At 71.5% G+C, this 54,540-nt stretch carries 53 protein-coding genes and 1 rRNA gene (1 of these 54 only partly in view); 21 read left to right on the top strand and 33 right to left on the bottom strand.

The features are described from left to right. From ACFWCH_RS16780 to ACFWCH_RS16750, 7 genes are all read right to left on the bottom strand, one after another. Nucleotides 1-252, bottom strand: partial view of a CMD domain protein gene (locus tag ACFWCH_RS16780; protein WP_378803889.1) — the beginning only. 390 nt of this gene lie to the left of the window's left edge; the window shows 252 of its 642 coding nt (coding positions 1-252); it begins with the start codon at nt 250-252; its stop codon lies off the left edge, out of view. Next, nucleotides 249-1,295, bottom strand: a complete 1,047-nt coding sequence (locus tag ACFWCH_RS16775) for a putative FMN-dependent luciferase-like monooxygenase (RefSeq protein ID WP_378803888.1) — start codon at nt 1,293-1,295, stop codon at nt 249-251. Before ACFWCH_RS16775 ends, ACFWCH_RS16780 begins: the two co-directional genes overlap by 4 nt. Then, nucleotides 1,292-2,935 (bottom strand): dipeptide ABC transporter ATP-binding protein, encoded by a 1,644-nt coding sequence (locus tag ACFWCH_RS16770; protein WP_378803887.1) that lies wholly within the window; start codon nt 2,933-2,935, stop codon nt 1,292-1,294. Before ACFWCH_RS16770 ends, ACFWCH_RS16775 begins: the two co-directional genes overlap by 4 nt. A 173-nt stretch (nt 2,936-3,108) precedes the next feature. Continuing rightward, nucleotides 3,109-3,999, bottom strand: coding sequence for an ABC transporter permease (locus ACFWCH_RS16765; protein ID WP_378803886.1), 891 nt, complete (start codon nt 3,997-3,999; stop codon nt 3,109-3,111). Beyond that, complete coding sequence (locus ACFWCH_RS16760) at nt 3,996-4,973, bottom strand: ABC transporter permease (protein WP_136035448.1); 978 nt, start codon at nt 4,971-4,973, stop codon at nt 3,996-3,998. Before ACFWCH_RS16760 ends, ACFWCH_RS16765 begins: the two co-directional genes overlap by 4 nt. Nucleotides 4,974-4,989: 16 nt before the next feature. Further along, nucleotides 4,990-6,624 (bottom strand): TIGR04028 family ABC transporter substrate-binding protein, encoded by a 1,635-nt coding sequence (locus ACFWCH_RS16755; protein WP_378803885.1) that lies wholly within the window; start codon nt 6,622-6,624, stop codon nt 4,990-4,992. A 128-nt stretch (nt 6,625-6,752) separates the two neighbouring features. Further along, nucleotides 6,753-8,132, bottom strand: coding sequence for an NtaA/DmoA family FMN-dependent monooxygenase (locus ACFWCH_RS16750; protein ID WP_378803883.1), 1,380 nt, complete (start codon nt 8,130-8,132; stop codon nt 6,753-6,755). Nucleotides 8,133-8,236: 104 nt separating this feature from the next. Here ACFWCH_RS16750 and ACFWCH_RS16745 point away from each other — a divergent pair, with 104 nt between their 5' ends. Together ACFWCH_RS16745 and ACFWCH_RS16740 are read left to right on the top strand one after the other, a co-directional pair. Continuing rightward, nucleotides 8,237-9,232 (top strand): Gfo/Idh/MocA family protein, encoded by a 996-nt coding sequence (locus ACFWCH_RS16745; protein ID WP_136031079.1) that lies wholly within the window; start codon nt 8,237-8,239, stop codon nt 9,230-9,232. Next, nucleotides 9,225-10,187: an NYN domain-containing protein gene (locus ACFWCH_RS16740; RefSeq protein ID WP_136031082.1), complete on the top strand. Its 963-nt coding sequence runs from the start codon at nt 9,225-9,227 to the stop codon at nt 10,185-10,187. The genes ACFWCH_RS16745 and ACFWCH_RS16740 overlap by 8 nt, the downstream gene beginning before the upstream one ends. A 120-nt stretch (nt 10,188-10,307) precedes the next feature. Here the strand turns inward: ACFWCH_RS16740 and ACFWCH_RS16735 are convergent, their stop codons facing one another. From ACFWCH_RS16735 to ACFWCH_RS16705, 7 genes are all read right to left on the bottom strand, one after another. Beyond that, a complete protein-coding gene (locus tag ACFWCH_RS16735; protein ID WP_378803882.1) occupies nt 10,308-11,315 on the bottom strand; it encodes a sugar phosphate isomerase/epimerase family protein in 1,008 nt (335 codons plus the stop codon). Between the two features lie 57 nt (nt 11,316-11,372). Then, nucleotides 11,373-12,224, bottom strand: a complete 852-nt coding sequence (locus tag ACFWCH_RS16730; protein WP_378803881.1) for a sugar phosphate isomerase/epimerase family protein — start codon at nt 12,222-12,224, stop codon at nt 11,373-11,375. A gap of 77 nt (nt 12,225-12,301) precedes the next feature. Next, on the bottom strand, nt 12,302-13,498 hold the full coding sequence (locus tag ACFWCH_RS16725) for a substrate-binding domain-containing protein (RefSeq protein WP_372490612.1): 1,197 nt from the start codon (nt 13,496-13,498) through the stop codon (nt 12,302-12,304). A gap of 14 nt (nt 13,499-13,512) precedes the next feature. Next, complete coding sequence (locus tag ACFWCH_RS16720) at nt 13,513-14,583, bottom strand: ABC transporter permease (RefSeq protein WP_136044830.1); 1,071 nt, start codon at nt 14,581-14,583, stop codon at nt 13,513-13,515. Beyond that, nucleotides 14,580-15,680: an ABC transporter permease gene (locus ACFWCH_RS16715; protein WP_247981987.1), complete on the bottom strand. Its 1,101-nt coding sequence runs from the start codon at nt 15,678-15,680 to the stop codon at nt 14,580-14,582. The genes ACFWCH_RS16720 and ACFWCH_RS16715 overlap by 4 nt, the downstream gene beginning before the upstream one ends. Further along, entirely contained in the window at nt 15,677-17,197 is a 1,521-nt protein-coding gene (locus tag ACFWCH_RS16710; protein WP_206253042.1) for a sugar ABC transporter ATP-binding protein, read from the bottom strand. Before ACFWCH_RS16710 ends, ACFWCH_RS16715 begins: the two co-directional genes overlap by 4 nt. After that, nucleotides 17,194-18,303, bottom strand: coding sequence for a Gfo/Idh/MocA family protein (locus tag ACFWCH_RS16705; RefSeq protein ID WP_136044197.1), 1,110 nt, complete (start codon nt 18,301-18,303; stop codon nt 17,194-17,196). Before ACFWCH_RS16705 ends, ACFWCH_RS16710 begins: the two co-directional genes overlap by 4 nt. Nucleotides 18,304-18,417: 114 nt before the next feature. On the opposite strand from ACFWCH_RS16705, the gene ACFWCH_RS16700 reads away from it, so the two are divergent. Further along, on the top strand, nt 18,418-19,635 hold the full coding sequence (locus ACFWCH_RS16700) for an ROK family transcriptional regulator (RefSeq protein ID WP_136031098.1): 1,218 nt from the start codon (nt 18,418-18,420) through the stop codon (nt 19,633-19,635). Here ACFWCH_RS16700 and ACFWCH_RS16695 read toward each other — a convergent pair. Both ACFWCH_RS16695 and ACFWCH_RS16690 read right to left on the bottom strand, forming a co-directional pair. Continuing rightward, complete coding sequence (locus tag ACFWCH_RS16695; protein ID WP_136045871.1) at nt 19,587-20,723, bottom strand: Gfo/Idh/MocA family protein; 1,137 nt, start codon at nt 20,721-20,723, stop codon at nt 19,587-19,589. The genes ACFWCH_RS16700 and ACFWCH_RS16695 overlap by 49 nt on opposite strands. After that, on the bottom strand, nt 20,723-21,529 hold the full coding sequence (locus ACFWCH_RS16690) for a sugar phosphate isomerase/epimerase (protein WP_247639095.1): 807 nt from the start codon (nt 21,527-21,529) through the stop codon (nt 20,723-20,725). The genes ACFWCH_RS16695 and ACFWCH_RS16690 overlap by 1 nt, the downstream gene beginning before the upstream one ends. Nucleotides 21,530-21,635: 106 nt before the next feature. Here ACFWCH_RS16690 and ACFWCH_RS16685 point away from each other — a divergent pair, with 106 nt between their 5' ends. Together ACFWCH_RS16685 and ACFWCH_RS16680 are read left to right on the top strand one after the other, a co-directional pair. Further along, nucleotides 21,636-22,286, top strand: a complete 651-nt coding sequence (locus ACFWCH_RS16685; protein ID WP_136045873.1) for a TetR/AcrR family transcriptional regulator — start codon at nt 21,636-21,638, stop codon at nt 22,284-22,286. Further along, on the top strand, nt 22,283-23,245 hold the full coding sequence (locus tag ACFWCH_RS16680; RefSeq protein ID WP_247639096.1) for an epimerase: 963 nt from the start codon (nt 22,283-22,285) through the stop codon (nt 23,243-23,245). Before ACFWCH_RS16685 ends, ACFWCH_RS16680 begins: the two co-directional genes overlap by 4 nt. 42 nt (nt 23,246-23,287) lie before the next feature. On the opposite strand, the gene ACFWCH_RS16675 is transcribed toward ACFWCH_RS16680, so the two are convergent. The 4 genes from ACFWCH_RS16675 to ACFWCH_RS16660 form a co-directional block, all read right to left on the bottom strand. Continuing rightward, complete coding sequence (locus ACFWCH_RS16675; RefSeq protein ID WP_247639097.1) at nt 23,288-24,232, bottom strand: DUF1214 domain-containing protein; 945 nt, start codon at nt 24,230-24,232, stop codon at nt 23,288-23,290. A 67-nt stretch (nt 24,233-24,299) separates the two neighbouring features. After that, nucleotides 24,300-24,683, bottom strand: a complete 384-nt coding sequence (locus tag ACFWCH_RS16670; RefSeq protein ID WP_136037193.1) for a PLD nuclease N-terminal domain-containing protein — start codon at nt 24,681-24,683, stop codon at nt 24,300-24,302. A 38-nt stretch (nt 24,684-24,721) separates the two neighbouring features. Continuing rightward, on the bottom strand, nt 24,722-25,651 hold the full coding sequence (locus tag ACFWCH_RS16665; protein ID WP_136031111.1) for an aldo/keto reductase family oxidoreductase: 930 nt from the start codon (nt 25,649-25,651) through the stop codon (nt 24,722-24,724). A gap of 21 nt (nt 25,652-25,672) precedes the next feature. Continuing rightward, nucleotides 25,673-25,903 (bottom strand): helix-turn-helix domain-containing protein, encoded by a 231-nt coding sequence (locus tag ACFWCH_RS16660; RefSeq protein WP_206253032.1) that lies wholly within the window; start codon nt 25,901-25,903, stop codon nt 25,673-25,675. 94 nt (nt 25,904-25,997) lie between these two features. Between ACFWCH_RS16660 and ACFWCH_RS16655 the strand changes: the two genes are divergently transcribed. Genes ACFWCH_RS16655 through ACFWCH_RS16645 form a run of 3 tightly spaced genes read left to right on the top strand, consistent with a single transcriptional unit; the run spans nt 25,998 to nt 27,426 of the window. Beyond that, a complete protein-coding gene (locus tag ACFWCH_RS16655) occupies nt 25,998-26,369 on the top strand; it encodes a helix-turn-helix domain-containing protein (protein WP_136031115.1) in 372 nt (123 codons plus the stop codon). Between the two features lie 25 nt (nt 26,370-26,394). Beyond that, nucleotides 26,395-26,790 carry an ImmA/IrrE family metallo-endopeptidase gene (locus ACFWCH_RS16650; protein WP_136031117.1) on the top strand — a complete coding sequence of 132 codons (396 nt, stop codon included), beginning with the start codon at nt 26,395-26,397 and terminating at the stop codon, nt 26,788-26,790. A gap of 33 nt (nt 26,791-26,823) precedes the next feature. Next, nucleotides 26,824-27,426 (top strand): GNAT family N-acetyltransferase, encoded by a 603-nt coding sequence (locus ACFWCH_RS16645; protein ID WP_136031120.1) that lies wholly within the window; start codon nt 26,824-26,826, stop codon nt 27,424-27,426. Between the two features lie 24 nt (nt 27,427-27,450). On the opposite strand, the gene ACFWCH_RS16640 is transcribed toward ACFWCH_RS16645, so the two are convergent. Then, complete coding sequence (locus ACFWCH_RS16640) at nt 27,451-27,657, bottom strand: hypothetical protein (protein ID WP_136031122.1); 207 nt, start codon at nt 27,655-27,657, stop codon at nt 27,451-27,453. An 88-nt stretch (nt 27,658-27,745) separates the two neighbouring features. Between ACFWCH_RS16640 and ACFWCH_RS16635 the strand changes: the two genes are divergently transcribed. Then, on the top strand, nt 27,746-28,357 hold the full coding sequence (locus ACFWCH_RS16635) for a flavodoxin family protein (RefSeq protein WP_247639098.1): 612 nt from the start codon (nt 27,746-27,748) through the stop codon (nt 28,355-28,357). Nucleotides 28,358-28,382: 25 nt separating this feature from the next. On the opposite strand, the gene ACFWCH_RS16630 is transcribed toward ACFWCH_RS16635, so the two are convergent. Both ACFWCH_RS16630 and ACFWCH_RS16625 read right to left on the bottom strand, forming a co-directional pair. After that, the gene (locus tag ACFWCH_RS16630; protein ID WP_378803880.1) at nt 28,383-30,119 is read right to left on the bottom strand and encodes a hypothetical protein; all 1,737 of its coding nucleotides are present in this window, start codon (nt 30,117-30,119) and stop codon (nt 28,383-28,385) included. Between the two features lie 18 nt (nt 30,120-30,137). Further along, nucleotides 30,138-30,449, bottom strand: coding sequence for a hypothetical protein (locus ACFWCH_RS16625; protein ID WP_136031128.1), 312 nt, complete (start codon nt 30,447-30,449; stop codon nt 30,138-30,140). A gap of 120 nt (nt 30,450-30,569) precedes the next feature. On the opposite strand from ACFWCH_RS16625, the gene ACFWCH_RS16620 reads away from it, so the two are divergent. Then, nucleotides 30,570-31,574 carry a hypothetical protein gene (locus ACFWCH_RS16620; RefSeq protein WP_206253023.1) on the top strand — a complete coding sequence of 335 codons (1,005 nt, stop codon included), beginning with the start codon at nt 30,570-30,572 and terminating at the stop codon, nt 31,572-31,574. Between the two features lie 96 nt (nt 31,575-31,670). Here ACFWCH_RS16620 and nrdF read toward each other — a convergent pair whose 3' ends face one another. From nrdF to nrdH, 4 genes are read right to left on the bottom strand one after another with little or no spacing between them, the layout of a single operon-like run. After that, nucleotides 31,671-32,651, bottom strand: a complete 981-nt coding sequence (nrdF, locus tag ACFWCH_RS16615; RefSeq protein ID WP_136037131.1) for a class 1b ribonucleoside-diphosphate reductase subunit beta — start codon at nt 32,649-32,651, stop codon at nt 31,671-31,673. A 31-nt stretch (nt 32,652-32,682) separates the two neighbouring features. Further along, complete coding sequence (gene nrdE / locus ACFWCH_RS16610) at nt 32,683-34,827, bottom strand: class 1b ribonucleoside-diphosphate reductase subunit alpha (RefSeq protein WP_308194380.1); 2,145 nt, start codon at nt 34,825-34,827, stop codon at nt 32,683-32,685. Next, nucleotides 34,824-35,258: a class Ib ribonucleoside-diphosphate reductase assembly flavoprotein NrdI gene (nrdI, locus tag ACFWCH_RS16605; RefSeq protein ID WP_136031133.1), complete on the bottom strand. Its 435-nt coding sequence runs from the start codon at nt 35,256-35,258 to the stop codon at nt 34,824-34,826. The genes nrdE and nrdI overlap by 4 nt, the downstream gene beginning before the upstream one ends. 6 nt (nt 35,259-35,264) lie before the next feature. Then, a complete protein-coding gene (gene nrdH / locus ACFWCH_RS16600) occupies nt 35,265-35,498 on the bottom strand; it encodes a glutaredoxin-like protein NrdH (protein ID WP_017202656.1) in 234 nt (77 codons plus the stop codon). 423 nt (nt 35,499-35,921) lie between these two features. On the opposite strand from nrdH, the gene ACFWCH_RS16595 reads away from it, so the two are divergent. The 6 genes from ACFWCH_RS16595 (at nt 35,922) to ACFWCH_RS16570 (ending at nt 41,903) form a co-directional block, all read left to right on the top strand. After that, a complete protein-coding gene (locus tag ACFWCH_RS16595; RefSeq protein ID WP_378803879.1) occupies nt 35,922-37,085 on the top strand; it encodes an MFS transporter in 1,164 nt (387 codons plus the stop codon). Continuing rightward, nucleotides 37,082-37,999, top strand: a complete 918-nt coding sequence (locus tag ACFWCH_RS16590; RefSeq protein WP_378803878.1) for a sugar kinase — start codon at nt 37,082-37,084, stop codon at nt 37,997-37,999. Before ACFWCH_RS16595 ends, ACFWCH_RS16590 begins: the two co-directional genes overlap by 4 nt. Nucleotides 38,000-38,047: 48 nt before the next feature. Beyond that, complete coding sequence (locus ACFWCH_RS16585; protein ID WP_378803877.1) at nt 38,048-38,806, top strand: alpha/beta fold hydrolase; 759 nt, start codon at nt 38,048-38,050, stop codon at nt 38,804-38,806. Further along, nucleotides 38,803-39,963, top strand: a complete 1,161-nt coding sequence (locus ACFWCH_RS16580; protein WP_136035754.1) for an acyl-CoA dehydrogenase family protein — start codon at nt 38,803-38,805, stop codon at nt 39,961-39,963. The genes ACFWCH_RS16585 and ACFWCH_RS16580 overlap by 4 nt, the downstream gene beginning before the upstream one ends. A gap of 84 nt (nt 39,964-40,047) precedes the next feature. Then, nucleotides 40,048-40,515, top strand: coding sequence for an Lrp/AsnC family transcriptional regulator (locus tag ACFWCH_RS16575; RefSeq protein ID WP_136031144.1), 468 nt, complete (start codon nt 40,048-40,050; stop codon nt 40,513-40,515). Next, a complete protein-coding gene (locus tag ACFWCH_RS16570) occupies nt 40,512-41,903 on the top strand; it encodes an aspartate aminotransferase family protein (RefSeq protein WP_378803876.1) in 1,392 nt (463 codons plus the stop codon). The genes ACFWCH_RS16575 and ACFWCH_RS16570 overlap by 4 nt, the downstream gene beginning before the upstream one ends. A gap of 16 nt (nt 41,904-41,919) precedes the next feature. Here ACFWCH_RS16570 and ACFWCH_RS16565 read toward each other — a convergent pair whose 3' ends face one another. After that, nucleotides 41,920-43,467, bottom strand: coding sequence for a PucR family transcriptional regulator (locus ACFWCH_RS16565; RefSeq protein WP_378803875.1), 1,548 nt, complete (start codon nt 43,465-43,467; stop codon nt 41,920-41,922). Nucleotides 43,468-43,565: 98 nt separating this feature from the next. Here ACFWCH_RS16565 and ACFWCH_RS16560 point away from each other — a divergent pair, with 98 nt between their 5' ends. Both ACFWCH_RS16560 and ACFWCH_RS16555 read left to right on the top strand, forming a co-directional pair. After that, on the top strand, nt 43,566-45,050 hold the full coding sequence (locus ACFWCH_RS16560; RefSeq protein ID WP_378803874.1) for a CoA-acylating methylmalonate-semialdehyde dehydrogenase: 1,485 nt from the start codon (nt 43,566-43,568) through the stop codon (nt 45,048-45,050). 25 nt (nt 45,051-45,075) lie between these two features. Then, nucleotides 45,076-46,464 carry an aspartate aminotransferase family protein gene (locus ACFWCH_RS16555; protein ID WP_378803873.1) on the top strand — a complete coding sequence of 463 codons (1,389 nt, stop codon included), beginning with the start codon at nt 45,076-45,078 and terminating at the stop codon, nt 46,462-46,464. A 21-nt stretch (nt 46,465-46,485) separates the two neighbouring features. On the opposite strand, the gene ACFWCH_RS16550 is transcribed toward ACFWCH_RS16555, so the two are convergent. Then, the gene (locus ACFWCH_RS16550) at nt 46,486-46,758 is read right to left on the bottom strand and encodes a metal-sensitive transcriptional regulator (protein WP_045255889.1); all 273 of its coding nucleotides are present in this window, start codon (nt 46,756-46,758) and stop codon (nt 46,486-46,488) included. A gap of 36 nt (nt 46,759-46,794) precedes the next feature. Here ACFWCH_RS16550 and ACFWCH_RS16545 point away from each other — a divergent pair, with 36 nt between their 5' ends. Both ACFWCH_RS16545 and ACFWCH_RS16540 read left to right on the top strand, forming a co-directional pair. Continuing rightward, entirely contained in the window at nt 46,795-48,072 is a 1,278-nt protein-coding gene (locus ACFWCH_RS16545; protein ID WP_378803872.1) for a DUF445 domain-containing protein, read from the top strand. Between the two features lies 1 nt (nt 48,073). Continuing rightward, entirely contained in the window at nt 48,074-48,991 is a 918-nt protein-coding gene (locus tag ACFWCH_RS16540) for an arginase family protein (protein WP_378803871.1), read from the top strand. A 72-nt stretch (nt 48,992-49,063) separates the two neighbouring features. On the opposite strand, the gene hutI is transcribed toward ACFWCH_RS16540, so the two are convergent. The 3 genes from hutI to hutH are packed head-to-tail and all read right to left on the bottom strand — an operon-like array spanning nt 49,064 to nt 53,466. Then, nucleotides 49,064-50,245 (bottom strand): imidazolonepropionase, encoded by a 1,182-nt coding sequence (gene hutI, locus ACFWCH_RS16535; protein WP_378803870.1) that lies wholly within the window; start codon nt 50,243-50,245, stop codon nt 49,064-49,066. Between the two features lie 22 nt (nt 50,246-50,267). Next, entirely contained in the window at nt 50,268-51,932 is a 1,665-nt protein-coding gene (gene hutU, locus ACFWCH_RS16530; protein ID WP_136035668.1) for a urocanate hydratase, read from the bottom strand. After that, the gene (gene hutH / locus ACFWCH_RS16525; protein WP_378803869.1) at nt 51,925-53,466 is read right to left on the bottom strand and encodes a histidine ammonia-lyase; all 1,542 of its coding nucleotides are present in this window, start codon (nt 53,464-53,466) and stop codon (nt 51,925-51,927) included. Before hutH ends, hutU begins: the two co-directional genes overlap by 8 nt. A gap of 53 nt (nt 53,467-53,519) precedes the next feature. Here hutH and ACFWCH_RS16520 point away from each other — a divergent pair, with 53 nt between their 5' ends. Then, complete coding sequence (locus tag ACFWCH_RS16520) at nt 53,520-54,323, top strand: IclR family transcriptional regulator (RefSeq protein WP_378803868.1); 804 nt, start codon at nt 53,520-53,522, stop codon at nt 54,321-54,323. Nucleotides 54,324-54,458: 135 nt separating this feature from the next. On the opposite strand, the gene rrf is transcribed toward ACFWCH_RS16520, so the two are convergent. Continuing rightward, nucleotides 54,459-54,540, bottom strand: a 5S ribosomal RNA gene (gene rrf, locus ACFWCH_RS16515); the annotation flags it as partial.

The following is a 54,540-nucleotide window of genomic DNA, read 5'->3' as shown; positions in this document are numbered from 1 at the left end:
GGCGCGCTCGGGATCGGCGGCCTCCGCCCGGTCGGCGTAGAACAGCGCGGTGGGGTCGTCGGCGCCGGCGAGCCCGGTCGCGAAGGCGGCGATCAGCTCACGCTCGGCCTGCGACGCGTGCTGCACCGAGACGGGGCGGAACAGCGCGTCGAAGCTCGCCTGCAACTGCTCGCGCGTGATCGGACGGCGCCGCCGCAGCGCGTCGAGCCCCGGCGTCACCTCCGCGATGCGGTCGACGATGTCGTCGGTCATGCGTTCTCCTTGAGGGTCGTGTCCGCGGGGGACGGGGTGAGGGCGTAGCCGAGTGCCGGGGCGACCTCGGCGGCGAACAGCTCGATCGAGCGCAGCACGTGCTCGTGGGGCGCGTCGACCGAGTGCACCTGGAACGCGACCTCGGTCGCGCGGGACAGCGTCGCGTCGTCCGCGAGCGAGGCGGCCACCTCCTCCGGCGTGCCCAGGTGGGTGTCGAGCGCGGTGATCAGGTCGTCGAGGTCGTCGCCCGGGATCGTCTGCCCCTGGCGGCGGAAGCCCTCCGCGGCGCGCCGCAGCCCGACCTCCGCGAACCGCAGCGCCTCGGCCCTGTCATCCGCCACGAACACGGTGCGCGAGGCCGTGATGCGCGGCGTGACGCCGGCCGGCAGCGCGTCGAGGTAGGCGTCGATGATGGGGTCCTGCAGCTCCGACAGCGGCGCGCGGAGGCGCTCGGCCGTGCGCGGCTGCGTGCGCGAGAGCAGCAGCCCGTGGCCGTGCACACCCGCGCGGCTCCCGCCCGCGGCCGAGAACGTCGCCTGCCAGACGCGTGAGGCGAGGTCGCCCGGGTCGGGGTACAGGGTGTTGTCGCCGCCGACGTCCTCGCCCGCGAGCGCGTCGAGCAGCACGCGCAGCTTGCGGTCGTACGTGGCGGCCTTGTCGCGCACGTCCTCCCCGAACGGCACGAACGACGAGGGCGTGCCCCCGCTGCCGAGCCCGAGATCGAGACGCCCGCCGGAGAGCAGGTCGGCGACCACCGCGTCCTCCGCCACGCGCACCGGGTCTTCCAGGGGCAGCGTGATCACCCCGGTGCCGAGCCGGAGGCGGTTCGTATGCGCGGCGGCGTGCGCCAGGAACACGAGCGGCGACGGCAGCCCGCCCTCCGCGGCGCGGAAGTGATGCTGCGCGACCCACGCACGACCGATGCCGTGCCGCTCCGCGTGCTGCAGCTGCGCCGTGGCCAGCGCGTAGCGATCGGCGGGCGACGCATCGTCGAGCAGACGGGTGAAGAACGCCACGCTGGGTGCGGCGGCTGGTGCGGTCATGCGAGGACCTCTCGGCTCTGGGGAGCGTCGCCGACGCCGGGCACGGCGGCGAGCAGCTCCCTGGTGTACTCGTGCTGCGGGTCGTGGAACAGCTCCTCGGTCCGGCCCTCCTCCACCACACGACCGCGGCGCATGACCGACACCGTGTGACTGATGCGCCGCACCACCGCGAGGTCGTGCGAGATGAAGAGGTAGGTGAGCCCGAGCTCGGCCTGCAGCGAGGTGAGCAGCTCGAGGATGCGGGCCTGCACCGTCACGTCGAGCGCGGACACCGCCTCGTCGAGCACCACGATCTCCGGGTCGATCGCGAGGGCACGGGCGATCGCGACGCGCTGCCGCTGCCCGCCCGACAGCTCCCGCGGGGTGCGGCGGGCGACGTCGGCCGGCAGCGCCACCCGGTCGAGCAGGGCGAGTGCGCGCTCCCGCCGTTCGGCCCTGCCTCCGACGCGGAAGTTCTGCAGGGGCTCCGCGACGATGTCGACGACGTGCTGCCGCGGATCGAGCGACGCGAACGGGTTCTGGTACACGAGCTGGATGCGCCGGCGCAGCGCGCGCAGCGGCGCCCCCGTCGCGGCCGTCACGTCGGCCCCGGCGACCTCGATCGATCCGGCATCAGGGCGGTGGAACCGGGTGACGAGTCGTGCCGTGGTGGTCTTGCCCGAGCCCGACTCCCCCACGAGCGCGTGCGTGGTGCCGCGGCGCACGCGGAACGACACGTCGTCCACCGCGCGGAACCGCTCGCGACCCGCCACGCGGAACTCCTTCACGAGCCCCTCGGCGACGATCGCGTAGGGGTTCTCGGCGGCGACCGCGGCCGCATCCCGCAGGAACGGCGGCGCGTCCGGCCGGCGGAACCCGGTCGCGAAGGCGGGCGCGTCGGCGAGCAGCTGCCGCGTGTACGGCTCCCGCGGCGCCGCGAGCACCGCGTCGCTCGTCCCCTGCTCGACGATGCGGCCGTCCTTGAGCACCACGAGCCGCGCGGCACGGTCGGCCGCGACCCCCAGGTCGTGCGTCACCAGCAGGATGCTCGTCCCCTCCTCACGCTGGAGCTCGTCGAGAAGGTCGAGCACCGTGCGCTGCACCGTGGCGTCGAGCGCGCTGGTGGGCTCGTCCGCGATCAGCAGCCGCGGGCGCAGCGCCACCGCGGTCGCGATCAGCACGCGCTGCCGCATGCCGCCGGACAGCTCGTGCGGATACTGCCGTGCGCGCAGCCCCGGGTCGTCGATGCCCACGCGGTCGAGCAGCTCGATCGCCCTGGCCCGACGCGACCTCCGGTCCCGGTGCCCGTGCAGGCGCAGGATCTCCTCCACCTGCACCCCGACCGGGCGCACGGGGTCGAGCGAGGTGGCGGGGTCCTGCGGCACGAGCCCGATCTCGGGGCCGCGGATGCCGCGCAGGGCGCGGTCGCTCCAGCCGGAGATGTCGAGCTCGCCGAGGAGCACACGCCCCGCGTCGACGCGACCCCCCTCCGGCAGCAGCCCCAGCAGCGCGTGCGCCGTGGTGGACTTGCCCGACCCGGACTCGCCGACGAGCGCGAGCGTCTCACCCTCGGCGATGTCGAACGAGATGCCGTGCACGACCTCCCGGTCGCCGTACGACACCGTGAGGTCGGTGGCGGTGAGGACGGGGCCCGCGCTCATCGCTGTCTCCTTCCGAGGCGGTGGCTGATCGTGGTCGTGGACGCAGAGATCGCGCTCATCGCACTCCCCTTCCGAGGCGGTGGCTGATCGTGGTCGTGGACGCAGAGATCGCGCTCATCGCTGTCTCCTTCCGAGGCGGTGGCTGATCGTGGTCGTGGACGCAGAGATCGCACTCATCGCACTCTCCTTCCGAGGCGGTGGCTGATGCGGTTGGCGCTGAGCACCACCGCGACCACGACGAGGCCGGGGAGGGCGGTGAGCCACCAGGCCGTCGCGATGTAGTTGCGCCCCTCGGCGATCAGCAGGCCCCACTCGGGCGTGGGCGGCGGAGCGCCGTAGCCGAGGAACCCGAGCGTGGAGATGGCGAGGATCGCGGTGCCGAACTGGAGCGCGGCGAGCGCGACGATCGGGGCGAGCGAGTTGGGCAGCACGTGGCGGCGCAGCACGGCGACGAACGTCCCGCCACTGCCGAACGCCGCCTCGACGTACTCGGTGCGCCGCACCCGCGCGACCTCGGCGCGCATCAGGCGCGCGAACGCCGCGACGCTGCCGAGTCCCACCGCGATGGCCGCGTTGACGGTGCCGAACCCGAGCAGGATGATGACCGACAGCGACAGCAGCAGGCCGGGGATCGCCAGGAGCACGTCGACGATGCGCATCAGCACGTCGTCCACGATCCCGCCGACCGATCCGGCGATCGCACCGAGCACCGTGCCCAGGGCGAGGCCGACCGTCACCGCGATCAGCGCGCCGGAGAGCGAGTGCACCGCGCCGTGCACGACCCGGCCGAACAGGTCGCGGCCGAGCGTGTCCGTGCCGAACCAGTGCGCGGCGCTCGGTGGCAGCAGCTTGTCGGCCGGCACGCCCGTGAGCGGGTCGCCCGGCGCGAACACCCCGGGGATCAGCGCCCAGAGCACCGCGAGCGCCACCGCGGCGACGGCCAGGTAGAGCCCCCACGGGCGGCGACGCAGGCCGCGACGGCGCCGCGGGGTCGCGGCGGGGGCGGGGGCCGAGGGGGTCGCGGAGACGGCGTCCGCGGTCTCGGCGATCACGGGCGCGGTCATGCGGTGGCCTCCTGCAGCGTGCGGCGGGGTTCGGGGCGACCGCGGCGGGCGGAGGTGCGCTGCCGCGGGTCGATGAGCGGCGTGGCGAGGTCGACCGCGAAGCTGATGAGCACGAAGCCGAGTGCCGACAGCAGCACCACCCCCTGCAGCACCGGGATGTCCTGGTTCGCGACGGCCTGCTCCGTGAGGCGTCCGATCCCGGTCCGGCCGAACACGGTCTCCGTCACGACGGCGCCGCCCACGAGCTCACCGAACAGCACGCCCGCGATCGTGAGCGTCGGCACCGCCGCGTTGCGCGCGACCGAGCGCGTGAGCACCCACGCCGGCGGTGCGCCCTTCGCCCGCAGCACGGTCACGAACGGCTGCGCCTGCACCTGGTCGATCGCCCGCACCAGCACCTGGGCGAGGGGCGCGGAGATCGGCACGGCCAGGGTGAGCACGGGCAGCACGAGCCCGCTCACCGGGTCGGCTCCCACGATCGGCACCCAGCCGAGGCCGAACGAGAACACCTGGATGAGCAGGATCCCGAGCCAGAACACCGGCACCGCGACGAAGAGGCCAGGCACCTGGCGCAGTCCCGCGCGCAGCCACGCGAACGGCGCCAGCGACGACAGCCCGGCGATCAGCACGGCCAGCACGAGCGCCACCGCGAGCCCGAGCGACGCGAGCAGCAGGGTCGCGGGCAGCGCCTCGGCCAGCATCGTGCGCACCGGGGTGCCGAACTGCGTCGAGTAGCCGAAGTCGCCGGCGAGGAAGCCGAGCCCGGCGTGCACGTACTGCTCCCACCACGGCAGGTCGGCGCCATAGGTCGCGCGGATCCCGTCGAGCTGCTCCGGCGAGAGCCCGAGGCTCGGGTCGGAGAACTTGATCAGGATCGCGTCGCCCGGCAGGAGCTGCAGCAGGAAGAAGGTGGCCGTGAAGGCCGCGACCAGCACGATCGCGGCCTGCCCGGCTCGTCGGAGGACGAAGCTCATCGCGTCACCGTCGCCCTCAGTGCTCCGCGAGCCAGACGCCGGAGAACGTGGGGCGCCCGACCGACTCGAACGCCACGCCGTGCACGTACGTCGCGGCACCGTAGACCTGCGGCTCCTCGAACAGCGGGATCACGTAGGCCTGCTCGGCGATGTAGTCCTGCACGGCCTGCGACGCGGCGATGCGCGCGTCGGCGTTGGGCTCGGAGGCCACGGCGAGCAGCAGCTCGTCGAGCGTCGCGTCCTGCGAGATCAGCACGTCGCGGTTCTTCGTGAAGTACTGGCTCTTGATCACGTCGAGGTCGGCGCGTCCGACCATCGAGTGATAGAACCCGGTCTTCAGCGGGTCTCGCGTGTCCTCGGCATAGGTGCCGGCATCGCCGGGCTTCACGGTCAGCTCGACGCCGACCTTCGCGAGCTGCTGGGCGATCAGCTCCAGCGTCTGCTTCGACAGCGGCTGCGGCTTCGCCTCGTAGACCGTGATCGCGAGGCGCTCGCCGTCCTTCTCCCTGATGCCGTCGCCTGCGGGCGTCCAGCCGGCCTCGTCGAGCAGCTCCTCGGCCCGGTCGGGGTCGAAGGTGTAGTGCTCCGACTCGTCCTTGTAGCCGACCGCCTGGGAGGACAGCACCGACGTCGCCACCGGGTAGTTCTCGGTGAAGAGCGTGTCGACCACCTCCTGCGCGTTCACGGCCGCGATGATCGCCTGGCGCACGCGGATGTCGGAGAGCAGCGGGTTGTCCGGCCGCAGGGCGATCGAGTTGTTCACGCCGCGGGTCTGCGGGGCGTAGAGCGTGAAGCCGGCGCCCTCCACACGGTCCTCGTCGAACGCCTGCACGTAGCGCACGTAGTCGGCCTGCCCCGCGAGCAGCGAGCCGATGCGCACGGAGTCCTCCGGGGTGATCAGCACGTGCACGGCGTCGAGGTACGGGCGGCCGTCGTTGTCGGCGCTCTCCGGACCCCAGGCGTAGTCGTCGCGCGCGGCGAGGGTGTACTCCGTGCCGAGCTTCTCGTCGGTGACGGTGAACGGACCGGAGCCGATGATGTCGGCCGCATTGCCCGCGCCGAAGTCCTCGATCGTGCCGTCGAGCGTGTCGGGTGACAGCAGGCCGGAGTTGATGGTGGACGTGGCCTGCAGGAACCCGGGCGACGGGGCGGAGAAGCGGAACGTGACGGTGTCCTCGTCGACCACCTCGCTGCCGGCGTAGTTGTTGATCGCCTCGGACACGGTGAGCCCGCGGTCGGCGTCGCCCAGGCCGTAGGTGTCGAAGTTCTTCGCGACGGCGGCGGCGTCGAGGGGCGTGCCGTCCGAGAAGGTGACGCCGGGGTTCAGGTCGAACGTGTATTCGGTGGCGTCGTCGTTCACGGTCCAGTCCGCGGCGACCCACGGCTCGATCTCGAGCGTCTCCGGGTTCTGCCACGTGAGCCGGGCGGCGATGTTGTTGACGATGCCGCCGTTCGGGTAGAAGCCGGCCTGCGGCGGGTACAGGTTCGTGTACGCCTGGTGCTCCAGGTACGTGAGCGTGCCGCCCGTGACAGGGGCCCCGGCGTCGGTCGGTGTGCCGGCGGGGGCGGCGGAGGTCGCGCACGCGGCGAGGCTCCCGGCCAGGACGAGGGGCAGCGCGACGGCGGCGGTGCGGATCAGGCGGCGGTTCATGCGGAGGACTCCTCGGGGGTGCGGGTGGGTGCAGGTGGGTACGGGTGCGGCGTGGGGTTCACGCTAGGAAGCGGCGGGCGGTGCGCGCCGGGCGGCGGACGCGGAAGGTCGCCCGGCGACACCCGCGGTCACGCATCGACACGCGACGTCACACGCAGGCGGTCGCGCAGCGTGATCGCGCCGTCACCGTGCTCGCGCAGCAGTCCGCGTCGCCGCAGCTCGGGCGCCGCCAGGTGCGTGAACGCCTCGAACTGCGCGGGCTGGAACGCCGAGAGCACGTTGAACCCGTCGGCCGCTCCCGCGTCGCGCCACGTCTCGAAGTGGTCGGCGACCGCGGCGGCGTCACCGACCACGAACGCGGCGGGCACGGCGTGCGCGGCGACCAGATGCCGCCAGGTGAGGGCTGCGTCGGCGCCGATGCCGAGACCCGCGAGGTGGGCCACGCGCTCGATCAGGGCGGCCCCTCGTCCGCCGAGGCGCAGCGCCTCGGCGGGACCGACGGGGGCGTCGAAGGCCGCGTCGCGCAGGGGGTCGTCCCCCGGCACGTCGAGGGCGTCCGCGAGCGCCGCGACCGTGCGATTCGCCGGGAACCCGGGGCGCTCGACCTGATGCCCCTCCGCGAGCGGCACGAGCGCGAGCAACCGCGCCACGATGCGCTGCGCCTCGGCGTGCGTCTCAGCGACCACGGGCAGCACGGGCGCGATCACCTGCAGTTCCTCCGGCGAGCGCCCGGCCTCCGCCGCGATCTCCCGCAGTCCCCGCCGCGTGGCGACCGCGTCGGCCAGGGTCGGCGAGGCGATGAGGGCAAGGTCGGCCGCGGTCGCGGCGAGCGCGCGCGACCGCGGCGACGTGCCGGCGTGCACCACCGGGATGCGCCCCTGCGGCGGCCGTGCGACGTTGAGCGGTCCGGTCACGCGCACGTGCGCGCCCTCCAGGTTCGCGGCGCGCAGCCGGTCGGCGTCGATCAGCACCCCGCGTTCGGCGTCGGCGATCCAGGCGTCGGCGTCCCACGAGTCCCACAGCCGGCGCAGCGCCGTGACGAACTCCTCGGCCCGGTCGTAGCGGGTCTCGTTGTCGGCGTGCGCCTCGCGTCCGTGATTGCCCGCCGCGCGCGGCTCGGCCCCGGTGACCAGGTTCACCCCGGCGCGTCCGCCCGAGAGCACGTCGAGCGACGCCAGCGACCGCGCGGTCGTGTACGGATCCGCGTAGGTGGTGTTGACGGTCGCGATGAGCCCGATGCGCGAGGTGAGGCCGGCGAGGAACAGCACGGCGCTGACCGGGTCGATGCGCGCGAGCAGGTACGGGTCGCGGAACTCCAGGTCGGGGCCCGTCGCGAGCCAGTCGCCGAAGAACAGGTAGTCGAGCCCGGCCTCCTCGCCCGCCGCGGCGATGCGCCGCAGGACCTCGGCGTCGCGTGCGGGGTCGCGGTGTGCTCCGGGGTGACGCCAGCCGGACGGGTAGGCACCGAGCGTGCGCACCATGGCGCCGATCACGAGGGGTTCGGTCATGCCGTCACGCTAGGAGCGCGGGACGGCGGCGACCATGGCGCGGAAGCCGGGGGTCACGCGACGTCACACGGCGACATGTCCACCCCACCCTCTACGCTGAGAGGATGACTGGTCTTCGTTGGGGAATCCTCGCGACCGGCGGCATCGCCGGCGCCTTCGCTTCCGACCTGCGCACGGCGGGCCTCGACCTGGTCGCGGTCGGCTCGCGCTCGCAGGAGTCCGCCGACGCGTTCGCCGCGCGGTTCGACATCCCGCACGCGCACGCCTCGTACGAGGCGCTCGTGGCGGATCCCGACGTCGACATCATCTACGTCTCCACACCCCATCCGATGCACCACGAGAACGCCCGGCTCGCCCTGGAGCACGGCAAGCACGTGCTGGTCGAGAAGGCGTTCACGCTGAACCAGACCGAGGCCGCCGACCTGCAGGCGCTCGCCGCCGAGCGCGGCCTGCTGGTCACCGAGGCCATGTGGACCAGGTATCTGCCGCACATGGTGCGCATCCGCGAGCTGATCGCCGAGGGGGCGCTGGGCGAGATCCGCACCGTGAGCGCCGACCACACGCAGCTCCTGCCGACCGACCCGGCGCACCGCCTGAACGCGCTGGAGCTGGGCGGCGGCGCGCTGCTCGACCTCGGCATCTACCCGATCTCGTTCATCTGGGACATCCTGGGTGCCCCCACCAGCATCCGCGCGGTGGGCCGCCTGGTCGAGACGGGCGCCGACTCCGAGGTCGCCACGGTCATGACGCACGAGGGCGGCGCAGTGTCGACCAGCCTGTCGTCCTCGCGCGGCGCGGGCCCCAACGCGGCGAGCATCGTGGGCACCGCCGCCCGCATCGACATCGATCGCGTCTGGTACGCGCCCACCACGTTCCGTCTGGTGCTGCCCGACGGCACGGTCGCGGAGGAGTACGTGACCGACATCACCGGGCGCGGGATGCAGTTCGAGGCGATCGCGGCGGAGCGTCTCGTGGCCGAGGGGAACCTCGCCGGCGACATCCTCCCGATCGCCGAGAGCGTCGCGATCATGGGGGCGCTCGACGAGATCCGCGCGCAGATCGGCGTCCGCTACCCCGGCGAGGAGGACCACCGTGGCTGAGACCCCCGACGCCCGTGTCGCGGTCTACCTCGACTTCGACAACATCGTCATCTCCTGGTACGACCGCGTCCACGGCCGCAACTCGTACGGCAAGGACCGCCAGCGCATCACCGAGAACCCCAACGACCCCGAGGTCGCCGAGCGGTTGAACAGGGCGATGATCGAGGTCGGCGCCATCATCGACTACGCCGCCTCGTTCGGCACCCTCGTGCTCACCAGGGCCTACGCCGACTGGTCGTCGCCCGTGAACGCCGAGTACCGCTCGCAGCTCGTGGCCCGTGCGGTCGACCTGGTGCAGCTGTTCCCGGCCGCCGCGTACGCCAAGAACGGCGCCGACATCCGGCTCGCGGTCGACGCGGTGGAGGACATGTTCCGCCTGCCCGACCTCACTCACGTGGTGATCGTGGCGGGCGACAGCGACTACGTGCCGCTCGCGCAGCGCTGCAAGCGCCTCGGCCGCTACGTGATCGGGGTCGGCGTGGCCGGCTCCACCGCGAAGTCGCTCGCCGCCGCGTGCGACGAGTTCGAGTCGTACGACTCGCTGCCCGGTGTCGCCCGCCCGGCGAAGAGCGTGAACCGCACGCCCGCGGAGGCCCCGGCGGAACTCGCGGCCCCACCGGCGGACACCGCGACCAAGCCGAAGGCGGCGCCCAAGACGCGCGCGAAGGCCAAGGCCGCGAAGACCGAGGAGCCCAAGGTCGAGGAGAAGATCGACGACCAGGGCGAGGCCACGCGTCTGCTGGAGCGGGCGCTGCGCCTCGGGCACGATAAGGCCGATGCCGACGAGTGGCTGCACAGCTCAGCGGTCAAGACGCACATGCGCCGCATGGACCCGTCCTTCAGCGAGAAGGCGCTCGGCTACCGGTCGTTCTCCGACTTCCTGAAGTCGCGCGACGACATCGCCGAGCTCGAGGAGACGGGGCACGAGCGCCTCGTCCGCCTGCGCGAGCCCTGATCCCCCCGCCTGCGCGAGCCCTGGCCCACTCACCTGCGCGAGCCCTGATCCACCCGCCTGCGCGGGGCCTGATCCACCCGCCTGCGCGGGGCCTGGCCCATCCAGGCCGAGGCCCGGCCCTCACTGGTTGCTGAAGGCGGCGTCGAACGCGGCCTCGGGCGGCGGCCACAGCAGCGACCGCACGAAGCCGAGCGCTTCGGGGGCACCGTGGAGCCGGTCCATGCCGGCGTCCTCCCACTCGATCGAGATCGGGCCGTCGTAGCCGATCGCGTCGAGCGCCCGGAAGGCGTCCTCCCACGGCACGTCACCGTGACCGGTCGACACGAAGTCCCAGCCGCGCCGCGGGTCGCCCCACGGCAGGTGCGACCCGAGCACGCCCGCCCGGCCGTTGTGCGGACGCATCCGGGTGTCTTTGCAGTCCACGTGGTAGATGCGGTCGGCGAAGTCGACGATGAACCCGACCGGGTCGATGTTCTGCCACATCATGTGCGAGGGGTCCCAGTTGAACCCGAACGCCTCGCGGTGGTCGATCACGTCGAGCGCACGCACGCTCGACCAGTAGTCGTAGGCGATCTCACCCGGGTGCACCTCGTGCGCGAACCGCACGCCCTCGCCGTCGAACACGTCGAGGATCGGGTTCCAGCGGTGGGCGAAGTCCTGGAACCCCTGCTCGATCACGGCGGCGGGCACGGGCGGGAACATCGCCACGTAGGGCCAGATCGACGAGCCGGTGAAGCCCACGACCGTGTCGACCCCGAGCTTGCGGGCGACCCGGGCGGCGCGCGTCATGTCCTCGGCCGCTCGCTGCCGCACCCCTTCGGCCTCGCCGTCGCCCCACACGTACGGGCGCAGGATGCCCTGATGGCGAAAGTCGATCGGGGCGTCGCACACGGCCTGGCCCGCCAGGTGGTTCGAGATCGCGAAGAGCCGCAGGCCGTGTCGGTCGAGGATCTCGCGGCGCGAGGCGAGGTAGGCGTCGTCCTCGTCGGCGCGGCGCAGGTCGAGGTGGTCCCCCGATGCCGCGACCTCCAGCCCGTCGTAGCCCCACTCGGCGGCGAGCCGGGCCACCTCCTCGAACGGCAGGTCGGCCCACTGGCCGGTGAACAGGGTGACCGGACGAGTGCTCATGGATCCTCCTTGGTCGCGGGTACGGGGTACGGGGGTCGGGCGGGCGGGGTCGCGGGGTCAGGCACCCAGGGCGCGCAGATGGGCGATGCTGCGCGCGGCGAGCTCGTCCTGGCTCGCGGCGAGCGGGCGCCACACCGACGCCGCGACCGCGATCGTCGCGTTCTCGCCGGTGAAGCTCTCCAGCCCGAGCACCCCGCGGTAGCCCGCGTCGTCGAGCGCCGCGAGGATGCCCGGCCAGTCGGTGTGGTCATCGCCCACCGCCCCGCGGTCGCTGCCGCACACCTGCACGTGGGCGATCGCGGATCCCGCGGCCCTGATCGCGTCGGCCGGCCGCTTCTCCTCGATGTTGAGGTGGTACGTGTCGAGGGCGAGCCCCACGCCCGCGCCCAGCAGCGGCTCGAGCGCGTCGAGGCTCTGCGCGACCGTGTTGAGCACGCTCGTCTCATACCGGTTGAGGGGCTCGACGGCGAGGATGAGCCCGGCGGCCGCCGCCTCGTCCGCCAGGGGCGCCAGGTTCTCCCGCAGCTCGGCCACGACCGCGGTGCGCTCCTCCGCGTCCATCCGCCAGGTCGCCCCGGTGGGCGCGTAGAACGGACCGGCCACGACCGGGGAACGGAGGATCGCGGCCGCGTCGAGGCAGGCGCGCAGGTAGTCCTGCGTCGCCGGCACGTCGCCCGCGCGTGCCACGAGCGACCGCCCCTGCCCCATCGCGCCGACCAGGACCGCGCCCATCCCGAGGCCGTCCAGCACGGCACGCGCCCGCACGGGATCCCAGTCGCCGGGGTTCTCCAGCGGCAGTTCCAGGGCGTCGTAGCCCATCCGTGCGGCGGTGTGCGCGAGCGGCTCCAGCGTCTCGTCGGTGAGCGGAGACGTCCACACCCAGGTGTTGACGGCGATCGTGCGGGGCATCGTTGTCCTTCGATCAGGGAGTCGCTCCCACCCTCCCACCCCGGTGACACGGAGCGGAAGGGCGGGAGCGCAGGCGGTTACGGGATCTGCCGCTCCTGCCACACCGTCGGGTAACCGGGGAGGTTCTCCCCGCCGAACTTGGCGTAGTGGCCGTCGGGCATGCCCTCGTTCGCCGCCAGGTAGTCGTCCAGCTCCGCCTCGGTGATGGGCTTCTGCGGCAGCACCCACTCCTTCGGCACCTCCTGGCCGGCGAAGATCATCTGCGCCGCGAGCAGCGGGGTGCGCCACTGGAAGTTCGAGTACACCGGGGCGAGGCCGGTGAGGCCCGTGTCCTTCCACTTGCGCAGGAAGCTCATCTCGTCCTCACCGGTCATGACCGGGTAGTCCGCGCCGGCGTCCTCGAACGCCTCGATGGCCGCGACGGCGCCGTCACCGGCGTCCATCCAGATGCCGTCGACGTCGCCCTTGGCGAGCTCGTCGCTGATGATGCTCTTGATCTCCGCCGGGTCGGCGCCCGTGAAGTAGTCCACGGCCTCGATGCCCGCCTCGTCGAACAGCTTCTCGGCACCGGCCCAGCGGTGCTCCAGCACGTCGACGCCGGGGAGGATGCGCAGGGCCACGACCTTGTCGCCCTCCTCCAGGTTGTCGATCAGGAACTCGGCCGTGTCGATGCCCCAGGCGAAGCCGCCGATGGGGTGGATGAAGGTGACGGGGCAGTCGGTGTTCACACCGCGGTCGAACACCACCACGGGCTTCCCGGTCTCGCACGCCCGGTCGACGGCGGGCGTCATGGCCGCCGTGCTGTTCGGCGAGATGAGGAACACATCGCAGTTCCCCTCCGAGATGAAGTAGTCGATGTCGGCGATCTGCGTGTCATCGGAGTCCTGCGCGTCGCGCGTCTCCATCTCGCTGATCGCCCCGGCCTCCTGCAGCGCCTTGAGCTGCTCGTTCATGGTGATCCAGCCCGTCTGCCGCCACGGGTTGGAGATCGAGGCGTTCGCGAAGCAGGCCTTCTTGGCCCCGGCGCTGGCGAACTCGGACGTGTCGACCATCTCGGCGTTGATGTGCTGCAGGTAGGGCTCGTCGGCGGGACCCTGGGGTTCCACGCCGCGCTCCTCGTCCTGCTTGTCGAACAGCTCCTGGTCGAACCACTCGGTCGTCTCCGCCGCCTGCTCGGGGTTCTCCGACTCCGCCGGCGCCACGGACGGGTCGGTCGTGCACCCGGCGAGCGCGATGAGGCCGAAGAGGGCCACCCCGGCGGTGGCGATCTTCATCGATCGTCGCATTGCTAATCTCCTCTGGTTTCTGTGTGGATGGTGCGTGAGGTCGTGGCGGCCCCGTGGGTCACGGGCGCCGCTGGTTCGGGTTCCGCGGGCTCCGGCGCCGCGGATTGGGGGCCGCGTGCGCGGCGGGCACGGAAGGCGACGGCGGAGTAGGCCACCGCAGCGATGATGATGACGCCCTGCACGGCGTCGCGCAGCGTGGACGGCACGCCCGCGATGTTGAGGAGCATGAACAGCGCCTCGAGCGTGAACGCCCCGGCGACCGCGCCCACGATCCAGCCCCGGCCACCGCCGAGCACGACGCCGCCGAGCACGACCGCCGTGATGGCGGTGAACTCGTAGCCGCGGCCGACCGACGGGTGCACGCCCGCATAGCCGACCAGCAGCACGGCCGACAGCGTGGCCGAGAGCGAGGAGATCACGAACGCGCGCGTGGTGACCCAGGCGCGGCGGGCACCGGCGTAGTCCACGGCCCTGGCGTTGTCGCCGATGGCGATGAGGGTCTTGCCGAGCGGCCGTTTCGTGAGGACGATGCCCAGCGCGAGCCACACGATCAGCAGCAGCACCGCCCACGGGATGAAGTCCAGCAGCGGCACGTCGCGCAGGCCGCCACGTCCGATCTCGCGGAAGCTGTCGGCGGGGTTTCCGGTGGCCGCTCCCCCTGTCCACCACATCACCCCGCCGAGCAGCGCGAGCATCATGCCGAGCGTCACGATGAACGACGGCACCTTCAGCAGCGTCGTGATCAGGCCGTTCACGAGCCCGACGGCCACCGCGAAGACCACCATGAGCAGCAGCACCGGGATGGTGCGGGCGTCGTCCTGGCCCACCAGGTTGCCGGCGATGATGACCTGCGCCGTGATGAGCGAGCCCTGCGACAGGTCGAACTCGCCGGCGATGATCACGAAGTACTGCCCGATCGCGACGATGGCGATGGGTGCGACCCGCTGCAGGAACCGCATGAACTGCCCCGGCTCGGCGAAGCTCGGGTTGAGGATCGTGACCGCGACGAGCAGCACCACCAGCAGCAGGAACACGGCGCCGCGCGGGCTGACGAGGGTGCGCAGGGCCTTCATGAGCGCGTTCCTTCCGTCGTGGAGCCGGGACTGGGCGCGAGCTCCCGCGCCGCCGCCGCCATCTCGGCCTCCGCGGCTTTGGCCGCCGCATCGCCCCCGGTGCGCGTGCCCCCGGCGCCGAAGCGCGGGCGACGCCGCACGATCGCGCGACGGCTGTACACCGCGACCGCCGCGACGATGACCACGCCGCGCACCACGTCCTTCAGGAACGGGTTCACCTGCAGCACGCTCATCACGTTGTCGACCACCGCGAGGATCGCGACGCCGCCGATCGTGCCCCAGATGGAGCCGCGGCCGCCGAGGAGCAGCGTGCCGCCCAGCACGACCGCGGCGATCGAGAGCAGCGCATAGCCGCCCTGCTGCCCGACGGTCGGGCTCCCGACGCCGAGGCGGCTCGCGAGCAGCAGTCCGGCGAGCCCCGCGAACACGGAGCACAGCACGTGCGCCCAGATCAGCGGCATCCGCGTGCGCACGCCGCTGAGCCGTGCGATCTCCGGGTCTCCGCCTACGGCGTACAGGTGCGCGCCGGTGCGGGTGCGGTTCAGCAGCACCCAGACCACCACGGCGAGCACGATCATGATGATCGTCGACACCGGGACGGGCCCGACGCCGGTGGCGCCGATCAGCTGGAACGCCCAGGGGACGTTGCCCGCCGAGCCCTCGAAGTTCGTGTTGAGGATGCCCTGGAGGATCAGCCCCACGCCGAGCGTGGCGATGAAGCCATTCACCTTGAGTACCGTCACGATCACGCCGTTGAGCAGCCCGATGCCCGCGCACACCAGCAGCGTGACGGCCACGGCGACCGGGATGTTGCCGGGGTTGCCGTTCATCAGGGTGGCCGCGAGCAGGCTCGACAGGCTGATGACGTAGGTGACGGAGAGGTCGAGCGACGCCCCGAGCACCACGAGCGTCTGCCCGATCGCGACCAGTCCGAGCACGCTCATGCCGGTCAGCACGTCGCGGATGTTGCCGGGGCTGAGGAAGTTGCGGCCGACGGTCGCGACGAGGATCGCCCCGACCACGAGGGTCAGCACGAGGATGCCGAGCACGATCACGGTGGAGTCGATGCGCAGCCGGGGGCGGGTGGCGGTGGTCATCGCTGGCCTCCCTCGGTCGAGGGGCGCGCATCCGCACCGGTCGCCGCGGCGAGGATCTCGTGCTCCGCGGAGCCCGCGGGCAGCTCGGCGACCAGCTCCCCGTCGTGCATCACCAGGATGCGGTCGCTCATGCCGATCACCTCCGGCAGCTCGCTCGAGACCATCAGCACGGCCGTGCCCTGCGCCGCAAGCTGGCGCATCAGCTCGTACACCGCGTACTTCGCGCCCACGTCGATGCCGCGTGTCGGCTCGTCGAACAGCACGATCTGCGGTCCGGTGAGCAGCCACTTCGCGAGCACGACCTTCTGCTGGTTGCCGCCGGAGAGGTACCGCACCTCCTGGTCGAGCCCGCGCGACGACACCTCCAGCGCGCTGAGCACGCCGGGCACCTCGCGGCGCGACGCGGCCGTGCGCCCGGCGAACACGCTGCGCACGACCAGCAGGGCGTTGTCGAGCACCGACTGGCCGAGCGCGAGGCCCTGCGCCTTGCGGTCCTCCGACACGAGCGCGAGCCCCGCACGGACGGCCGCCCGGGGGCCGGTGATGCGCACGGGGGCGCCGTCGATGCGCATCGTGCCGCGCGTGAACGCCTGGATGCCGAACACGCCCTCCACGAGCTCCGTGCGTCCGGAGCCCTGGAGCCCGGCGACGCCGACGATCTCGCCGGCGCGCAGCGTGAGCGACACCCCGTCCACGTAGGCGTTGCCGCAGCCGTCGAGCTCGAGCCGCGGCTCCCCCACCGCGGTGCCCTCGAGCGCGTCGGGGAAGTACGACTGGATGGAGCGCCCGACCATGCGCCGCACGAGCTCGTCGGTCGTGAGCGCCGCGGTGTCGTCGGTGGACACGAGGGCGCCGTCCTTGAGGATGGTGATGCGGTCGCAGAGGTCGAAGATCTCCTTGAGCCGGTGCGACACGTAGAGCACCGCGACCCCGCGCGAGGTGAGCCGGCGGATGATGGCGTACAGCAGCTCGACCTCGCGGTCGCTGAGTGCCGCCGTCGGCTCGTCCATCGAGATGACCCGGGCGTCGAACGACAGGGCCTTCACGATCTCGACGATCTGCTGCTCGGCCACGGTGAGCGAGCCGACGCGGGCCTGCGGGTCGATGAACGACACTCCGAGGTCGTCGAGCAGTGCGCTCGTCTTCGCGTTCATGCCGCGCACGTCCACGAAGCCCGCCCGGCGCGGCTCACGTCCGAGGTACACGTTCTGCGCGACCGTGCGCTCGGGCAGGAGGGTGAATTCCTGGAACACGGTCACGATGCCCGCGTCCATGGCCTGACGCGGGTGCGCGTGGTGCACCTCTTCGCCGAGGTACGTCAGGGTGCCCTCGTCGGCGGGCTGCACTCCGGCGATGATCTTCATGAGCGTGGACTTGCCCGCACCGTTCTCGCCCACGAGGCCGTGCACCTCACCCGGTCGCACGTCCAGGTCGACGCCGTGCAGCACCTCCACGCCGAAGAACGACTTGCGGATGCCGCGCGCCGCGAGCACGGGCTGCGTCGTCGTGGCGGTCATGCCGTCACCTCCACCCATCGGCCGTCGTGCGCCGCCGAGTCGAGCACGGCCTCGGTGAGCACGGCGGAGCGGTGTCCGTCGGCGAAGGTCGGGAGTCCGTCCGGTCGGGCCCCGCCGATCGCGGCGTACACGTCGGCGACGAAGCCGTTGAACGCGTCCTGATAGCCCATCGCATGCCCCGCTGGCACCCGCTGCAGCCGGGCCGCATCGGCGCCGGCGGTCGCGGGGTCGCGCAGCAGCAGCCGGGACTCCTCGCGCATCCCGACCCAGAGCTCCTCCGGGCGCTCCTGCTCGAACCGCAGGCTCTGCCGCGAGCCGTGCAGCTCCAGGGTGAGGGCGTTCTTCCGCCCCGGTGCCATCTGCGAGATGAGCAGCGTGCCGAGCGCGCCGGAGCCGGTCTCGACGAGCACGGCGACGAGATCCTCGGTGTCGACGGCGTGCCCGCCGCGCTCCGCGTAGACGCGGCGGCTGCGGGCGCTGAGGGCACGGATGCGCTCTCCCGTGACGAACTCGATCAGGTCGCACAGGTGCGAGCCGATGTCGGCGAAGGCGCGCGAGGCGCCGCCTGCCTCAGACCTCACGCGCCAGTCGTCGTCGCCGGGCAGCAGCATCCAGTCCTGGAGGTAGGAGCAGTCGAGGGTGAGCAGGTCTCCCGCCTCTCCCCTGGCGATGCGGGCCCTGGCCTCGCGCACCATGGGGTGGTAGCGGTAGATGAAGGGGACGGCGCCGATGAGGCCGGCCGCGGCGGCCGCCTCCGCGAGCTCGCGGGCGTCGTCCGCGGTGGTCGCGAGCGGCTTCTCGCAGATCACGTGCTTGCCGGCGTGCAGCGCGCGGCGCGCGAGGTCGGCGTGCGTGGCGTTGGGGGTGCAGATGTGCACCACGTCGATGTCGTCGGCGTCGAGGAGGGCGTCGGCGTCGACCTCCGCCCGCTCGGCCCCCAGTGCCTGCGCCGCATCGCGTCCGCCCGCGGCCGACCGGGTGGCGATCGCCCGCAGCTCTCCCCCTGCGTCGCGCGCTGCCGCGCGGTGGACGCGGGCCATGAATCCCCCGCCGAGGATGCCGGCTCGGATCGTCCCGAGACCGGTGTCTGTGACATCCGTTGTCATGTCGGGGAGTCTGACACACTCCGAACGACTTTTGCTAGCTTTTCGTCAAAAGTTGTTCGAACCGAATTCGAAGTTCTGCCTCTGCACTCCGAAGTGCTGTGGTTTACTGACCGAATGGTTGACGTGCTGAGGCCGGTCACGGTGCCCTCCCCGGGGACGGGCGAGATCTTCCAGATCCTCCGCGACGGCCAGGCGCGCACCAAGGCCGAGCTCGCGGCGCTCACCGGACTCGCCCGCTCGACCGTCGCCCTCCGTGTCGACGCGCTCCTCGCCGCCGGGCTCCTGCGGCCGGCGGGCGAAGCCGCCTCCACGGGCGGACGCCCGCCCGCGCGGGTGGCCTTCAATCCCCGCGCCGGACTCTCGCTCGCGGTCGACCTCGGGGCCACGCACGCCACGGTCGCGGTCGCCGATCTGTCCGGTGTCATCCTCGACGCCCGCACGCGCACGATCGACATCGGCGACGGCCCCGAGAAGCTCCTCGACACCATCCTCGCCGACGGCGCCGCGCTGCTCGCGGCGACCGCGGACGGACTACCGCTGGTCGGCGTCGGCATCGGGGTGCCCGGCCCCGTCGAGCACTCGACCGGACGGCCCACGAACCCGCCGATCATGCCGGGGTGGGACCGCTTCGACGTTCCCGCCTATGTGCAGCGGACCTTCGACGTGCCCGTGCTGGTCGACAACGACGTGAACATCCTCGCGCTCGGCGAGCAGGCCACCAGCTGGCCGCGCGTCGACGACCTGATCTTCGTCAAGGTGTCCACGGGCATCGGCGCCGGCATCATCGCGGGTGGACAGCTGCAGCGCGGAGCCCAGGGCTCGGCGGGCGACATGGGCCACGTGCAGGTGCCGCGGGGGGCGGGATCCGAGCGCGATCCGGACGACGAGCGCGACCTCGAGGCCCTGGCCAGCGGCTCGGCCCTCGCGATCGCGCTGCGCGCGGCGGGGCACGAGGTGCACAGCGCCTCCGACGTCGTCGACCTGGTGCGCGGAGGCAACGCGGCGGCGATCGAGGCGACCCGGCAGGCGGGCCGCGACGTGGGCGAGGTGCTCGCCACCGTCGTGAACCTCCTCAACCCGTCGATCATCGTGCTGGGCGGCAGCATCGCGCGGGCCGGTGAGCATCTGCTGGCCGGTGTCCGCGAGGTCGTGTACCGCCGGTCGATCCCCCTCGCCACCCAGCACCTGGCCATCGTGCAGTCCCAGGCCGGAGACCGGGCCGCGGTGCTGGGGGCGGCGATCATGGTCGCCCGCGAGGTGCTCTCCCCCGCGAGCGTCGACCGCTATGTCGCGGCGAAGGGGTCGAAGTCGGCCGACAGCGCGCCGACCTGATCGAGCGTGCTGGCCACCTCGACGAAGCGGCGCTGTTCCGCGGCCTCCTCGATCGACAGCAGCGTGTCGAGCACGTGGTACGCGAACTCGCCCGTGGCGACGTGCGGGCGGTCGTCCGCGATCGAGCGGACCATGTCCAACAGGCCGATGCCGCGACCGGCGAGCACGCCCTCCTGGGCGACGTCGACGATCTCCTGCTCCACGGGCTCCGGCGGCACGAAGTGGCGCGCGAGCGGGCGGGTGATCGTGATCGGTCCCCCGAAGGTGTTGGGGTCGGGGATCGTGATCGTGCCCTCGGTCCCGGTGATCTCCACGATGCCCTGCCGCACGAGGGGCGAGTCGGTGCTGTAGAGGCTCTGGGCCTGGCCGCCACCCTCGAAGTCGAGCAGCACGCTCAGCGTCGACGGGATCTCGACGGGGAACTCCTGCCCGGCGAGCTCGCCGACCTGCACCCGCCTGGTCGGCGCACCCTGCAGCCCGAGCGCGGCGACCGCCGCCACCGGGCCGAACACGTGCACGAGCGTCGAGACGTAGTACGGACCCATGTCGAGCAGCGGACCGGCGCCCTTGGCGTAGAGGAACGCCGGGTTCGGGTGGAAGATCTCCGGTCCCTGCCACTGGAACGTCGTCTGCCCGAACAGCGGCCGCCCGATGTCGCCGCGGGCGATCGCGCGCTTCGCGGTCTGCACCCCGGGGCCGAGCACCGTGTCGGGCGCGGCGCCGATGCGCCGTCCGGCCGCCTCGGCGGTGCGCAGCAGCCGGCTGGCCTCCTCCCGGCTCACGCCGAGCGGCTTCTCCGTCCACACGTGCTTCCCGGCGCGGATGATCGCCTCGGACACCGCGACGTGCGCGGCCGGGATCGTGAGGTTGACGACCACGGCGATGTCGGGGTCGTCGAGCACCACGTCCACGCCGCCCGCCCGCGGCACGCCGTACGCCTCGGCCTGAGCGCGGGCGCGCTCCGGGAGGAGGTCGCCGATCGCGAGCACCCGCACGTCGGGGAACCGGGTCAGGTTCTGCAGGTACTGGTCGCTGATGTTGCCCGCGCCGATGATGCCGACGCCGACCGCGTCGCCTGCGCGCCCCATCAGCCCGCGACCTCCGCGTCGAGGAACCGCCGACTGCGCTCGATCGCGTCGAACAGGTCGCCCTCGTAGTGGTCGAACTCCACGATGGCGAGCTCGAGCGCGGGGGCCGCCGCGATGGCCGCCACGAGCGGGACGGCGCCGTCGCCCGCGGGCACCTGGTCCGCCGGCGGGTAGGCGTCGAGCAGGGCGGGGTCGAGCGTGCCGTCCTTGGCGTGCACCGCGATCACGCGGTCGCCCAGGCGCTCCAGCAGGGCCTCGGGGTCGACCCCACCGCGCGCCACCCAGTAGAGGTCCACCTCCAGCACCACGCGGTCGTCGAGCAGGCCCGCCAGCACCTCCAGCCCCGTCACGCCGTCGAACGCGGCCTCGAGCTCGTGGGCGTGGTTGTGGTAGCCGACGCGCACGCCCATCGCGGCGCCGACCTCGGCCGCGGCGTTGAGCAGTCGGGCGGTCTCGGCGATCTGCTCCACCGACTCCCAGCGGGCAGGTTCGGTGTACGGGTCGATCACGGTGTGCATGCCGAGCGTCTTCGCCGCCGCGAACACCTCGGCGGGCGCGGGCACGGGCAGGGTGGTGCCGCTGCCGTCCGGGTTGACGAACGACTCCGACGCCAGGAACGCGTGTCCGGAGGGCGCGGTGAGGCCGGCGGCGGCGAGCGCGGCGGCCATCGCCTCGGCCCTGCGCACGAAGTCGTACGGCTCGACGGCCGTGAACCCGCGCGCGGCGACGGCGGCGAGAGTGCCGTCGAGGTCGGCCTCCAGCTGCTCGCGGATGGTGAACAGCTGCAGGGACGTCTGGATCGTCATCGGTCGTGCTCCTCGGGTCGTCGGCGACTCGCGGGTGGTGCCCCGCGCTGGCACGCTATCACCGAATACCTCCACATGGAAGTTTTGGTCGCACTAGACTCGGCCCATGCCCCCCTCCTCCGCCGACGGTCCCGAGCGCCCACGCGCCCGCGGCGCCTACGCCAAGGGGATCGCGCGTCGGCAGGAGATCCTCGACCGCGCGATCGAGGTGTTCGCGACCCGCGGCGCCGACCGCACGAGCCTGCGCGCGATCGCCAGCGAGGTCGGCGTCACGCACGCCGCGCTCACGCACTACTTCGGCTCCCTGGAGGAGCTCCTGGTCGCGGTCTACCGCGAGAGCAACGCCCCTGGCCGGCACCCCGAGGCGCGAGACGACGCGACGCCCGTGGAGAGCATGATCCTGTCGGCCAGGGTCAACCGCGAGGTGCCAGGCCTCGTGCAGCTGTACTCGGCCCTGGTGGCCTCCGCGCTGGAGGAGGGCCATCCGGCGGCGAGGGAGTTCGCCACCGACCGGTTCGCGCGACTGCGAGCGAGCATCGCCGCGACCGTGCGGCAGCAGCAGCGCGAGGGGCGCATCCGCGACGACGCCGACCCCGAGGCGGTCGCGGCCCTGGTCATCGCCGCCTCGGACGGCCTGCAGACGCAGTGGCTGCTCGACCCCGACGCCCCGCAGCACGAGGCGCTGACACTGCTGGACCGCCTGCTCCGCCCCACCTCGGGTGCCGAGCCCCGACCACCGGAGGATGACCGCGCATGAGCACAGGACGGGTCGTGGTGGGCGGGTCCACCGGATTCATGGGGCAGTACCTCACCGAACGCCTGCGCGGGCAGGGGCGGGAGGTCGTCACGGTCTCTCGCGCGGGCGCCGACCTCGCCTGGACCGACCAGGCCGGGATCGACGCCGCGGTCGAGGGTTCCGCGCTCGTCCTCGGCCTCGCGGGCAAGAGCGTCAACTGCCGGTACACGCCGGCGAACCGCGCCGAGATCTTCCGCTCCCGGCTCGACACCACCGCCGCCCTGCGCACCGCGATCGCGCGCGCCTCGGCCCCGCCCGCCCTGTGGATCAACTCGTCCACCGCGACGATCTACCGCCACGCCGAGGACCGGCCGATGACCGAGGCGGACGGCGAGCTCGGCAGCGGCTTCTCGGTCGAGGTCGCGAAGGCCTGGGAGCGGGAGCTGTTCACGGGCGCGCTGCCCGGCACGCGCCGTGTCGCCCTGCGCAGCGCGATCGTGCTGGGCGACGGCGGAGTGCTCGGCCCGCTGCGCACCCTCGCCCGCCTGGGCCTCGGTGGTCCGCAGTACGACGGGCGCTGGCCGGTGAGCCGTGCGCGCCGGGAGGCCGGCACCGCGCATCGCTTCGGCGCACGCCGCGGTCGCCAGCGGTTCAGCTGGATCCACCTCGACGATGTGGCTCGGATCGTGGAGTTCCTGGAGCAGACGCCGGCGCTGGAGGGTCCGGTGAACGCCGCGTCGCCGAACCCCGTGGACAACGTCGCCTTCATGGCGGCCGTGCGTCGCGCGCTGGGGGTGCGTCTCGGCCCGCCGACGCCGCGGTGGATGCTGGAGCTGGGCGCGATCGGCATCCGCACCGAGACCGAGCTCGTCTTGAAGAGCCGGTGGGTGCTGCCCGAGAAGCTCCGTGCCGCGGGCTTCACGTTCCGCTATCCCGACCTCGATGAGGCGCTGCGCTCCTCCTTCGCCGCGTCGACCTGATCGCACCCCGGCGCGCGATCAGGTCGACGCCTCCGGCGAGGGTCACACCGAACGCTGCAGGGCCGGGAACGTCCAGCTCCCGTCGAGGAGCTCGGCCCGCGGACGGTACAGACGCACGAGGTAGTTCCACCCCTCCGGAATCGGGATCACGTTCGGCACGCCGTCGGGGTGGTCGCCGAACCGCACCGTGATGGCGCCGTCGTCGTCCCGGACTCCGGTGATGTTGTTGATCGTGTAGGCACCGCGGTCGTTCGGCTCGAAGAAGCCGTCGGCGTTGTACACCGAGATGGACCAGAACCCGTCCACGGGAACGTCGACCACTCGGAGCTCGTACCGCCCCCGCGGCAGCCGCGGGTCGACGCCGATGTACTGAGCCTCCCAGGAGGGCAGCCCTCCCCACCCCGCCGCGGTTCCGATCAGGTGACGGATCGGATCGACTTCGGCCTCGGCCCCGAACATGCGGTCGAAGCCGCGCAGGTTCCGCGCAAGAGTCAGCAGCGCCCCGCGTGTCTCGTCCAGGTCCGCGGGGTCGTCGTCGGGGAGGGGGAAGGGCTCGGCGGACGCACTGTCGATCCCGAGCTGATCCTGGAGCGCCGTCACGACGGCCACGTCTGCCTGGTCTTCCGGGTCGACGAGGATGCGCACCGCGACCACGACGTAGGGTGTGCCGAACCGCTCGGTGGTCAGCCGGTACTCTCCGGGGTCGTGGAAGACGGCGTCCACGTAGTGGCGTTCGTTGACGACCATCGCCGAGAGGTAGCGATCGCCGTGGTCCGGGATCGTGAGCGTCGCCCCCGCGCGGATGTCGACGACGGCGAAGCTGTAGAGCGTGTCGCGGTTGAGCCGGATGACCGTCTGATGCTCGATCGCGGCCGGCTCCCTGTTGTGTCGGAACCGGTTCACGCCCCCGGCATCGCGCTGCAGGTCGGACATCATGCGGTGAGTCTCGGCGACGGCGAAGTTCTCCACGTTCACGGGTGCGCTCATACCGGCATGATGGCACCGACGCGCACCCCGAGCCAGGACCGTCTCGAACGGCCGGTCTCCGAACCGTCTACGCTCCCGCCGCGGGCGCGTCGCCGTCGTCGCGTCGCCGCTTCTCGAGTTCCTCGCGCAACCGCCACTCCTCGATCTCGCGGTCGAGGTCGGCGATCTGCTGCTCCGTCGTGCGGGTGTCGCGGGGCCGGGAGGGGGGCGCCGTCACGGTGGGTGCGGCGGGTCGTTCGGCCCTCCGCATCCGGGGGATCGCGACGCCGCCCTCGCCGTACTCGCGTCCGAGCGCGAACCACAGCAGGCTTCCGACGAGCGGCAGCAGGATCACGATGATCAGCCACACCATCTTGGGCAGGTGCTTCACCTGCCCGTCGTCGCGGGTGATGATGTCGATCAGCGCACCGACCATCAGCGCGATGATCAGCAGCGAGAACAGGAACGGCATGAGTTCAGGGTAGACGACGGGTCGTGCGCCGCGCCGCCCTAGGGCAGGAGATGCCCGGCGGCGCGGAACAGCTCGTACCACTCGGGCCGCGTGAGGACGACGTCGGCGCCGGCCGCCGCGTCCCGCACGCGCTCGGGGGTCGTGGTCCCCAGCACGACCTGCATCCCGGCGGGGTGCCGCGTGATCCACGCGGTGGCGATCGCGATCGGCTCGACGCCGTACTGGGCCGCGAGCCGGTCGATCACGGCGTTCAGCTCGGCATACTCCGGACTCCCCAGGAAGACACCGGCGTCGGTGCCGCTCTGGAACGGCGACCACGCCTGCACCGTGATGCCGTTCAGCCGGCAGTAGTCGACGATGCCGCCGCCGTCGCGCACGATGCTCTGGTCGTGTCCGCCGATGTTCGCTGCGACCGGCTGCGCGATGATCGGCGCGTGGGTGAGCGACAGCTGCAGCTGGTTGGCGATCAGGGGCTGGCGGACGGCCGTGCGGAGCAGGTCGATCTGCGACGGGGTGTGATTCGAGACGCCGAACGCCCTGACCTTGCCGGAGGACTCGAGGTGGTCGAACGCGCGCGCGACCTCGTCGGGCTCGACGAGCGCGTCCGGTCGGTGCAGCAGAAGGACGTCGATGCGATCGGTGCGCAGCGCCGCGAGCGATCCCTCGACCTGGGTGACGATGTGGTCGTAGGAGAAGTCGAACATCCCCTGCGTCGGCACGATGCCGCACTTGGTCTGCAGCACGATCTCGTCGCGCTCGCCCGGGCTGAGGGCGAGCGCCTCCGCGAAGCGGGCCTCACAGCGGTGCATCGCACCGCCGTAGATGTCGGCGTGGTCGAAGAAGTCGATGCCGGCCTCGCGGGCTGTCGCATACAGCTCGCGGATGTGGGCGTCGTCCTTGTCGGCGATACGCATCATCCCGGCGATGACGGCGGGGGCGGTGGCGGTTCCGAAGGGCACGGTCTTCATGGTCGCCACGCTATCGCGCACTCACGGGTCCACGGCAGTCGAGAACGGCAGGAGGTCCGTCACCGGGATGTCGAGCGCCGCCGCGATGCGCGCGAGGTCGACCATGGTGAAGTCCACGCGCGCGTCGAAGAGGTCGTGCAGTCGACGAGCGGAGATGCCTGATCGATCCGCCAGCCGGTCGAGCGACACTCCGGCGTGCAGTCGCGCCGCCTCCACCGTCGATGCCATCGTGTGACTCAGTTCTGTCCCCATACGCCGACACTACCCCCACACGCGGACACTCACTCGGGAAGAATGAACCGATATGACGGCATCTTGATCTCGGAGCGCTGCTAGGGTGTGCCGAATGAGGACACCTGCCGAGCAGTTCAACGAGGCCGTCGGGCGGCAGATGCGGGCCGAGATCGCCGCCGCGCGCAGCAGCATCGCGGCGATGGCGCGCAGCGTGGGGATCGCACGCAGCGCCCTCGACAACTACGTCACCGGAAAGCGCGCGATCCCGGTGCCCGTGGTCTATGCCGTGTGCGCGACTCTCGGGATCGAGCCGCACGTCCTGGTCGCGAGAGCCGAGGAGCGCCTCGACGCCGACGGCACCACCGCCATCATCACTCCCCTGCGCCGCACCGCCGATGTCGCCACCCCGCGCGACAATACCCGCGAGGTCGCCTTCGAATCCGACGAGCGGCACGACGCCGACACCGACGACCTCTACGACTGACGCCGACGACCGTGGGAGGACGCACATGCAGCAGCTCCTCCTGCGCGCCGAAGACCTCGGTCTGCGCGTGATCGAGCGCCCGGGACGCACGCGCGGCGGGTTCGATCCCGCGACCGGCACCATCCGCCTCGCGCCGGGCATGAGCAGACGGACGGCCCGCAGCGTGCTGGCGCATGAGCTGGGTCACGCACATCTCGGTCATCGACCCACCGAGGTCCCCCACACCCGCGAACGCCAGGAACGGGCGGCGGACGAGTGGGCCGCCCGGCTCCTCCTCACACCGCAGGCGTATGCCGCCGCCGAGCGGGCTCGCGGCGCGCACCTCGCGAGCCTCGCCTTCGAGCTCGATGTCACTGTCGAGATCGTCGTCGCCTTCCAGCGTCTGCTGCGCCAGGGGACCACCGCGACCCGGGCGGCGTGAGGTCCCCCCGCATCGCACTGGTTGAATGGGGACATGGCCTTCCTCGTCCCGCCCGCCCCCGTGACCCTGACCGGCGACCTCGTCGAGCTGCGTCCCCTCGATCGCTCCCACATCGACGGGCTGGTCGACGCCGTCCGCGAGGGCGAGCTGTGGAAGACGGCGTGGTACACGTCGGTCCCGGAGCCCGACGGCGTGGCCGCGGAGGTGGATCGGCGGCTCGGGCTCGTCGACCGCGGCGAGATGCTGCCGTTCACCGCGATCGACGCGAGCGGACGGATCCTCGGCCTCACGTCGTACTACGACATCGTCGCCGACGTGCCCCGGCTCCACATCGGCTACACCTGGAACCGCCCGTCCGCGCACGGAACCGGAACCAACGCGGAGTCGAAGCTGCTGCTCCTGCGGCACGCGTTCGAAACGCTCGGGGTGTTCCGCGTGGGGCTCACCACGCAGTGGGTCAACTTCCAGTCGCGCACGGCGATCGAGCGACTGGGCGCCAAGCAGGACGGCGTGATGCGCGCGATGAGTCGTTACCGCAACGGCGCGCTCCGCGACAGCGTCGAGTACTCCATCATCGAGCCCGAGTGGCCCGCGGTCCGGGCGAACCTGGAGGCGCGGTTGTCCCGTCGGCGCTGAGCGATCGCGCCGACGGGGTCGGCCTCACTCGGTCGGGCTGCCGGTCCAGTTCTTGGAGCGGCGCGTGGCCGAACCGCGCTGCCGCATCGCGAAACCGAGGGCGAGCGAGACCAGGATGATGCCGGCGCAGAAGGTGAGCGCGGCGGCAGTGTCGGGAAGCTCGTGCGCGATCCCCAGCAGCCAGAAGCCTCCGAGGAAGAGGATCATGAAGAACAAGAAGCTGAGGATCACGGGATCTCCTGTCGTCGGTGCCCTACCAGGATAGCCCGGGCCCGGGAAGGCCCTGTGCCGCGGTCTCCGGCCCTGGTGTGATCGTCGCATGACCAGTACGCTCACCGCCCTCGCGATCTCCTGCACGCTCAAGCCCTCCCCCGCGGAGTCGAGCTCCGATCTCCTCTCGCGCCAGCTGCTCGACGCCCTGTCCGCTCATGACGTCTCGGGCGACGTGGTGCGGGCCGTCGACTTCGACATCCGCCCCGGCGTCGAGAAGGACATGGGCGACGGCGACCAGTGGCCGACTCTGCGTCGGCGGGTGCTGGCGGCGGACATCCTCGTGTTCGTGACGCCGACCTGGATGGGCCAGCACTCGAGCGTGGCGCAGCGCGTGCTCGAGCGGCTCGACGCCGAGCTGAGCGAGACCGACGACCAGGGCCGCCCGATCCTGTTCGACAAGGTCGCGATCGCCGGCGTGCTCGGGAACGAGGACGGCGCCCACCACATCTCGGCGATCCTGTTCCAGGCGCTCGACGACATCGGCTACACGATCCCCGCCCAGGCCTCGGTGTACTGGAACGGCGAGGCGATGCAGACGGTCGATTACAAAGACCTCGAGGAGACCCCGGAGAAGGTGGCCTCGGCCATCCAGACGGCCGCGCGCAACGCGGCACACCTCGCACGGCAGCTGACCGCGCAGCCGTACCCGGCGTCCTGACGCGAGGACACCCGCCGCGGCGCCCTCACTCCGTGGCCGCGAGGCGCCGGCGCCAGTAGTCGATCTCCGCCTTCGACCGTGGATGGCTCAGGGGATCGACCGCGGCATCGGCGTCGTCGAGCCACGCCTGCGCGGAGAGCCGGTCCCCGGCCACGCACGACAGGGCGCCGAGCGCGATGCCGGGCGTGAACGGTCGGGTGCGCAGGTGGAGCGTCGTCTCGGTGTGGCCGGTCACCGGATCCCGCACGCCCTCCGCAGCCGGGATGCCCTCCCCTGTGGTGAGCACCGCCGCGAGCCGAGCCCGGTCGCCGCAGGCGCCCAGGAACGGCACGATGGCCGAGCGCACGCGGGCGGCCAGCCGCTCGAGGGTGTCCTCCTCCGCGAACCACGCGCTCTCCACGATCGACACATCGAGCTGGTAGGGCTTCACCCGCTGCGGGTCGCGGTGGGCGGCGACGCCGTCCTCCGGATGCAGCGCCGGGAACAGCACGCCGTAGTGCACGCTCATGTGCAGGCCGCTGGAGAAGAAGTCGATGACCTCGACGCGGTCCTCCACGGTCCGCCGCCAGGTGCGCCCCGACTTGCGGAAGCCGAATCCGCGCATCGTGCCGTCGACGTGGTCGCGCAACAGTCGATCGACCTCACCACGCAGCACCCGGGGGATCGGATTCGCCTTGGCCCGTACGGCCGCCGCTTTCTCCCGCTTCAAGTCGTCGTCGCGCGTCGCCGCTCGGGCCGTCGCCTCCGAGCCGAGCGCCGCTCCGATGCGCTTCACCAGATCGCGGCGTGCGATGCTCTCCAGCAGCGCCTCGATCTCTGCGGTGTCGGCGGGCGCATCGCGCTGCACCAGACTGTCGATCGCCGCGGTCGCCACCCGCAGGGCGAGCGACTCGGTCTGCGGGGGTCGCGTGGCGGCGCCCTGGCGGGCGAGCGCGCCGAGTAGCGGCGCGGGTACGTCGTCCGAGGACAGCCAGCGCGCGGCGACGACGGCCGCGCGCACGAGATCCTCGTTCGACGGCGTGAAGAGATGGCCGTCCGCGGCCACCCCGGTCTCGGCCGCGGCGCGTATCCACTCGCGCACCAGACGGCGGCCGGCGTCGGACTGCACGTGCTGCCGCGCCTGGCGCTGCCAGGTCTGGGACGGCGCCTTGTGTCCGAGCGCGGCCAGGTGCCGCACGATCGGTTCGATGTCATCCACGGGCAGCGCGCGGGCGAGTCGTCGTGCCGACTCGGCCCACTCGTCTCCGTCGTCGACCACCGTGAGGTCGAGGACTCCCGACGGCAGGAACGACGCCCGCAGGCGGCGCGCGACCTTGAGATCCTTGTCGACGCCGTAGCGAGAGGCGAACCGTCCGGACATCAGCCCGTCGAGGTGCTGCACGCTGGCCTCGAGCGCCTCATACAGCTCGGCATCCCGATGCCCGGCGTCCGTCGCCGTCTTGGCGCCGCGCAGCGCCGGGGCGCACACATAGCTCATGGCATCGATGGCGAGCGCGGCGCGCAGGGCGAACGCCGCGGTCTCTGCGTCCCAGGGCAGCTTCTTGCGCGGGAGGGATCGGATGAGATCGTCTTCGGCCGATCGATGCCGCCACCCGTTCACGAGCTGCGGGCTGACGTCCATGATCAGCAGCAGCGCGACGAGCTGGAGGCGCGGTGTCGACGCTCTCCCGGCGAAGGCCTCCGCCCAGTCGGTGTCCGACGACACGGGACGACCGAGGGCCTCCCCCAGCTCACGGCGCAGTGCCTCGCGGGTCAGTGCCACGCCGGCACCGCCGAGCGCTTACTCGGCGGGACCATCGATGACTTCGTCGACCAGGCTGATACCTCCGGACGAGCTCGCCTCGACCATCAGCGCCTGGATCCACTTCACGTTGAGCTGCGGGGTCTCCGGCTCCTCGAACGTGAACCGGAGCGGGATGGACGGGTGCAGCCAGATGGTCGAGCGACCGGGCGTATCGCCCTCGGGGTGACGCCAGGAGAGCGTGAAGCTCTCGTTGCGGCGGAGCTTGGTCGCGATCGCGACCTTGAGGTGTGCGAGGGCGCGGTCCTCGATCTGGATCTCGCTGCCGCTCCCGTACTGCATGGTTCCCATGCCACGACTGTAGCGGGCGGCTCTCCCGCATGCGAAGGCCGTGCTGCGCTCGCGGGAGGAGGACTCGTCCGGGGCTGTCAAGGCCCTGGGCCCGGCGCGGTGCGGGTGTAGGTTCCGCGCATGGAGACGATCAGAGTGGGTCTCGTCGCGGATCCGGCGTCGCCCACCGCCGTTGCGCGCCGGATGACCGGCCTCACTCCACCGCTCGCCGCCGAGGCCGACGGATGGATCGTCGAGCTCGTCAGCGAGCCGTTCACCCTCGGGTCGGAGGATGTGGACGTCGCTCTGGAGCGACTCCGCTCGCACGCCGATCAGCACGGGTGGGACCTCGTCATCGGCGTCACCGAGCTTCCGCTCCGCGACGACGACGGCCGCTATCTCCTGGCAGCGGTCCACCCTCGACGGCGCTCCGCCGTCCTGTCGCTTCCCGCACTGGGAGGGTTCCGGGTGCAGCGCCGCGCACGACACGCGGTTCGGGGCCTCGTGGACGGGATGGCTGAACCCGTCTCGCCGGAAGAGCAGCGCCTGCCGCTCCCCCGGCTCAGCGCCCGGGGGCGTGTGCTCCTGGGCATGGTGCTGGCCAACCGCCCGTGGCGGCTCGCCGCGGGTCTCAAATCGGCGCTCGTCGCCGCCCTCGCCACCGGCGCGGTGGCGACCATCGAGCCGACCGTGTGGTCTCTCGCCCTCTCGCTGTCGCCCTGGCGCCTGGTGGCGGCGACGGTGGCCTCGATCGCGATCATCATCGCCTGGATCGTGATCGACGGCAGGCTGTGGGACCGACCCGACGACGACTCGCCCGCGGCGCGGGAGCGATCCCGTCTCTACAACACCTCGACGCTGCTGACCCTCACCGTCGGGATCGTCATCTGCTATCTGACGCTCTACGTCGTGAACCTGGCGTGGGCGCTGTTCGTCCTCGACCCCGCGGTCATGAGTGAAGACCTCGGGCGGTCCGTCGAGTTCGGCGATCTGTTCGTGCTCACCTGGTTCGTCGCGTCGGCGGCGACTGTCGGCGGGGCGTTGGGCACCGGCCTGGAGTCCGACGAGGCGATCCGGGCCGCCACGTACTCCAAGCGCGAGGAGGAGCGCCGCGCCCGGTTGGCCGACGAGCGCGACGCCCGGTGACGACTGCCGGGTGCACGTCCACGCGGAAGGGCCCCGCCACCTGCTCATGGTGAGCGGGTCGCGGGGCCTATCGATCGTCGACGTCGGCCGGGGGACTCAGAAGTCCCAGTCGTCGTCTTCCGTGGCCTCGGCCTTGCCGATGACGTACGAGGAGCCCGACCCCGAGAAGAAGTCGTGGTTCTCGTCCGCGTTCGGGGAGAGCGCCGACAGGATCGCCGGGTTCACGTTGGTGACCGTCGAGGGGAACATCGCCTCGTAGCCCAGGTTCATCAGGGCCTTGTTGGCGTTGTAGTGCAGGAACTTCTTGACGTCCTCGGTCAGGCCGACGCCGTCGTAGAGGTCCTGCGTGTACTGCACCTCGTTGTCGTACAGCTCGTAGAGCAGCGAGAACGTGTAGTCCTTCAGCTCGTCCTTGCGCGCCTGGTCGAGCGTCTCGAGCCCGCGCTGGAACTTGTAGCCGATGTAGTAGCCGTGCACGGCCTCGTCACGGATGATGAGGCGGATGAGGTCGGCGGTGTTGGTGAGCTTCGCCCGGCTCGACCAGTGCATCGGCAGATAGAAGCCCGAGTAGAAGAGGAAGCTCTCCAGCAGGGTCGAGGCGACCTTGCGCTTGAGCGGGTCGTCGCCGCGGTAGTAGTCCGTGACGATCTGCGCCTTCTTCTGCAGGTTCGGGTTCTCCACCGACCAGCGGAACGCCTCGTCGATCTCCTTCGTCGAGCACAGCGTCGAGAAGATCGACGAGTAGCTCTTCGCGTGCACCGACTCCATGAACGCGATGTTCGTGTAGACGGCCTCCTCGTGCGGAGTGATCGCATCGGGGATGAGCGACACGGCGCCGACGGTGCCCTGGATGGTGTCGAGCAGCGTCAGGCCGGTGAACACCCGCATCGTGAGCGTCTGCTCCTCGGGAGTGAGCGTGTTCCACGACTGGATGTCGTTCGACAGCGGCACCTTCTCGGGCAGCCAGAAGTTGTTCACCAGGCGGTTCCAGACCTCGAGGTCCTTGTCGTCCTGGATGCGGTTCCAGTTGATCGCCTGCACGCTGTCGACCAGCTTGAGGGGTTCGTGCGGAGTCATTTCTCGTTGTTCCTTGGGGTGCGGAGGCCGGTCAGAGCATGCAGGAGACGCACTCGGTCATGTCGGTGCCCTCGAGCGCCAGCTGACGCAGGCGGATGTAGTAGATCGTCTTGATGCCCTTGCGCCACGCGTAGATCTGCGCCTTGTTGATGTCACGCGTGGTGGCGGTGTCCTTGAAGAACAGCGTCAGCGACAGGCCCTGGTCGACGTGCTGCGTGGCCGCGGCGTACGTGTCGATGACCTTCTCGTAGCCGATCTCGTACGCGTCCTGGTAGTACTCCAGGTTGTCGTTCGTCATGAACGCCGCCGGGTAGTACACGCGACCGAGCTTGCCCTCCTTGCGGATCTCGATCTTCGACGCGATCGGGTGGATCGACGACGTGGAGTTGTTGATGTAGGAGATCGAGCCCGTGGGCGGCACGGCCTGCAGGTTCTGGTTGTAGATACCGTGCTCCTGGATCGACGCCTTCAGCGCGGCCCAGTCCTCCTGCGTCGGGATGTGCTTGCCGGCGAAGAGCTCCTTCACCTTCTCGGTCTCGGGGACCCAGGCGCGCTCGATGTACTTGTCGAAGAACTCCCCCGATGCGTAGGTCGAGTCCTCGAACCCATCGAACGTGGTGCCGCGCTCGATGGCGAGGTTGTTCGACGCGCGCAGCGCGTGGAACAGCACCGTGTAGAAGTAGATGTTCGTGAAGTCGATGCCCTCCTCCGAACCGTAGAACACGTGCTCGCGGGCGAGGTACCCGTGCAGGTTCATCTGGCCGAGGCCGATCGCGTGGGAGCGGTCGTTGCCGTCTTCGATCGAGCGCACCGAGCCGATGTGACTCTGGTCGCTGACCGCGGTGAGCGCGCGGATCGCGGTCTCGACCGTCTGGCCGAGGTCGTCGGCGTCCATCGACAGCGCGATGTTCATCGAGCCGAGGTTGCACGAGATGTCCTTGCCGATGCTGTCGTACGACAGGTCGTCGTTGTACGTGGTCGGCGTGTTCACCTGCAGGATCTCGCTGCACAGGTTGGACATGTTGATGCGCCCCTTGATGGGGTTGGCCTTGTTGACCGTGTCCTCGAACATGACGTACGGGTAGCCGGACTCGAACTGGATCTCGGCGACGGTCTGGAAGAACTCGCGGGCGTTGATCTTCGTCTTCTTGATGCGCGGGTCGTCGACCATCTCGCGGTACTTCTCGGTGACCGAGATGTCGCCGAACGGCACGCCGTAGACCTTCTCGACGTCGTACGGCGAGAACAGGTACATGTCCTCGTCGTTCTTGGCGAGCTCGAACGTGATGTCGGGCACGACCACGCCGAGCGACAGCGTCTTGATGCGGATCTTCTCGTCGGCGTTCTCGCGCTTGGTGTCGAGGAACCGCATGATGTCGGGGTGGTGCGCGTTGAGGTACACCGCGCCGGCGCCCTGACGCGCGCCGAGCTGGTTGGCGTAGCTGAAGCTGTCTTCGAGCAGCTTCATGACGGGGATGATACCGGACGACTGGTTCTCGATCTGCTTGATCGGCGCACCGGCCTCGCGGATGTTCGACAGGAGCAGGGCGACGCCGCCGCCGCGCTTCGAGAGCTGCAGCGCGGAGTTGATGCCGCGGGCGATCGACTCCATGTTGTCTTCGATGCGCAGCAGGAAGCAGCTGACGAGTTCGCCGCGCTGCGCCTTGCCCGCGTTGAGGAACGTGGGGGTGGCCGGCTGGAAGCGACCGGAGATGATCTCCTCGACCAGGTTGACCGCGAGCTTCTCGTCGCCGTCGGCCAGGGCGAGGGCCGTCATCACGACGCGGTCCTCGAAGCGCTCCAGGTAGCGCTTGCCGTCGAACGTCTTGAGCGTGTAGCTCGTGTAGTACTTGAACGCGCCGAGGAACGTCTCGAAGCGGAACTTCTTGGAGTAGGCCAGGTCGTTGAGCTTCTGCACGAAGTCGAACGAGTACTTCTCGATGACCGCACCCTCGTAGTACTCCTTCTCCACGAGGTAGTCCAGGCGCTCACGGAGCGAGTGGAAGAAGACGGTGTTCTGGTTCACGTGCTGCAGGAAGTACTCCCGCGCGGCGCGCTTGTCGGCGTCGAACTGGATCTTGCCGTTCGCGTCGTACAGGTTGAGCATCGCGTTGAGGGCGTGATAGTCGAGCCCCTCGTATGCGGGGTTCACCTTGAAGGCCACCGTCTCGGTCACTGAAGTTCCCACCGTCGTTCCAATCCGTCGCTCACGCGATCCACGTCGTCCTGTGTGCCGAAGATCTCGAGCCGATACAAGTGAGGCACGTGGCACTTGCGGCTGATGATGTCGCCGGCGAGGCAGAACGCGTCGCCGAAGTTGGTGTTGCCCGCGGAGATCACTCCGCGGATGTGGCGCCGATTGCGCTCGTCGTTGAGGAACCGGATCACCTGTTTGGGCACCGCGCCCTTCTCGACGCCGCGCCCCGCACCCCCACCGTAGGTGGGGGTGACCAGCACGAAGGGCTCGTCAACGACGAGGTCTTCGTCCGTGCGGTGAAGGGGGATGCGTCGGGCGGGGAACCCGAGTTTCTCGATGAAGCGCGCGGTGTTACCCGACACGCTCGAGAAGTAGACCAGGAGCGGCGCTGCGGTCGCGACGGCGCTCATGGCCGATCACGCCAGGCGGGAGGCGAGCTCGTCGATCTTGTCGGGACGGAAGCCCGACCAGTGGTCCTCGTCGGTGACGACGACCGGCGCCTGCATGTAGCCGAGCGCCTTGACCTGCTCCAGGGCCGTCGGGTCCTCCGACAGGTCGTGGATCTCGTACTCGATGCCCTTGGCGTCGAGGGCGCGGTAGGTGGCGTTGCACTGAACGCAGGAAGGCTTGGTGTAGACCGTGATCGACATCTGATTCCCCTCGAATCTCTGGTTTCTCCGGCAGGCCCCCGCCGGGATCTCAATACTACATATGGGTGCGGACATTCGGAGTGACCACAAGGGGTAGTAGTTACATCCGTGTAGTTTTTCCACCGCTCTCCACTGATACAACACAGGTTCTCCACCGTTTCTTCCACAGGCGGAGGTGCGCTCGCAGCCCTCCCGAACCGCGTGAAATCGCGGCTGGGAAGACGCTGGGAGAGATCCATCCACAGGGGGCACCGTACGCCGGGCCTCGGACATCCGAATGCCTGTGGAATTCGCTCTTCGGCGTGTCGCGGGCGTGTCGCGGCGTGTCGTCCCCGACGCCGTCTCCGCAGCCCCCTCGCGGGCCGGTACCGTTGTCGGGTGGCGGGCTATCGGGATCTCCTTCGCACGCCGGGAGTCGGGCGCATGATCGCCGCCCAGCTCACCGCGCGGTTCCCCAACGGGATGATGTCTTTGGCGATCCTGCTGCACGTCGAACAGCAGACCGGCTCCTACGGATCGGCCGGTCTCGTGCTCGCCGCGACCAGCGTCGGGCAGGCCGTCGCCGGGCCGATCACCAGCCGCTGGATGGGCGCGTGGGGCATGCGTCGCGTGCTCACCCTCACCCTGACGGTGTGCGTGCTCGCCGTGCTCGGCCTGGCCGTCCTCTCGCTCTCGGTGCCGGGATACATGGCGCTCGGCATGGTCGCCGGGCTCTCCACCCCTCCCGTGCAGGCCGCTGTGCGCACGATCTACCCCAAGCTCGTCAACGCCGGTCAGCTCACCCCGCTCTTCTCGCTCGACGCCTCGCTGCAGGAGATCATCTGGGTGCTCGCCCCCGTCGTCATCACCCTGGTCTCCACCCAGATCGGCACGACCGAAGGGCTGCTGCTGGTCGCGATCGTGCTCGTGGGCGGCGGCGCGTGGTTCATCCTCTCCCCCGAGGTGGGGCGCGTGCGCATCCCGCGCAGCCGCAACGCTCTCGGCACGGTCGTGCTCAAGCCCCCCGTGCTGCTGGCCACCGTGATCGGCTTCCTCCTGATCGGCGCCTGCTCGGCCGTGGAGGTCGGCGTCGTCGCGACATTCGAGCACGGCAGCCTCGCGGCGGGCCTCATCCTCGCGGTGTTCTCGGCGGGCAGCCTGGCCGGAGGCCTCGCGTTCGGCCACATCCCGATCGGCCCGTGGGCCATGGCCCGACGGCTCCTCATCGTCACGGTCGGGCTCGCGCTCACCATGGTCATGCTCAACGTCTTCTGGCTCGGGGGCACCCTGATCCTGGCGGGCATCGGCATCGCCCCCGCGCTCGCGGTCCTGTTCGCCATCACGACCGCGAGCGTCAAGTTCAGCGAGACAGCGGAGGCCTTCGGCTGGGCGGGAACCGGGCAGCTGATCGGCGCCGCCGCGGGGTCCGCCGTCGCGGGCTTCCTCGTCGACGTCGGCGACTGGCGCGGCGCCTACCTCGCCGCCACGATCTTCGCCGGCGTCGGCCTCCTGGTCTCCATCGTCTTCGTCCGCGCCTTCCCCGACCTGCGTCACCGCGACGCGAGCCCGCATCCCGACACCGAACCCCTGGCGGTCACCCCCTCATGAGCCTCCCCGTCCCCTCCCCCGCGCCCGAGATCGTCTGCGTCGGCGAGTCGATGGCCCTGATCACCCCCACCGGCGCACCGCTCGCGGACGCCGACACCGCGACCCTCACCCATGCCGGCGCGGAGGCCAACGTGGCGGTCGGCGTCGCGGCGGCCGGGCACCGCGCCGCCTGGGCCTCGCGCCTCGGCGACGACCCGCTGGGCGACCGTCTCGCCGGCGAGCTCGAGCGTCGCGGGGTCGAGCTGTGGGTCGAGCGCGACGGGGACGCGCCGACCGGGGTCATGTTCAAGGATCCCGGTGTCGAGTCGTCCGCGGTCTACTACTACCGGCGCGGATCCGCGGCCTCCCGCATGGCTCCCGGTTTCCTCGACGCCGCCCGGCTCGAGGGCGTGCGCATCGTGCACACCACCGGCATCACCCCGGCGCTCTCGCCCACCTGCCTGGCGGCGGTCGATGCGCTGTACGCCGACGCCCGCGCCACGGGAGCCACCGTGTCGTTCGACGTGAACGACCGCCGCGCCCTGTGGAGCCCGGAGGACGCGGCCTCGACGCTCGCGCGACTCGCGGACGCCGCCGACATCGCCTTCGTCGGCCGCGACGAGGCGGAGCGCATCTGGGGCACCGCGACACCGGCCGCGATCCGGGCGCACCTCCCCCACTGCGCGCTGCTCGTGGTGAAGGACGGCGACGTGGGCGCGACCGCGTTCACGCACGACGCCGAGCCCGTTTTCGTCCCGGCCCCCACGGTGGACGTGGTCGAGCCGGTGGGAGCCGGCGACGCGTTCGCCTCCGGCTTCCTCGCGGCGACGCTCGAGGGCGAGGACCTCGCCGCACGCCTGGCCGCCGGGCACGCCGCCGCCGCCCGGGTCCTGCGGATCGCGGCCGACCTGCCCCCGCTGAGCCGCGTCGGCTGAGCCCCGCCGGGCCGACCGGTGCCGCGGCCGCGGTCGTAGGCTGGTGCCATGCCCGCACCCCTCACCCTGCCCCGACGGTCGTGGGGCGATCCCGCAGCCGCGCGCCGCATTCTTCTCGTGCACGGACTCGGCTCGTCGGGCGCCCTCATGTGGCGGCTGGGCGATGCCATCGCGGCGACCGGAGCGGCCGCGACCGCCGTCGACCTGCGCGGGCACGGTGACGCCCCCCGCTCCCTCGACTACACCGTCGACGCGTACGCCGCCGACCTCGCGGCGACGACACCCGACGACGGAGGACCGTGGGACGCGGTCGTCGGCCACTCGCTCGGCGGCGCGGCCGCGACGGTCGCCGCCGCCGGCTCGCCGGACTGGACGCGACGCCTCGTGCTGATCGACCCGGCCCTGCACGTCGACGGACGCGACGCGGGCATCGTGCGGCGCAGTCAGGAACGGGCGTTCGCCGACAACCGGATCGAGGTCGTCCGGGAGGAGCACCCGCACTGGCACCCGCAGGACCACGAGCTGAAGATCGACGCCGTGCGGCGCGCGAGCGCCTGGGCCGTGGAGCAGACCAGCGCGCAGAACCGGCCGTGGGACGTACGCCCGCACGCCGCCCGTCTCACCGTCCCCACCCATGTCATCGGCGCCGATCCCGCCGTGTACAGCATCTTCGCGGGCGACCTCGCCGCCGAGGTGCTCGCCGGCAACCCGCGGATCACGATGTCGGTCGTGGCGGGCGCGGGGCACTCCCTTCATCGCGACCGCCCGGAGGAAGCGATCCGACAGCTCCTGGAGGCACTCGCATGACCGCGTTCGACCCGACCCGCTACCTCCCGGACGACCTCCTCGCGCGCATCCGCGAACGCGCGCCGATCCACGACCGCGAGAACACGTTCCCGCAGCAGGACCTCGACGAACTCCGCGACGCCGGCTACCTGTCGATCCTGGTCCCGGTCGAGCGCGGCGGCGCAGGACTCGGGCTCGCCGAGGCCGCGATCCTTCAGCAGCGTCTTGCGGGCGCGGCCCCCGCCACGGCCCTCGCGATCAACATGCACCTGGTGTGGACCGGGGTCGCGAAGGTCTTCTCCGACCGGGGTGTTCCCGGGCTCGAGTTCGTGCAGGACGGCGCGGTCGCCGGCGAGGTGTTCGCGTTCGGCATCAGCGAGGGCGGCAACGACCTCGTGCTGTTCGGCAGCGACACGGCCGCGGTGCCCGACGCCGACGGGGGCTACGCGTTCACGGGCACCAAGATCTTCACCTCGCTCGCGCCCGTCTGGACCAGGCTCGGACTGCACGGCCTGGACACCACCAGCGCGGACGCCCCGAAGCTCGTGTTCGCGTTCGTCGAGCGGACCGACGCCGTCACCACCTCGGACGACTGGGACACGCTCGGCATGCGCGGCACGCAGAGCAGGACGACGCGGCTCGACGGCGCCGTCGCCGACGCCGCGCACGTGGTCCGGCGGATCGACCAGGGCCCGAGCGCCGACCCCATCGTCTTCGGCATCTTCTCCGTGTTCGAGATCCTGCTCGCGTCGGTGTACACCGGCATCGCCCGCCGCGCACTGGAGCTGGCGGTCGCGACGGCGCAGACCCGTCGCTCCAAGAAGAGCGGCGCCGCGTACAGCCAGGACCCCGACATCCGTTGGCGCATCGCCGACATGGCGATCGCGTACGACGCGCTGCCGCCCCAGATCGCCGCGCTCGCGCGCGACGTGGACGAGCGCGTCGACCACGGGCCGCGCTGGTTCCCCGCCCTGTCCGGCCTCAAGCACCGTGCCGTGACGATGGCCAAGAGCGTGGTCGACGAGGCGATGCTGGTGGCGGGCGGCGGGTCCTACTTCTCCGGGAACGAGCTCTCCCGGCTGTACCGCGATGTCCTCGCCGGGATGTTCCATCCGTCCGACCCCGAGTCGGCGCACGCGACCGCGGCCAGCGCCTGGCTCGGACCCGTGGAGGCCTGACCGAACGCACGGATCGTGCAGGTCGGTCACTCAGATTCGACGGATCCGGTTGTCCATGACCGCCGCCAGTGCCAGGATCGCAGCATGGCACCGGCGAAGAAGAACTCCGCCCTCGACGCGATCTCCAAGACCATCATCGAGCTGCTGCAGGACGACGGGCGTCGCTCCTACTCCGACATCGGCCGCGTGGTGGGCCTCAGCGAGGCAGCGGTCCGCCAGCGCGTGCAGCGGCTCACCGAGACCGGCGTGATGCAGATCGTCGCGGTCACCGATCCGATGCAGCTCGGCTTCCACCGCCAGGCGATGATCGGCATCCGTGTGGCCGGGGACGCCCGGCACGTGGCGGAGGCGATCGCGGAGATCGACGCCGTCGACTACGTCGTCATCACGGTGGGCTCGTTCGACGTGATCGTCGAGGTCGTGTGCGAAGACGACGACCACCTGCTGGCCCTCGTGAACGACGTGATCCGTCCGATCGACGGCGTGCTGTCGACCGAGACGTTCATCTACGCGAAGCTGCAGAAGCAGCTCTACAACTGGGGGACCCGATGACCTCGCGCTCCGTGCCGTCCGCGTCCGCGCTGCAGTCCATGGCGAAGGATCACCTCTGGATGCACTTCACCCGCCAGTCGACCATGGCGGACTCCGGCGTGCCGATCATCGTCCGGGGCGACGGGCACCGCATCTGGGACATCGAGGGCCGGGAGTACATCGACGGTCTGGCGGGACTGTTCGTGGTGAACGCGGGACACGGCAGGCGCCGGCTCGCCGAGGCCGCGGCGGCGCAGGCGTCCGAATTGGCGTTCTTCCCGCTGTGGTCGTACGCGCACCCCGCGGCGATCGAGCTCGCGGACCGGCTGGCGGACGAGGCGCCCGGCGACCTCAACCGCGTGTTCTTCTCCACGGGCGGCGGCGAGGCGGTGGAGACGGCCTTCAAGCTCGCGAAGCACTACTGGAAGCTGCAGGGGAAGCCCGCCAAGCACAAGGTGATCTCGCGTGCCGTCGCGTATCACGGCACCCCGCAGGGGGCCCTCGCGATCACGGGGATCCCCGCCATGAAGGCGATGTTCGAGCCGGTCACCCCTGGCGGGTTCCGCGTGCCCAACACTAACTTCTATCGTGCGGCCGAGATGGGCGCGCCCGCCGACGACCTCGAGGCGTTCGGGCGCTGGGCCGCCGACCGCATCGAGGAGATGATCCTGTTCGAGGGTGCGGACACCATCGCGGCCGTGTTCCTCGAGCCGGTGCAGAACTCGGGCGGCTGCTTCCCCCCGCCGCCCGGCTACTTCGCCCGCGTGCGCGAGATCTGCGACCGGCACGACGTCCTGTTGGTGTCAGACGAGGTGATCTGCGCGTTCGGACGGCTCGGGCACACCTTCGCCTGCACGGGGCTGGGGTATGTGCCCGACATGATCACGTGCGCCAAGGGCATGACCAGCGGCTACTCCCCCATCGGCGCCACGATCGTGAGCGACCGCGTGTACGAGCCGTTCGCGCAGGGCGATGTCTCCTTCCCGCACGGCTACACGTTCGGCGGCCACCCCGTGTCGGCCGCGGTGGCCCTGGAGAACCTCGCGATCTTCGACGAGGAAGGGCTCAACGCGCACGTGCGGGAGAACTCGCCGGTGTTCCGCGCGGAGCTGGAGACACTGCTCGACCTCCCGCTCGTGGGAGACGTGCGCGGCGACGGGTACTTCTTCGGCATCGAGCTGGTCAAGGACACCGCCACGCGGGAGACGTTCGACGAGGAGGAGTCGGAGCGGCTGCTGCGCGGCTTCCTCTCGCCCGCGCTGTTCGAGGCCGGGCTGTACTGCCGGGCGGACGACCGCGGCGACCCGGTCATCCAGCTCGCCCCGCCGCTGACCGTCGGACCCGCGGAGTTCCGCGAGATCACGCAGATCCTGCGGGACGTGCTCACGCGGGCGCAGGCGGTGCTCTGAGCCACGCCGTGCGGCGTCAGGAACGTTCTCGGGCTCCGCGGGGCCGCGCCAGCAGCGCGATGTGCAGCGCCGCCAGCACCTCGCCGTCGTCGAGGTCGACGGCGAGCAGATCTGCGATGACCGCGAGCCGCTGGTAGAACACGGAGCGGGACAGGTGGCTCGCCGTCGCGGCCGCCGACCGGTTCCCCGGGTGGGCGACGAGCGCGGCGAGCACGTCGAGCAGATCCCCGCGGCGCTCCCGGTCGTGGCGGATCAGCGGCGCGAGCATGCGTTCGCCGTGCTCTTGCAGTCGGCGGTCATCGCCGAGCGCCGCCACCAGCTGCGCCAGCGGACGGTCGGCCACGCGGCGCACGGTGTCGGCGGCGTCCTCCGGGGCCCGGGCGGCGAGTTCCAGTGCAGCCCTGGTGGACGCGAGGAGGCCGGGTACGTCGTCGGCCGGCTGACCGATGATCACCGCGACCGCGGGGCCGGCGATGCGGCGCGCGGCGGCGTCGCTCAGACCTCCGGCTGGCGGGACGACGAGGAGCACGACCGCGTCGTCGCGTCGGGCGGCGAGCGCGGCCACCCCCTCCGCGGTCGCGCGGGCTCGGATACGGTCCGCCGCCTCGGACGTGCGCACGACCACGCCGCACGCCGGACGCCCGCCCACGTCGAACCCCAGACGGGCGAGCCGTGCCGCGACATCGTCGACGCGCGCGAACCGCGACCCCAGCAGGTCGTCGATCAGCGTGCGATGCGCGAGCACCGTCCATTCGGCCGCTCCGTCGGCGAGGCATCCGAACGCGAGCGCGGTGGCCCCCAGCTCCAGGACCGTGAGCCGACCGGCCGGGTGCGGGGGCCCCACGAGTGCCGTGAGCGACCCCCAGCGCACACCCCTCGCCTGCACGGGTACCCGCTCGGACGCCCCGTCGGCGGCCAGCGCGAGCACCTCGGCGACCGGACGGGACAGCGCTTCGGTGGCGATCACCTCTCCCGCCAGGTTCTCCAGCACGACCGGCGCGTCGAGCGCGCGGGCCGTCTCGGTCACGATCACGTCCGCCGGGGCTCCCCGCAGGCTGAGGGCCGTGAACAGCTCGTGCAGTCGCTGCCGTTCGCGCAGGGCCGCCGTCTGCGCGTCGATCAGTGCGCGGTGCACGGCCTCCGTCACGGTGACGAACTTGACCTCTCCGGCCAGCGCGACCAGGGCGAGCGACGCCTCCGCGCACGCCTCGACCACGGCGTCCGGCACGCGCGACATCCGGTCGCCGAGCTCCACCACGACCCCGGAGACGCCGACCGCGGCCAGCTCGCGCACGAGCGCGCGCAGCGAGCGGGCGTCGCGCGGCCAGGCGGCCGCCGTGGTCAGCAGCAGCTCTCCCCCGTCGAGCAACCGCGCGACCCCGGCATTGTCGGATGCGTGCACCCAGCGCACGCCCGCGTCCAGCGCCGCCCCACCCACGAGCACGCGCGGCGCACCGTCCTGCACCACGGGGAGCGCGACCACGTCCGCCACGCGCAGCAGCGGCGATCCGTGTCGCTCCGGACGATCTGTCTCGGACGGGGAGAACTCCCGACGTTCTGACACTCCGCATCTCCTGCCGGCTCTGTGACCATGGACTCGCACCCAGCGTAGCGAGCGCCGGTCAGAGTGTCCGGTCACGCGCATCACCCAGCGGAGGAACCGTGGACATCGTCCGACACATCATCGACGGCAGCGAGACCGCGGCGGCACGCCGCACCGCCCCCGTGTACGACCCCGCGACGGGCCGGATCACGAAGCAGGTGGCGCTCGCCGACGCCACGGAAGTCGAGGCCGCCGTCACCGCCGCGGCCGCGGCGCTCCCCGCGTGGCGGGCCACCAGCCTGATCAAACGCGCCGACGTGTTCTTCCGGTTGCGGCAGCTGCTCGCCGACCGCACGTCCGAGCTCGCGGCGATCGTGACATCCGAGCACGGCAAGGTGCTCTCCGATGCGGCGGGCGAGGTGTCGCGCGGCATCGAGAACGTCGAGTTCGCCGCCGGGCTCGTGCACCTGCTCAAGGGCGAGCGCAGCGAACAGGTCGCCCGCGGCGTGGACGTGCACTCCGTCAAGCAGCCGGTCGGTGTCGTGGCGGCCATCACCCCGTTCAACTTCCCGGTCATGGTGCCGCTGTGGATGGTCGCGTCCGCGATCGCGTGCGGCAACACGGTCGTGCTCAAGCCCAGCGAGAAGGACCCCTCCGCGGCGGTCTGGCTCGCGAAGCTGTTCCGGGAGGCCGGGCTCCCCGACGGCGTGCTCAACGTCGTGCACGGCGACCGGGAGGCCGTCGAGACCCTGCTCGACTCGCCCCGCGTGGATGCGGTGAGCTTCGTCGGCTCCACCCCCATCGCGCGCTCGATCTACCGGCGGGCGTCGGCCGCGGGCAAACGGGTGCAGGCGCTCGGCGGCGCGAAGAACCACATGGTCGTGATGCCCGATGCCGACCTCGACGCCGCGGCCGACGCGGCCGTGTCCGCCGCCTACGGCTCCGCGGGTGAACGCTGCATGGCGGTGTCCGTGCTGGTCGCGGTCGGCGACGTGGCCGACGACCTGGTGGCCGCGGTCGCCGCACGCATCGGCGGACTCCGGATCGGCCCCGGCACCGACGCCGCGAGCGACATGGGACCGCTCATCACGCGCGAGCACCGTGACGCGGTCGCCTCGTACGTGCACGGCGCACCGGCGGAGGGCGCGACGGTCGTCGTCGACGGCACGGGGCAGGAGTTCGACTCCGACGGGTTCTTCCTCGGCGTGAGCCTGCTCGACCATGTGCGTCCCGGCATGGCCGCGTACGACCAGGAGATCTTCGGCCCGGTGCTGTCGGTCGTCCGTGTGGACACCTACGCCGACGCGGTCGCCCTCGTGAACGCCAACGCCTACGGCAACGGCACCGCGATCTTCACGCGCGACGGCGGCACCGCCCGCCAGTACGAGTTCGACGTCGAGGTCGGCATGGTGGGGGTGAACGTGCCGATCCCTGTACCGATCGGCGGGTACTCGTTCGGCGGATGGAAGGACTCGCTGTTCGGCGACTCCCACATCTACGGTCCCGAGTCCATCCACTTCTACACCCGCTCGAAGGTCGTCACGACCCGCTGGCCCGACCACACCCCCTCCCAGATCGACCTGGGCTTTCCGAGCAACCACTGACCACCGCGACCGGAGGGCACGACTCATGACCACCTACACCGATCGGCACGGCGCCACCCTTCCCCTGCCCGATGCGGCGGCCGACGCGCGCGTGCGTTCCGACGACCGCTCGCACGTCTTCCACTCCTGGAGCGCGCAGGCCGCGATCGATCCGCTGCCCGTCGCCGCGGGGCACGGCTCCACGTTCTGGGACTACGACGGCAACGCCTACCTCGACTTCTCCAGCCAACTGGTCAATCTGAACCTCGGTCACCAGCACCCCGACCTCGTGGCCGCCATCCAACGGCAGGCGGGGCGGCTCTCGACCATCCAGCCGGCCATGGCCAACGACGTCCGCGGCGAGCTCGCCCGGCTGATCTCCGAGGTGGCGCCCGACGGCTTCGAGAAGGTGTTCTTCACCAACGGCGGCGCCGAGGCGAACGAGTACGCGGTGCGCATGGCACGCCAGTCCACCGGGCGCCGCAAGGTGCTGTCGATGTACCGCAGCTACCACGGCTCCACCTCGACCGCGATCTCGCTCACGGGCGACCCCCGCCGCTGGGCGAACGACACCGCCGACGCGGGAGCCGTGCGCTTCTTCGGCCCGTACCTGTACCGCTCCCCGTTCCACGCCGAGACGCCGGAGCAGGAGGCCGAGCGCGCCCTCGCCCACCTGGAGCAGACCATCCAGCTCGAGGGACCGCAGACGATCGCGGCGATCATCATCGAGACGGTCGTCGGCACGAACGGCGTGCTGGTGCCGCCGCCCGGCTACCTCCCGGGGGTGCGCGAGCTGTGCGACCGCTACGGCATCGTCTACATCGCCGACGAGGTGATGGTGGGGTTCGGACGCCTGGGCGAGTGGTTCGGCATCGACGCGTTCGGCGCGCAGCCCGACCTCCTCACCTTCGCGAAGGGCGTGAACTCGGGCTACGTGCCCCTCGGCGGTGTCGTGATCTCCGACCGCATCGCCCGCGCGTTCGACACGATGCCGTTCGCGGGCGGGCTCACGTACTCCGGGCATCCGCTGGCGTGCGCGGCCGGCGTCGCGACGTTCGAGGTGTTCCGCCGGGACGGGATCCTGGAGCGCGTCCGCGACCTCGGCGAGCGCGTCGTCGAGCCGACCCTGCGCTCCTGGGTCGAACGGCACCCGTCCGTGGGCGAGGTGCGGGGGCGCGGGCTGTTCTGGGCGGTCGAGCTCGTGCGGGATGCGGAGACCAGGGAGCCGTTGGTGCCGTTCAACGCCGCGGGTGCCGACGCTGCGCCCATGGTCGCGTTCGCCACGGCCGCTCGACGCGCAGGGGTCTGGCCGTTCACGCACTTCAACCGCGTGCACATCGCGCCGCCGCTGGTGATCGAGGAGGAGGAGCTGCGGCGGGGGCTGCGGGTGATCGACGAGGCGCTGGCCGTGGCGGACGAGGTGGCCGCCGGCTGAGGAGCCGGGCGGCCGGCGGGGCTACTTGGAGTCGAAGTCGAACGCCTTGAGCAGTTCCAGGACGGCCTTGTCGCGCTCCTCGCCGCCCTCCTCGAACATGTGGGTCACGTGCGTGCGCAGGTGGTTCTCGAGCAGCAAGCGGTTGAGAGACTCGAGGGAGCGCTGGATCGCCCGGGACTGCGTGATGATGTCCATGCAGTACTCCTCGTTCTCGATCATCCGCGCGACGCCGCGCATCTGACCCTCGAGGATGCTCGTGCGATGCAGGGCGCGCTTCTTGATGTCTTCGATCACGTATCGAGGGTACTCGCCCCGTGAAAGGATGACGTCATGCCGCGAACACCCACGACGCTGCTCTCCCTCGCCGATCAGGAACGGCGGCGAGCGCTGCGGCGGATGAAGGCCGTCGCCCTCGGCGCCCTGCTGTTCATGGCCCTCGCGTTCGTCATCGCCTTCGCGTTCCAGGAACGCGTCGGCTGGCTCTCCTACGTGCGCGCGGCGGCCGAGGGTGGCATGGTCGGTGCTCTCGCGGACTGGTTCGCGGTCACGGCGCTGTTCCGTCGCCCCCTGGGGCTGCCCATCCCGCACACGGCGATCATCCCCAACCGCAAGGACGAGATCGGCCGTACGCTCGGCGAGTTCGTGGAGACGAACTTCCTGGCCGCCGACGTGGTGCGCACGAAGCTGTCGACCACCGCGATCGCGCGCCGCGCCGGCGAGTGGCTGCGGGAGGAGCCCCATGCGGAACGCGTCGCCGCGGAGGGCGCGACGATCGCGACGGCGGTGCTCAACGCCCTGAGCGACGACGACGTCCGTGACCTGCTCACGGATCTCGCCCGTGAGTACCTCGTGGCGCCGGAGTGGGGTCCGCCCGCCGGGGCCTGGCTGGAGAAGATCGTCGAGTCCGAGGCGCACCACGGCGCCGTCGACCTGGCGGCCGACAGCATCGAGCGCTGGCTGGAGGCCAACGCCACCTCGTTCACCGGGCTCGTGTCGCGACGCCTCCCCGGCTGGGTTCCGAAGCTCGCGCATCGGTTCGTCGACGACACGGTGTACAACGAGGCCCTCAAGTTCGTGCGCGCCGTGCAGGCCGATCCGCACCACCCGGCACGCCTGGCCGTCGACGGCTATCTGGCCCGGCTGGCCGACGCCCTGCAGAACGACCCGGCGACCCGCGCGAAGCTCGAGAACGCGAAGGCGTCGCTGTTCGACAGCCCCCGGGTGGGAGCGCTGGCCGCCGAGGCCTGGAACACCGCGAAGAACGGACTGCTCACCTCGCTCGCCGATCCGGAGAGCGGACTGCGGAGCCGGGCGGTGCAGGCGCTGCAGGAGGTGGGCGAGCGCCTCACCACGGACGCCGCCCTGCAGCGTCGCGTCGACACCTGGGTGTCCGACGCCGCGGTCTTCCTGGTCGAGCGCTACCGTCATGACATCGCCTCGATCATCACTGACACCGTGGAGCGCTGGGACCCCGCCGAGACCACCGAGAAGATCGAGCTGATGGTGGGCAGGGACCTGCAGTACATCCGCCTGAACGGCACCGTGGTGGGCGCGCTCGCGGGCCTGGCGATCTTCACGCTCGCGCACGCCCTGATCCCGGGAGTCTGACATGGCACTGTCCCACGACCCGCTCTGGCCCCGTGCCGGATCCTGGCCCGCGTTCGGTGCCGCGGCCGACGCCGTGCTGCTGGGCGTGCCGACCTGGCGCACCTCGCTGTCGCCCACCGGAGCGCACGCCACGCCCGCCGCGATCCGCGAGGCCCTTCCCCGCTACGGCACCGCGCTGATGGGTCCGCCGCCCCGCGACCTGAACGAGCTACTGCGCATCACCGACGCCGGTGACATCGCCGAGCCGGACGGGCCCGCGGGGGAGGCGGAGGTGATCGCCCGCGTGCGAGAGCTCTCGGAGGGGGCGGAGCTCGTGGTCGCCCTCGGCGGAGACAACTCCCTCACGTACCCGGTCGCTCTCGGTGCGCGGGCCACGGGGCTCATCACGTTCGACGCGCACTTCGACCTCCGCGACGGCGTGTCCAACGGCAGCCCGGTGCGGCGCCTGGTCGAGGACACCCCGGTGGCGTCGCTCCTGCCGACGACGCGGCTCGACCCCACCAGGGTCGTGCAGATCGGGATCGCGGACTTCGCGAACTCGGTCGCCTACGTCCGGCGCGCCTCGGAGTGGGGCATCCGGGTGATCACGCTCGACGAGCTGCGGCGGCGGGGTGCCGCCGACGTGGTGACCGAGGCGCTGGAGATCGCGGGGGCGGGCCCCGACCCGCGCGTGCACCTCGACATCGACGTGGACGTGTGCGACCGCGCCGTCGCTCCCGGCTGTCCGGCGAGCGTCCCCGGTGGGCTGCAGGCGTGGGAGCTCCGCGCCCTCACGCGTGCCGTGGGGTCGGATCCCCGCGTCGTGAGCGCCGACGTCGCCGAGGTCGACGCGACCGCCGATGCCGCCGACGCGCGGACGGTGCGACTCGCTGCCCTGTGCGTGCTGGAGCTGCTGACCGGGCTCGCGCTTCGCCGATGAGGTTCGTGCCGGCGAGGCCGGCGAGGGTGTCCGCGGCGGACGCTGTCCGCTCCTGAGCCGGAGCGCGGGCGGTCAGCCGACCTCGACGCCGTCCTTCCACACCCGGTGCACGAGCGGAACGCCGGGGCGGTAGGCCAGGTGCACGCGGCTCGGCGCCTCCAGCAGCACCAGGTCCGCGCGTGCACCCGGTGCGAGCGTGCCGATGTCGTCTCTGCGCAGGGCGCGGGCGCCGCCGGCCGTGGCCGCCCACACCGCTTCCGCCGGGGTCATGCCCATATCGCGCACGGCCACGGCGATGCAGAACGGCATCGACGAGGTGAAGCTCGACCCCGGGTTGGTGTCGCACGCGAGCGCCACGGTCACCCCCGCATCGAGCAGTCGTCGCGCGTCCGGGTACGGCTGACGCGTCGAGAACTCCACCCCGGGCAGCAGGGTGAGCACGGTGTCGGATCCGGCGAGCGCCGCCACGTCCGCATCGGTCAGGTAGGTGCCGTGGTCGATCGACGCGGCGCCGAGCTCGACGGCGAGCTGCACCCCCGCGCCGGGGCCGAGCTGGCTGGCGTGCACCCGCGCGCCCAGTCCCCGGGCGATGCCGGCTTCCAGCACACGCCGCGACTGCGCGGTGGTGAAGGCGCCGGTCTCACAGAACACGTCGATCCACCGGGAGTGCGGCGCACAGGCGTCGAGCATGGGACCCGCCACCAGGTCCACGTACTCGTCGGCGCGATCCGCGTACTCCGGTGGCACGACGTGCGCTCCGAGGAACGTGACCTCGGGCGTGATCTCGGCGGCGAGCCGCACGAGCCGTTCCTCGTCCTCGACGCTCAGCCCATACCCGCTCTTGATCTCGACGGTCGTGGTGCCCTGCGCGAGCATCTCGTCGCGGAACCGCCGCAGCCGCAGCCGCAGCTCGGCGTCCGTCGCGGCCCTGGTCGCGGCCACGGTGGAGCGGATGCCTCCGGCGGTGTACGGGCGTCCCGCCATGCGGGCCTCGAACTCGGCGGCGCGGTCGCCCGCGAACACGAGGTGGCTGTGGCTGTCGACGAACCCGGGGATCACGGCACGTCCCGCAGCGTCCACGACCTCGAGGTCTGCCAGCCCGGCGGTGCGCGCCGCGGCATCGCCAGCGGGGCCCGTCCAGACGACGCGCCCCTCGTCGAGGAGCACGGCTGCGTCGACGGCGGTACCGCAGGGATCGCGGTCGCTCGCGACGTTCGTGGTGAGTTCGCCGATGCGGGTGATGAGCGTGGGCATGCGGTCTCCTGGTCCGGGCGGGTCAGAGCATCGGGATCGTCAGGCCGCGCTCGCGCGCCACCTCGCGGGCGTGCTCGTACCCGGCGTCCACGTGCCGCATCACACCCGTCCCCGGGTCGTTCGTCAGCACTCGCGCGAGCTTCTCGGCCGCGAGGTCCGTGCCGTCCGCGACGGTCACCTGGCCCGCGTGGATCGAGCGCCCGATGCCGACGCCGCCGCCGTGGTGGAGCGACACCCAGGAGGCGCCCGAGGCCGTGTTGAGCAGCGCGTTGAGCAGCGGCCAGTCGGCGATCGCGTCTGAGCCGTCCTTCATCGCCTCGGTCTCGCGGTACGGCGACGCCACCGACCCGGCGTCGAGGTGATCACGACCGATCACGATCGGCGCGGAGAGCTCCCCCGAGGCCACCATCTCGTTGAACTTCAGCCCGGCGAGGTGCCGTTCCTGGTAGCCGAGCCAGCAGATGCGTGCCGGGAGGCCCTCGAACTGCACGGAGGACCCGGCCTTGTCCAGCCAGCGACGGAGGGCGGTGTCCTGCGGGAACAGCTCGGCGATCGCGCGGTCGGTCTTCGCGATGTCGGCGGGGTCGCCGGAGAGCGCAACCCAGCGGAAGGGCCCTCGACCCTCCTCGAACTGGGGACGGATGTAGGCGGGTACGAAGCCGGGGAACGCGAACGCGCGGTCGAATCCGCCGAGCTCGGCTTCCGCGCGGAGGGAGTTGCCGTAGTCGAACACGGCCGCCCCGTCGTCGAGGAACCCGACCATCGCCTCGACGTGCGCCGCCATCGACGCCCGCGACCGTCGGGTGAACTCCTCCGGGTCCCGCGCGGCTTCGGCTCGCCAGTCCGCCACGGATACGCCGACGGGCAGGTAGGCGAGCGGGTCATGCGCGCTGGTCTGATCCGTCACGATGTCGATGGGCACTCCGCGGCGCCGCAGCTCGGGGAAGATCTCGGCGGCGTTGCCGACCACGCCCACGGAGCGCGCCTGTCCCGCGTCCTTCGCGGCGACCGCTCGGGCGACGGCGGCGTCGAGGTCGTGCGTGTACTCGTCGAGGTAGCCGTGTTCGACGCGACGCGCGAGCCGGGTCTCGTCCACGTCGACGATCAGCACGGCCCCCTCGTTCAGCGTCACGGCGAGGGGCTGCGCGCCCCCCATTCCCCCGGCGCCGGCGGTCAGCGTGAGAGTGCCGCGCAACGAATCGCGTCCGAGCGAGCGGGCGACGGCCGCGAACGTCTCATACGTCCCCTGCAGGATCCCCTGCGTGCCGATGTAGATCCACGACCCCGCGGTCATCTGCCCGTACATGGTGAGCCCGAGCTCCTCCAGCCGACGGAACTCGGGCCACGTGGCCCAGTCGCCCACGAGGTTCGAGTTCGCGATGAGCACGCGGGGCGCCCACTCGTGCGTGCGGAACACGCCGACCGGCTTGCCCGACTGCACGAGCAGCGTCTCGTCGGGCTCGATCTCGTCGAGCGTGCGGACGATCGCCTCGTATGCGGCCCAGCTGCGCGCCGCGCGGCCCGTCCCGCCGTAGACCACGAGCTCTTCGGGGTGCTCGGCGACCTCGGGGTCGAGGTTGTTCATGAGCATGCGCTTGGCGGCTTCCGCGCCCCAGCTCTTGGCGGTGCGGGTGTTCCCTCGCGGTGCGCGGACGGTGCGGCTCTTTGGTTCGACGGTGTCACTCATGCATGTGCTCCTTTGCGATGCGGGCGACCTGGCCCGACTGGACGAGTGCGGTCACGGCTTCCATGTCCGGCGAGAGGTAGTGGTCGGGGCCCGGACCGGCGGCGACGGTCCGCACGAGGTCGCGGACGGCGCCGGTCGCGGCTCCGGCCTCGAGGGGCGCGCGCAGATCGAGGGCTCGCGCAGCCGTGAGGATCTCGATCGCGAGCACGCGCGACAGTCCATCGATCGCACGGCGCAGCTTGCGGGCGGCCGCCCAGCCCATCGAGACGTGGTCCTCCTGCATCGCCGACGACGGGATCGAGTCGACCGAGGCGGGCACGGCCAGGCGCTTGAGCTCGGAGACGATGCCCGCCGCGGCGTACTGGGCGATCATGAGGCCCGAGTCCACGCCCACCTCCGCGGCCAGGAAGGGCGGCAGTCCGTGGCTGCGCGCGGGGTCGAGCGCGCGATCGGTGCGGCGCTCCGACACCGAGGCGACGTCGGCGACCGAGATGGCCAGGAAGTCCAGCACGGCGGCGACGGGTGCGCCGTGGAAGTTGCCGTTGGACTCGATGCGGCCGTCGAGGGTGATGACAGGGTTGTCGATCACGCTGGAGAGCTCACGCAGCGCGATCGTCTCGGCGTGCGCGACCGTGTCCCGGGCGGCCCCGTGCACCTGCGGAGAGCACCGGAGGGAGTAGGCGTCCTGCACACGTCCATCCTCCGGCCCCTTGTGGCTGGCCACCATGGGCGAGTCGGCGAGCAGCGCGCGAAGGTGCGCCGCCGAGATCGACTGTCCCGCCTGCGGGCGCAGCGCCATCAGGTCCGCAGCGAAGACGGCGTCGGTACCGAGCTGCGATTCGATCGACATCGCCGCGGCCACGTCAGCCGTGAGAAGAAGTGTGTCGAGGTCGTGCAGGGCCAGCGCCAGCATGCCGAGCATGCCGTCCGTGCCGTTGATCAGCGCGAGGCCTTCCTTCTCGACCAGTGTCAGCGGAGCGATCGCCGCGGCAGCCAGGGCGTCGGCGGCGGGAACGAGAGTGCCCTGCGCGTCGCGCACGTCCCCCTCCCCCATGGTCGCGAGCGCGATGTGGGCGAGGGGCGCCAGATCGCCGGAGCAGCCGAGGGAGCCGTACTCGCGCACGACCGGTGTGATGCCGGCGTTGAGGAGCGCCGCGTACGTCTCCACCACCGCGGGCCGCACCCCGGTGCGACCGGAGGCGAGGGTCTGCAGGCGCAGCAGCTGCAGTCCGCGGACCACCTCGCGCTCGACCTCCGGACCGGTACCGGCGGCGTGCGAGCGGATCAGACTCGCCTGCAGCTGCAGACGACGCTCGGGCGCGATGAACGTCGTGGCCAGCGCGCCGAAGCCGGTCGACACTCCGTAGTGCGGGTGCGGATCCGACGCGAGCCCGTCGATCACACGACGGGTCTCGGCGACCCGCTCCAGGGCATCGGTGGGCACGATGACGGGTGCTCCGTGACGAGCCACGCGGACGACATCCGCGAGAGACACGGGACCGCGACCGACGACGACGGGGGTGGAAAAGCTCATGGATCCGATTCCACACCCGACGGCCCCGTCGCGCGGTGTCTTCGTGAGATCCTGTGTCTGTGATCCCAGACAGCAGCGAGCCCGCCGTGGCCGGTACGAGCGTGCCGGCCGCCGACCAGACGCTGCGGATCCTGAGCCACCTGGCCACCCGTCCGGCGCCGGTCGCTGCGTCGGCGATCGCGCGGGAGCTCGGGCTTCCGCGGTCCACCGTCTATCACCTGCTGAACACGCTGGCCGCCCGGGGCTTCGTGATCCACCTTCGCGACGACCAGCGGTGGGCGCTCGGCACCGCCGCGTTCGAGCTCGCGGGCGGGTATGCCCGTCAGCAACCGCTCGCCCGTCTCGGCCGGCCGATCGTCGCGGCGCTCTCCGACCGCCTGGGAGAGAGTGCGCACCTCGCCGTGATGAGCGGCAGTGACGTGCTGTACATCGTGGAAGAACGTGCGGCCCGACGCCCGGCCCTGGTCACCGATGTCGGAGTGCGCCTCCCCGCTCATCTCACGGCGACGGGCCGCGCCATGCTCGCCGCGCTGCCCCGTGAACAGATCAGGGCGCTGTATCCCGGGCCCTCGGCGTTTCCGGACCGGACGGGTCGCGGTCCTCGTCGGCCGTCGGAGCTGCGTGAGCTGCTGCGGCAGGTGAGGGAGCGCGGGTACGCCACGGAGGACGGCGAGGTCGCGGACGGCCTGCGGTCCGTCGGTGCCGTCGTCGCGGATCGCACAGGATGGCCTGTCGCTGCGGTGGCGGTCACCTGGGCCGGCGACAGCCGTGACGCACCGCAGGACGGCCGCGACGCAGCACTGGCCACGGAGGTCCGCGAGGCGGCAGCGCTTCTCGAGGCCCGCACGACGCGTTGAGGCCGTGCCCTGCGCGCGCAGGTTCGGCGGCGCGGCCCGTTAACGCAAGGCGGCGCGGCCCGTTAACGCAAGGCGGCGCGGCCCGTTAACGCAAGAAGGCCACCCAACGATGGGTGGCCTTCTTGACTAAAAGGAGTCCGGCGGTGTCCTACTCTCCCACAGGGTCCCCCCTGCAGTACCATCGGCGCTGTGAGGCTTAGCTTCCGGGTTCGGAATG

It is taken from the genome of Microbacterium sp. NPDC060132, from assembly GCF_042729675.1.
Taxonomy (GTDB): Bacteria; Actinomycetota; Actinomycetes; order Actinomycetales; family Microbacteriaceae; genus Microbacterium; species Microbacterium sufflavum.
The sequence above is the reverse complement of the archived record's forward strand: the minus strand, read 5'-3'. Positions and strand labels throughout refer to the sequence as shown.

What these genes read in the sequence shown, in the direction of transcription:
- ACFWCH_RS16775 (WP_378803888.1), bottom strand. Translation starts at nt 1,295, where the DNA reads ATGACCGCACCAGCCGCCGCACCCAGCGTGGCGTTCTTCACCCGTCTG.
- ACFWCH_RS16770 (WP_378803887.1), bottom strand. Translation starts at nt 2,935, where the DNA reads ATGAGCGCGGGCCCCGTCCTCACCGCCACCGACCTCACGGTGTCGTAC.
- ACFWCH_RS16765 (WP_378803886.1), bottom strand. Translation starts at nt 3,999, where the DNA reads ATGACCGCGCCCGTGATCGCCGAGACCGCGGACGCCGTCTCCGCGACC.
- ACFWCH_RS16760 (WP_136035448.1), bottom strand. Translation starts at nt 4,973, where the DNA reads ATGAGCTTCGTCCTCCGACGAGCCGGGCAGGCCGCGATCGTGCTGGTC.
- ACFWCH_RS16755 (WP_378803885.1), bottom strand. Translation starts at nt 6,624, where the DNA reads ATGAACCGCCGCCTGATCCGCACCGCCGCCGTCGCGCTGCCCCTCGTC.
- ACFWCH_RS16750 (WP_378803883.1), bottom strand. Translation starts at nt 8,132, where the DNA reads ATGACCGAACCCCTCGTGATCGGCGCCATGGTGCGCACGCTCGGTGCC.
- ACFWCH_RS16745 (WP_136031079.1), top strand. Translation starts at nt 8,237, where the DNA reads ATGACTGGTCTTCGTTGGGGAATCCTCGCGACCGGCGGCATCGCCGGC.
- ACFWCH_RS16735 (WP_378803882.1), bottom strand. Translation starts at nt 11,315, where the DNA reads ATGAGCACTCGTCCGGTCACCCTGTTCACCGGCCAGTGGGCCGACCTG.
- ACFWCH_RS16730 (WP_378803881.1), bottom strand. Translation starts at nt 12,224, where the DNA reads ATGCCCCGCACGATCGCCGTCAACACCTGGGTGTGGACGTCTCCGCTC.
- ACFWCH_RS16725 (WP_372490612.1), bottom strand. Translation starts at nt 13,498, where the DNA reads ATGAAGATCGCCACCGCCGGGGTGGCCCTCTTCGGCCTCATCGCGCTC.
- ACFWCH_RS16720 (WP_136044830.1), bottom strand. Translation starts at nt 14,583, where the DNA reads ATGAAGGCCCTGCGCACCCTCGTCAGCCCGCGCGGCGCCGTGTTCCTG.
- ACFWCH_RS16715 (WP_247981987.1), bottom strand. Translation starts at nt 15,680, where the DNA reads ATGACCACCGCCACCCGCCCCCGGCTGCGCATCGACTCCACCGTGATC.
- ACFWCH_RS16710 (WP_206253042.1), bottom strand. Translation starts at nt 17,197, where the DNA reads ATGACCGCCACGACGACGCAGCCCGTGCTCGCGGCGCGCGGCATCCGC.
- ACFWCH_RS16705 (WP_136044197.1), bottom strand. Translation starts at nt 18,303, where the DNA reads ATGACAACGGATGTCACAGACACCGGTCTCGGGACGATCCGAGCCGGC.
- ACFWCH_RS16700 (WP_136031098.1), top strand. Translation starts at nt 18,418, where the DNA reads ATGGTTGACGTGCTGAGGCCGGTCACGGTGCCCTCCCCGGGGACGGGC.
- ACFWCH_RS16695 (WP_136045871.1), bottom strand. Translation starts at nt 20,723, where the DNA reads ATGGGGCGCGCAGGCGACGCGGTCGGCGTCGGCATCATCGGCGCGGGC.
- ACFWCH_RS16690 (WP_247639095.1), bottom strand. Translation starts at nt 21,529, where the DNA reads ATGACGATCCAGACGTCCCTGCAGCTGTTCACCATCCGCGAGCAGCTG.
- ACFWCH_RS16685 (WP_136045873.1), top strand. Translation starts at nt 21,636, where the DNA reads ATGCCCCCCTCCTCCGCCGACGGTCCCGAGCGCCCACGCGCCCGCGGC.
- ACFWCH_RS16680 (WP_247639096.1), top strand. Translation starts at nt 22,283, where the DNA reads ATGAGCACAGGACGGGTCGTGGTGGGCGGGTCCACCGGATTCATGGGG.
- ACFWCH_RS16675 (WP_247639097.1), bottom strand. Translation starts at nt 24,232, where the DNA reads ATGAGCGCACCCGTGAACGTGGAGAACTTCGCCGTCGCCGAGACTCAC.
- ACFWCH_RS16670 (WP_136037193.1), bottom strand. Translation starts at nt 24,683, where the DNA reads ATGCCGTTCCTGTTCTCGCTGCTGATCATCGCGCTGATGGTCGGTGCG.
- ACFWCH_RS16665 (WP_136031111.1), bottom strand. Translation starts at nt 25,651, where the DNA reads ATGAAGACCGTGCCCTTCGGAACCGCCACCGCCCCCGCCGTCATCGCC.
- ACFWCH_RS16660 (WP_206253032.1), bottom strand. Translation starts at nt 25,903, where the DNA reads ATGGGGACAGAACTGAGTCACACGATGGCATCGACGGTGGAGGCGGCG.
- ACFWCH_RS16655 (WP_136031115.1), top strand. Translation starts at nt 25,998, where the DNA reads ATGAGGACACCTGCCGAGCAGTTCAACGAGGCCGTCGGGCGGCAGATG.
- ACFWCH_RS16650 (WP_136031117.1), top strand. Translation starts at nt 26,395, where the DNA reads ATGCAGCAGCTCCTCCTGCGCGCCGAAGACCTCGGTCTGCGCGTGATC.
- ACFWCH_RS16645 (WP_136031120.1), top strand. Translation starts at nt 26,824, where the DNA reads ATGGCCTTCCTCGTCCCGCCCGCCCCCGTGACCCTGACCGGCGACCTC.
- ACFWCH_RS16635 (WP_247639098.1), top strand. Translation starts at nt 27,746, where the DNA reads ATGACCAGTACGCTCACCGCCCTCGCGATCTCCTGCACGCTCAAGCCC.
- ACFWCH_RS16625 (WP_136031128.1), bottom strand. Translation starts at nt 30,449, where the DNA reads ATGGGAACCATGCAGTACGGGAGCGGCAGCGAGATCCAGATCGAGGAC.
- ACFWCH_RS16620 (WP_206253023.1), top strand. Translation starts at nt 30,570, where the DNA reads ATGGAGACGATCAGAGTGGGTCTCGTCGCGGATCCGGCGTCGCCCACC.
- nrdF (WP_136037131.1), bottom strand. Translation starts at nt 32,651, where the DNA reads ATGACTCCGCACGAACCCCTCAAGCTGGTCGACAGCGTGCAGGCGATC.
- nrdI (WP_136031133.1), bottom strand. Translation starts at nt 35,258, where the DNA reads ATGAGCGCCGTCGCGACCGCAGCGCCGCTCCTGGTCTACTTCTCGAGC.
- nrdH (WP_017202656.1), bottom strand. Translation starts at nt 35,498, where the DNA reads ATGTCGATCACGGTCTACACCAAGCCTTCCTGCGTTCAGTGCAACGCC.
- ACFWCH_RS16595 (WP_378803879.1), top strand. Translation starts at nt 35,922, where the DNA reads ATGATCGCCGCCCAGCTCACCGCGCGGTTCCCCAACGGGATGATGTCT.
- ACFWCH_RS16590 (WP_378803878.1), top strand. Translation starts at nt 37,082, where the DNA reads ATGAGCCTCCCCGTCCCCTCCCCCGCGCCCGAGATCGTCTGCGTCGGC.
- ACFWCH_RS16585 (WP_378803877.1), top strand. Translation starts at nt 38,048, where the DNA reads ATGCCCGCACCCCTCACCCTGCCCCGACGGTCGTGGGGCGATCCCGCA.
- ACFWCH_RS16580 (WP_136035754.1), top strand. Translation starts at nt 38,803, where the DNA reads ATGACCGCGTTCGACCCGACCCGCTACCTCCCGGACGACCTCCTCGCG.
- ACFWCH_RS16575 (WP_136031144.1), top strand. Translation starts at nt 40,048, where the DNA reads ATGGCACCGGCGAAGAAGAACTCCGCCCTCGACGCGATCTCCAAGACC.
- ACFWCH_RS16570 (WP_378803876.1), top strand. Translation starts at nt 40,512, where the DNA reads ATGACCTCGCGCTCCGTGCCGTCCGCGTCCGCGCTGCAGTCCATGGCG.
- ACFWCH_RS16555 (WP_378803873.1), top strand. Translation starts at nt 45,076, where the DNA reads ATGACCACCTACACCGATCGGCACGGCGCCACCCTTCCCCTGCCCGAT.
- ACFWCH_RS16545 (WP_378803872.1), top strand. Translation starts at nt 46,795, where the DNA reads ATGCCGCGAACACCCACGACGCTGCTCTCCCTCGCCGATCAGGAACGG.
- ACFWCH_RS16540 (WP_378803871.1), top strand. Translation starts at nt 48,074, where the DNA reads ATGGCACTGTCCCACGACCCGCTCTGGCCCCGTGCCGGATCCTGGCCC.
- hutI (WP_378803870.1), bottom strand. Translation starts at nt 50,245, where the DNA reads ATGCCCACGCTCATCACCCGCATCGGCGAACTCACCACGAACGTCGCG.
- hutU (WP_136035668.1), bottom strand. Translation starts at nt 51,932, where the DNA reads ATGAGTGACACCGTCGAACCAAAGAGCCGCACCGTCCGCGCACCGCGA.
- hutH (WP_378803869.1), bottom strand. Translation starts at nt 53,466, where the DNA reads ATGAGCTTTTCCACCCCCGTCGTCGTCGGTCGCGGTCCCGTGTCTCTC.